Annotated in this window: 51 protein-coding genes and 2 pseudogenes (1 of these 53 running past the window's edge); 23 read left to right on the top strand and 30 right to left on the bottom strand. The window is 60.8% G+C overall.

Features of this window, described 5'->3' with window-relative positions:
- Nucleotides 1–756: the 3' portion of a sensor histidine kinase gene (locus QYQ99_RS11050; RefSeq protein WP_302092670.1), read on the top strand. It extends 642 nt beyond the left edge of the window; 756 of the gene's 1398 nt are visible here — the last part of the coding sequence; its start codon lies beyond the left edge, outside the window; the stop codon is at nt 754–756.
- An 18-nt stretch (nt 757–774) separates the two neighbouring features.
- On the opposite strand, the gene QYQ99_RS11045 is transcribed toward QYQ99_RS11050, so the two are convergent.
- Nucleotides 775–1182, bottom strand: a complete 408-nt coding sequence (locus tag QYQ99_RS11045; RefSeq protein ID WP_045839318.1) for a YkgJ family cysteine cluster protein — start codon at nt 1180–1182, stop codon at nt 775–777.
- 156 nt (nt 1183–1338) lie between these two features.
- On the opposite strand from QYQ99_RS11045, the gene QYQ99_RS11040 reads away from it, so the two are divergent.
- A complete protein-coding gene (locus QYQ99_RS11040; protein WP_302092669.1) occupies nt 1339–1956 on the top strand; it encodes a glutathione S-transferase family protein in 618 nt (205 codons plus the stop codon).
- Between the two features lie 142 nt (nt 1957–2098).
- Here the strand turns inward: QYQ99_RS11040 and QYQ99_RS11035 are convergent, their stop codons facing one another.
- From QYQ99_RS11035 to dnaA, 7 genes are all read right to left on the bottom strand, one after another.
- On the bottom strand, nt 2099–2767 hold the full coding sequence (locus QYQ99_RS11035) for a hypothetical protein (protein WP_302092668.1): 669 nt from the start codon (nt 2765–2767) through the stop codon (nt 2099–2101).
- A gap of 34 nt (nt 2768–2801) precedes the next feature.
- Entirely contained in the window at nt 2802–3314 is a 513-nt protein-coding gene (locus QYQ99_RS11030) for a RidA family protein (protein WP_302092667.1), read from the bottom strand.
- The gene (locus QYQ99_RS11025; protein WP_302092666.1) at nt 3311–4438 is read right to left on the bottom strand and encodes an MFS transporter; all 1128 of its coding nucleotides are present in this window, start codon (nt 4436–4438) and stop codon (nt 3311–3313) included. Before QYQ99_RS11025 ends, QYQ99_RS11030 begins: the two co-directional genes overlap by 4 nt.
- An 86-nt stretch (nt 4439–4524) precedes the next feature.
- A complete protein-coding gene (locus QYQ99_RS11020) occupies nt 4525–4920 on the bottom strand; it encodes a MerR family transcriptional regulator (RefSeq protein ID WP_302092665.1) in 396 nt (131 codons plus the stop codon).
- 375 nt (nt 4921–5295) lie between these two features.
- Nucleotides 5296–7863: a DNA topoisomerase (ATP-hydrolyzing) subunit B gene (gyrB, locus tag QYQ99_RS11015; RefSeq protein WP_302092664.1), complete on the bottom strand. Its 2568-nt coding sequence runs from the start codon at nt 7861–7863 to the stop codon at nt 5296–5298.
- 148 nt (nt 7864–8011) lie between these two features.
- Nucleotides 8012–9133, bottom strand: coding sequence for a DNA polymerase III subunit beta (dnaN, locus tag QYQ99_RS11010; RefSeq protein ID WP_003064798.1), 1122 nt, complete (start codon nt 9131–9133; stop codon nt 8012–8014).
- 131 nt (nt 9134–9264) lie between these two features.
- Nucleotides 9265–10671 (bottom strand): chromosomal replication initiator protein DnaA, encoded by a 1407-nt coding sequence (dnaA, locus tag QYQ99_RS11005; RefSeq protein WP_003064795.1) that lies wholly within the window; start codon nt 10669–10671, stop codon nt 9265–9267.
- Nucleotides 10672–11165: 494 nt separating this feature from the next.
- Here dnaA and rpmH point away from each other — a divergent pair, with 494 nt between their 5' ends.
- From rpmH to yidC, 4 genes are all read left to right on the top strand, one after another.
- Complete coding sequence (rpmH, locus tag QYQ99_RS11000) at nt 11166–11300, top strand: 50S ribosomal protein L34 (protein ID WP_003060014.1); 135 nt, start codon at nt 11166–11168, stop codon at nt 11298–11300.
- Nucleotides 11301–11364: 64 nt separating this feature from the next.
- The gene (locus QYQ99_RS10995) at nt 11365–11922 is read left to right on the top strand and encodes a ribonuclease P protein component (protein WP_302092663.1); all 558 of its coding nucleotides are present in this window, start codon (nt 11365–11367) and stop codon (nt 11920–11922) included.
- On the top strand, nt 11919–12218 hold the full coding sequence (gene yidD / locus QYQ99_RS10990; protein WP_302092662.1) for a membrane protein insertion efficiency factor YidD: 300 nt from the start codon (nt 11919–11921) through the stop codon (nt 12216–12218). Before QYQ99_RS10995 ends, yidD begins: the two co-directional genes overlap by 4 nt.
- Nucleotides 12215–13927 carry a membrane protein insertase YidC gene (gene yidC / locus QYQ99_RS10985; protein WP_302092661.1) on the top strand — a complete coding sequence of 571 codons (1713 nt, stop codon included), beginning with the start codon at nt 12215–12217 and terminating at the stop codon, nt 13925–13927. Before yidD ends, yidC begins: the two co-directional genes overlap by 4 nt.
- A gap of 361 nt (nt 13928–14288) precedes the next feature.
- On the opposite strand, the gene QYQ99_RS10980 is transcribed toward yidC, so the two are convergent.
- The 4 genes and pseudogenes from QYQ99_RS10980 to QYQ99_RS10965 form a co-directional block, all read right to left on the bottom strand.
- Nucleotides 14289–15542, bottom strand: coding sequence for a TolC family protein (locus QYQ99_RS10980; protein WP_302093154.1), 1254 nt, complete (start codon nt 15540–15542; stop codon nt 14289–14291).
- A gap of 75 nt (nt 15543–15617) precedes the next feature.
- Nucleotides 15618–17845 (bottom strand): annotated as a pseudogene (locus tag QYQ99_RS10975) (peptidase domain-containing ABC transporter); the annotation flags it as partial.
- A gap of 2 nt (nt 17846–17847) precedes the next feature.
- On the bottom strand, nt 17848–19119 hold the full coding sequence (locus tag QYQ99_RS10970) for an HlyD family secretion protein (protein ID WP_302092659.1): 1272 nt from the start codon (nt 19117–19119) through the stop codon (nt 17848–17850).
- An 838-nt stretch (nt 19120–19957) separates the two neighbouring features.
- A complete protein-coding gene (locus tag QYQ99_RS10965; RefSeq protein WP_302092658.1) occupies nt 19958–21109 on the bottom strand; it encodes a JmjC domain-containing protein in 1152 nt (383 codons plus the stop codon).
- A gap of 548 nt (nt 21110–21657) precedes the next feature.
- On the opposite strand from QYQ99_RS10965, the pseudogene QYQ99_RS10960 reads away from it, so the two are divergent.
- Both QYQ99_RS10960 and QYQ99_RS10955 read left to right on the top strand, forming a co-directional pair.
- A pseudogene (locus QYQ99_RS10960) lies at nt 21658–22125 on the top strand (transposase); the annotation flags it as partial.
- Nucleotides 22126–22217: 92 nt separating this feature from the next.
- Entirely contained in the window at nt 22218–22388 is a 171-nt protein-coding gene (locus tag QYQ99_RS10955; RefSeq protein WP_302092657.1) for a hypothetical protein, read from the top strand.
- Here QYQ99_RS10955 and QYQ99_RS10950 read toward each other — a convergent pair.
- The 5 genes from QYQ99_RS10950 to QYQ99_RS10930 all read right to left on the bottom strand — a co-directional run bounded on the left by QYQ99_RS10950 (nt 22385) and on the right by QYQ99_RS10930 (nt 25794).
- Complete coding sequence (locus QYQ99_RS10950) at nt 22385–22834, bottom strand: hypothetical protein (RefSeq protein ID WP_302092656.1); 450 nt, start codon at nt 22832–22834, stop codon at nt 22385–22387. The two genes, QYQ99_RS10955 and QYQ99_RS10950, sit on opposite strands and share 4 nt — an antisense overlap.
- 51 nt (nt 22835–22885) lie before the next feature.
- Entirely contained in the window at nt 22886–23164 is a 279-nt protein-coding gene (locus tag QYQ99_RS10945) for a hypothetical protein (protein ID WP_302092655.1), read from the bottom strand.
- Nucleotides 23165–23341: 177 nt separating this feature from the next.
- Nucleotides 23342–23539 carry an Arm DNA-binding domain-containing protein gene (locus QYQ99_RS10940; RefSeq protein WP_302092654.1) on the bottom strand — a complete coding sequence of 66 codons (198 nt, stop codon included), beginning with the start codon at nt 23537–23539 and terminating at the stop codon, nt 23342–23344.
- Between the two features lie 170 nt (nt 23540–23709).
- Nucleotides 23710–25137 carry a tRNA uridine-5-carboxymethylaminomethyl(34) synthesis GTPase MnmE gene (gene mnmE, locus QYQ99_RS10935; RefSeq protein WP_302092653.1) on the bottom strand — a complete coding sequence of 476 codons (1428 nt, stop codon included), beginning with the start codon at nt 25135–25137 and terminating at the stop codon, nt 23710–23712.
- Nucleotides 25138–25359: 222 nt separating this feature from the next.
- The gene (locus tag QYQ99_RS10930) at nt 25360–25794 is read right to left on the bottom strand and encodes a hypothetical protein (RefSeq protein WP_302092652.1); all 435 of its coding nucleotides are present in this window, start codon (nt 25792–25794) and stop codon (nt 25360–25362) included.
- Between the two features lie 11 nt (nt 25795–25805).
- Here QYQ99_RS10930 and QYQ99_RS10925 point away from each other — a divergent pair, with 11 nt between their 5' ends.
- Together QYQ99_RS10925 and QYQ99_RS10920 are read left to right on the top strand one after the other, a co-directional pair.
- Nucleotides 25806–26795 carry a sulfatase-like hydrolase/transferase gene (locus tag QYQ99_RS10925; protein ID WP_302092651.1) on the top strand — a complete coding sequence of 330 codons (990 nt, stop codon included), beginning with the start codon at nt 25806–25808 and terminating at the stop codon, nt 26793–26795.
- 240 nt (nt 26796–27035) lie between these two features.
- Nucleotides 27036–29345: an NADP-dependent malic enzyme gene (locus QYQ99_RS10920; protein WP_302092650.1), complete on the top strand. Its 2310-nt coding sequence runs from the start codon at nt 27036–27038 to the stop codon at nt 29343–29345.
- A 69-nt stretch (nt 29346–29414) separates the two neighbouring features.
- Here the strand turns inward: QYQ99_RS10920 and QYQ99_RS10915 are convergent, their stop codons facing one another.
- From QYQ99_RS10915 to QYQ99_RS10895, 5 genes are all read right to left on the bottom strand, one after another.
- Nucleotides 29415–29564: a hypothetical protein gene (locus QYQ99_RS10915; protein WP_302092649.1), complete on the bottom strand. Its 150-nt coding sequence runs from the start codon at nt 29562–29564 to the stop codon at nt 29415–29417.
- Nucleotides 29565–29701: 137 nt separating this feature from the next.
- Nucleotides 29702–30469 carry a tyrosine-protein phosphatase gene (locus tag QYQ99_RS10910; protein ID WP_302092648.1) on the bottom strand — a complete coding sequence of 256 codons (768 nt, stop codon included), beginning with the start codon at nt 30467–30469 and terminating at the stop codon, nt 29702–29704.
- 154 nt (nt 30470–30623) lie between these two features.
- Nucleotides 30624–32165: a class I adenylate-forming enzyme family protein gene (locus QYQ99_RS10905; protein ID WP_302092647.1), complete on the bottom strand. Its 1542-nt coding sequence runs from the start codon at nt 32163–32165 to the stop codon at nt 30624–30626.
- Nucleotides 32166–32179: 14 nt separating this feature from the next.
- Nucleotides 32180–33829 (bottom strand): acyl-CoA dehydrogenase family protein, encoded by a 1650-nt coding sequence (locus QYQ99_RS10900; protein ID WP_302092646.1) that lies wholly within the window; start codon nt 33827–33829, stop codon nt 32180–32182.
- Between the two features lie 81 nt (nt 33830–33910).
- Nucleotides 33911–35155: a branched-chain amino acid ABC transporter substrate-binding protein gene (locus QYQ99_RS10895; RefSeq protein ID WP_302092645.1), complete on the bottom strand. Its 1245-nt coding sequence runs from the start codon at nt 35153–35155 to the stop codon at nt 33911–33913.
- A 168-nt stretch (nt 35156–35323) separates the two neighbouring features.
- Between QYQ99_RS10895 and QYQ99_RS10890 the strand changes: the two genes are divergently transcribed.
- Complete coding sequence (locus QYQ99_RS10890; protein ID WP_367882854.1) at nt 35324–35917, top strand: TetR/AcrR family transcriptional regulator; 594 nt, start codon at nt 35324–35326, stop codon at nt 35915–35917.
- 65 nt (nt 35918–35982) lie between these two features.
- On the opposite strand, the gene QYQ99_RS10885 is transcribed toward QYQ99_RS10890, so the two are convergent.
- Nucleotides 35983–38919, bottom strand: coding sequence for a DNA topoisomerase III (locus QYQ99_RS10885; RefSeq protein WP_302092643.1), 2937 nt, complete (start codon nt 38917–38919; stop codon nt 35983–35985).
- 117 nt (nt 38920–39036) lie between these two features.
- Here QYQ99_RS10885 and QYQ99_RS10880 point away from each other — a divergent pair, with 117 nt between their 5' ends.
- The 3 genes from QYQ99_RS10880 (at nt 39037) to QYQ99_RS10870 (ending at nt 41511) form a co-directional block, all read left to right on the top strand.
- Nucleotides 39037–39543 (top strand): SET domain-containing protein, encoded by a 507-nt coding sequence (locus QYQ99_RS10880; RefSeq protein WP_302092642.1) that lies wholly within the window; start codon nt 39037–39039, stop codon nt 39541–39543.
- A 169-nt stretch (nt 39544–39712) separates the two neighbouring features.
- Nucleotides 39713–40543, top strand: a complete 831-nt coding sequence (locus QYQ99_RS10875) for a biotin--[acetyl-CoA-carboxylase] ligase (RefSeq protein ID WP_302092641.1) — start codon at nt 39713–39715, stop codon at nt 40541–40543.
- Between the two features lie 164 nt (nt 40544–40707).
- Nucleotides 40708–41511, top strand: coding sequence for an SPOR domain-containing protein (locus QYQ99_RS10870; RefSeq protein WP_302092640.1), 804 nt, complete (start codon nt 40708–40710; stop codon nt 41509–41511).
- Nucleotides 41512–41601: 90 nt separating this feature from the next.
- Here QYQ99_RS10870 and QYQ99_RS10865 read toward each other — a convergent pair whose 3' ends face one another.
- The 4 genes from QYQ99_RS10865 to QYQ99_RS10850 form a co-directional block, all read right to left on the bottom strand.
- Nucleotides 41602–42579 (bottom strand): tripartite tricarboxylate transporter substrate binding protein BugE, encoded by a 978-nt coding sequence (locus QYQ99_RS10865; RefSeq protein WP_302092639.1) that lies wholly within the window; start codon nt 42577–42579, stop codon nt 41602–41604.
- Nucleotides 42580–42799: 220 nt separating this feature from the next.
- Nucleotides 42800–44242, bottom strand: coding sequence for a sensor histidine kinase (locus QYQ99_RS10860; protein ID WP_302092638.1), 1443 nt, complete (start codon nt 44240–44242; stop codon nt 42800–42802).
- A 105-nt stretch (nt 44243–44347) separates the two neighbouring features.
- Nucleotides 44348–45025: a response regulator gene (locus QYQ99_RS10855; RefSeq protein ID WP_003060046.1), complete on the bottom strand. Its 678-nt coding sequence runs from the start codon at nt 45023–45025 to the stop codon at nt 44348–44350.
- A gap of 109 nt (nt 45026–45134) precedes the next feature.
- Complete coding sequence (locus tag QYQ99_RS10850; RefSeq protein ID WP_302092637.1) at nt 45135–45626, bottom strand: MarR family winged helix-turn-helix transcriptional regulator; 492 nt, start codon at nt 45624–45626, stop codon at nt 45135–45137.
- A 138-nt stretch (nt 45627–45764) separates the two neighbouring features.
- Here QYQ99_RS10850 and recA point away from each other — a divergent pair, with 138 nt between their 5' ends.
- The 3 genes from recA to QYQ99_RS10835 all read left to right on the top strand — a co-directional run bounded on the left by recA (nt 45765) and on the right by QYQ99_RS10835 (nt 48307).
- Nucleotides 45765–46874, top strand: a complete 1110-nt coding sequence (recA, locus tag QYQ99_RS10845; RefSeq protein ID WP_302092636.1) for a recombinase RecA — start codon at nt 45765–45767, stop codon at nt 46872–46874.
- A gap of 182 nt (nt 46875–47056) precedes the next feature.
- Nucleotides 47057–47533 (top strand): recombination regulator RecX, encoded by a 477-nt coding sequence (recX, locus tag QYQ99_RS10840; RefSeq protein ID WP_302092635.1) that lies wholly within the window; start codon nt 47057–47059, stop codon nt 47531–47533.
- A 51-nt stretch (nt 47534–47584) separates the two neighbouring features.
- Nucleotides 47585–48307, top strand: coding sequence for a hypothetical protein (locus QYQ99_RS10835; RefSeq protein WP_302092634.1), 723 nt, complete (start codon nt 47585–47587; stop codon nt 48305–48307).
- A 3-nt stretch (nt 48308–48310) separates the two neighbouring features.
- Here QYQ99_RS10835 and yddG read toward each other — a convergent pair whose 3' ends face one another.
- Together yddG and argC are read right to left on the bottom strand one after the other, a co-directional pair.
- The gene (gene yddG / locus QYQ99_RS10830) at nt 48311–49234 is read right to left on the bottom strand and encodes an aromatic amino acid DMT transporter YddG (protein WP_302092633.1); all 924 of its coding nucleotides are present in this window, start codon (nt 49232–49234) and stop codon (nt 48311–48313) included.
- 200 nt (nt 49235–49434) lie between these two features.
- Nucleotides 49435–50367 (bottom strand): N-acetyl-gamma-glutamyl-phosphate reductase, encoded by a 933-nt coding sequence (gene argC, locus QYQ99_RS10825; RefSeq protein WP_302092632.1) that lies wholly within the window; start codon nt 50365–50367, stop codon nt 49435–49437.
- A 471-nt stretch (nt 50368–50838) separates the two neighbouring features.
- Here argC and sucC point away from each other — a divergent pair, with 471 nt between their 5' ends.
- The 6 genes from sucC (at nt 50839) to QYQ99_RS10795 (ending at nt 55459) form a co-directional block, all read left to right on the top strand.
- Nucleotides 50839–51999 carry an ADP-forming succinate--CoA ligase subunit beta gene (gene sucC / locus QYQ99_RS10820; RefSeq protein ID WP_302092631.1) on the top strand — a complete coding sequence of 387 codons (1161 nt, stop codon included), beginning with the start codon at nt 50839–50841 and terminating at the stop codon, nt 51997–51999.
- Nucleotides 52000–52019: 20 nt separating this feature from the next.
- Nucleotides 52020–52919 carry a succinate--CoA ligase subunit alpha gene (sucD, locus tag QYQ99_RS10815; RefSeq protein WP_003064739.1) on the top strand — a complete coding sequence of 300 codons (900 nt, stop codon included), beginning with the start codon at nt 52020–52022 and terminating at the stop codon, nt 52917–52919.
- Between the two features lie 145 nt (nt 52920–53064).
- Nucleotides 53065–53757 (top strand): TerC family protein, encoded by a 693-nt coding sequence (locus tag QYQ99_RS10810; RefSeq protein ID WP_302092630.1) that lies wholly within the window; start codon nt 53065–53067, stop codon nt 53755–53757.
- 142 nt (nt 53758–53899) lie between these two features.
- On the top strand, nt 53900–54334 hold the full coding sequence (locus QYQ99_RS10805) for a MerR family transcriptional regulator (RefSeq protein WP_302092629.1): 435 nt from the start codon (nt 53900–53902) through the stop codon (nt 54332–54334).
- Nucleotides 54334–54768 (top strand): PaaI family thioesterase, encoded by a 435-nt coding sequence (locus tag QYQ99_RS10800; protein WP_302092628.1) that lies wholly within the window; start codon nt 54334–54336, stop codon nt 54766–54768. The genes QYQ99_RS10805 and QYQ99_RS10800 overlap by 1 nt, the downstream gene beginning before the upstream one ends.
- 121 nt (nt 54769–54889) lie before the next feature.
- Nucleotides 54890–55459 (top strand): dihydrofolate reductase family protein, encoded by a 570-nt coding sequence (locus QYQ99_RS10795; protein WP_302092627.1) that lies wholly within the window; start codon nt 54890–54892, stop codon nt 55457–55459.
- On the opposite strand, the gene QYQ99_RS10790 is transcribed toward QYQ99_RS10795, so the two are convergent.
- Nucleotides 55456–56340, bottom strand: coding sequence for a DMT family transporter (locus QYQ99_RS10790; RefSeq protein WP_302092626.1), 885 nt, complete (start codon nt 56338–56340; stop codon nt 55456–55458). The genes QYQ99_RS10795 and QYQ99_RS10790 overlap by 4 nt on opposite strands.
- Between the last annotated feature and the right edge of the window lie 84 nt (nt 56341–56424).

Genomic DNA, 56424 nt, shown 5'->3' with positions numbered 1-56424 from the left:
TTCACGCTGCTCAACCGTGATATCAACACCATGCTCGACCGGCTTGAGCAGTTGATGGAAGGCATACGCCATGTCTCCAACAGCATTGCGCACAACCTCAGAACGCCGCTGACGCGCATATTGCTGCGCCTGCGCAACGCACAGCAGGCCAGCCCCGAAATGCAGTCCGCCACGCTGGCGCTGGTGGCCGAAGAAGTCGCTGAACTCGGTGTGGTGTTCGAGAAGCTTTTGCAGATTGCCGAAGTGGAAAGCGGAGCCAGTCGCAAGAGCTTTGCGCCGGTTGACCTGCAGGCCTTGCTGGTTGATGTGGTGGACTTCTACGAGCCGCTGGTGGAAGACGCCGGCGGTATTCTCAGGCTGGATGTGCAGCAAGGTGTGCAGGCCCTGGGCGATGGCGACCTGCTGGCCAGCGCCGTCTCCAATCTTGTCGATAATGCTATCAAATACGGAGCATCATCTGACGATATTCATGGCGCTGACGTGCTGCTGCGTGCGGCCCCAGCGCAGGAGCAGGGCAGCGATGGAGCATGGGGGGTGGAGATCACCGTGCAGGACCAGGGACCGGGCGCAGATCCTCAGAGTCTGGAGAAGATGACCACCCGTTTCTATCGCGCAGAATCGGATCGCCCAGGCTACGGACTGGGCCTTGCCAGCGTGCTGGCCATTGTCCAGCTGCATGGCGGAAAGCTCAGTTTTCATAACGCCAATCCAGGCCTGGTGGCGCGTATCTGGCTGCCTGCCGTGGCCGATGTCTGAAGCGCTGCCCAGAAGCTTTCAGATCTGCGAAAGCGCCTTGTTGCCGTAGGCACAGAAGCCCGGTTTGGGCCCCTTCTTGGGATGCAATCTGCAGGTTTCCGGGCGCTTTTCATAGACCGTGCAACGGCGCGTGTTCTTGTCCAGAAAATTGCAGTCTCCACCCGCCCGGCGGGCCATGGTGAAGATCTCGTGCTTGGGGTTGAAGTGGTCGATCAGGCGCATCTTCAGCAGCCGCTTGGCGATCAGCTTGGGCTCGATGTTCTCGACCTCGAACGGGTCCACCAGCTCCAGGCGCACCAGATCCGGCAGGCGTACCTCCAGCGGCATGGTGCAGCAATTGGCCGCGCAGCTTTCACACATGCCGGCCTTGTATTTGCTCCAGGTTTCCAGGCGGTCGACGTCAACAATGCGGATGGAGGATTTCATTTCGGGTGGGGCACTTCTGGCAGAAGCGCGATGCTGCCATGAGATGTCGATGTCTGCCTTGCACCATTGCTATGAGCAGACCCGGTTCATGGGATTGAGCCGGCTGCGCAGCAGCCTAAACTGCACGGGCATACCACCATCCACGGGAGAACGATTTTGGCAAGCCAACCCACGCTTTACTACGCAGCTGGCACCTGCGCGCAGGCCGTACTGATTGCGCTTTATGAGGCCGATGCCCAGTTCACGCTCAAGACGCTGAGCTTTGCCGACAACGAGCAGCGCAGCCCCGAATACCTGAGCATCAATCCCAAGGGCAGGGTGCCCGCGCTGGCCACGGAACGCGGCGTGCTGACCGAGACTCCCGCGCTGCTGCTGTATGTGGCGCAGACCCATCCGCAGGCAAGACTGGCGCCGCTCCATGATCCCTTCGCGCTGGCGCAGATGCAGGAGTTCAATGCCTATCTGGCATCGACCGCGCACATCGCCCACGCCCACCGTCCGCGCGCCTCGCGCTGGGCCGACGACGAGGCCGCCCAGGCCGCCATGCGCGCCAAGGTGCCGCAGAACATGCGCGAATGCTTTGCCGTGATCGAGCAGCACTACCTGGGTGACAAGACCTGGGTCATGGGCGAGCAGTTCACCGTGGCCGACGGCTATCTCTACACCGTGGCGGGCTGGCTCAAGGGCGACGGCGTGGACATCGCCGAGTTCCCGCGCGTGGCAGCCCATTTCGAGCGCGTGAAGGCCAGGGCTGCGGTGCAGAGGCTGAAGTAAAAAAGGTCCTGTGAGCCGCGAACGCCACGCCTTCAGAAACCAGCCAGAAGCATTCATGCTTCTGGCCTTCATGGCACAAGGCAGCTCGTTCGCAAAGAATTGTGGCTGAGCCCCCCGCAGAATGCGGGTCGGCTCGCACTTTTTAGGTCGGATTGCTGGCTGTCTGTTCCTTTAACCAACCGTCGTGCAGCCATTTCTCAGTTTTGCGATGGCCGGGGAACGTGATCCACACAATGTCACGCTCGAATACCATGGGCTTTTCATCGGCTCCGACGATGACCCAGAACCAGCGGCCGTCAGCTTGGTTACGCGCCTTCATTTTCATGCCGGTGAGTGTCACTGTTTCGCCACGGCCATTGCGCACGATACGGATGGGCTCGTCGTGTGGCTTGATCCAACTAATCTTCATGCGCGGGATCAGATCGGGTGCAGTCTCGCGCAGAAAGTCACGGGCGACCTGCTCGCTGCGTTCGCTCGACGGCAGGGGCTTGCCCACTAAATCCAGGGTCATGTTGGCAAAACCCTTGAGCGTGCCGTCCGCGGCCACGACCGTGCTGAAGTGCTCGCCCTCTAGGCCGGAGTTGCGAGCATCGCGGCGTTCATAGCGCGTCAGAACGGCCTTTTCCTCATCGACTGTCACATTTCGCTGACGGACTTGAGCATGAGTGTCAGGCACGAACTGGGAGATGGTTCTTTGGGATGAGTTCATGGTGGTTTTCTCCGGACCAGATGGGCTCGACTGTGCAAAGGTCACAGCGCAAGCGCCAAGCAACAGCGTTGCAGGCACGACAGCAGTAAGGAAACGAGACATGGATGGACTCCTCAGTAGAAAGGGACATGAAAGCTCAGTTTTTAGGGGGTAGCACCGCGATGGCATCGACCTCCACCAGCACGTCGGGATGGAAAAGTTCGGCTACTCCGATCAAGGCGCTGGCTGGCGGCAGACTTGCATCAATGAACCGGTCGCGCACCTGGCGAATCACGGGTAGCTGATCCGCATGGAAATCCCGCACATAAATGGAGATGCGCGCCAGATTGCGAGCCGTGGCGCCTGCAGCCATCAAGGTGGCATTCAGGTTCTCGAAGGCCAGTACCAACTGCGCCTCCATTCCCGGGGGCACCTTGCCTTCAGTGGTCAGAGGAACATGCCCCGACAGATACATAGTTCTGCCGCCATCGACGATGACTGCCTGGGAAATACCAGGAATCAAGGCGCCAGGGGGATTGACGGAACGAAGCAAGGTGCTGCTAGTGGTCATGTAGTGCGTCTTTTCAATCGGAGTGAATGGGGAAGCCATCGCGCTGGCGGAGCACAGCAGCGCAGTCGACACGACTGCATGAGAGATAAACAACTTCATAGCAAGCTAGCCTCCGAGGAAGAACGGCGCGAAAGCTGTGGCAGTCCATCTACAACGGCTGTGGCAAACAACAACGCGGCGGCAGGGGGGAGCATCAGAGCGAGCCACCCCCAAGGAGCAAGCGCATTTGCCGCCAACGGAGCGAGGCTGGCACCGGCGAACAGTGCAAAGCTGTAGATCGACATGGCCCGCGCACGGCTGGCGGGTACTGCCCGCGATGCCAGCGTGCCGATCAGTCCAGGGATGGCCAGAGCAACTCCGGCCGACAACAAGACACTGGCAACCACCAGTCCACCGAAATGTCCCAGCGCGCCAGCCAGCAGGCCTAGCGCTGCTGTGACCAAACCGGTGCGCGCGGTGGCGACGGTGCCGATGCGGCGAATCAAACTGGCGGTCGCCAGGCTGAGCAGCAAAGGAGGCAATCCAGCCAGACGCAAGGTTTGAAGATCAGTCTCGGCGATCGCCATGGCCTGCACTCCGGCATGGAAGGTGACGAATGCAAACAGCACCGTTAGCGCGGTCAGCCAGACGCCCGCTAGTTTGGAATGCTGGGCGGCGAGTGGTGCGGGCATGGCGTTGCCCTCGGGGGCTTGTGCCCCGGGAGGCAGCACCATCGCCAACCCAATGGACAGCAGCACACTTGCGACTGCGACGACCAGCATGAGGGTCGGCAGGCCCAAGCCTGCGGACTGTGCTGCCAGAAATTGCGCCAATGGAGCCGCCGCCAGGAAAGCGAAGCTCAATAGCGAGATGCCCCATGGGCGCCTAGCAGGAGACAAGACTTCCGCTACGAGTGCCAGAGCGGCGGGTGGAAAAGCCGATGCCACCAGCCCTTGCAGCGCCCGAGCGACCAGCAACATGCCGAAATTGCTCGAGGCAGCCACCGCAACGCTCGCCAGGGCCATTGCACATAGGCTCGCGAGCATGATGCGGCGGCGGCCATGCTGATCCGACAGGCGGCCCAGCAGCAAGAAGCCAAAGGCATAGGCAAAGCCGAACGAGCTACCCGCCCAACTGGCCAGCCCCGGCGTCACTTGCCAGTGATCCGCGAGACCGGTCACCAAAGGCAGCGTCACGTAGAGCTGCCCCACCACAAGCAATGCCGCAGCCATCAAGATCGGCATCAGTAAAAAATCTCGCATATTCATAATATGAACCTTACGTCAGGTGTAGATTGAAGATAAAAAGGAGCGATGAACTCCCTCCTGCACTAGCGGTGCTTGCGAGCCTCATCAATCAGCGACTGCATTCGCTTGATATTGCTCTCCAGGTCACGCTCAAAGTCGTGCAGTTCCCCCAGTTTGCTGCGCGTTGCTATCAGTTGTGCCTCCAAGATTTTCAGCACCTGCTCCTTGCCTTTGATACCGCTGGCATCCTCGAAATACAGGTCGATGACTTGGCCGATCTCATCCAAGGTCAAGCCCAGCTTTTTCAAAGCAGCGATCTTCTCCAGGCGCTGCACGGCTTGTTCGTCGTAGTATCGATACCCCACACCTTCACGCTCTGCCGGGCGCAGCAAGCCAATCCGTTCGTAGTAGTGGATGGTGCGATGGCTGACGTCGGCACGTTGGGCAAGCTCACCGATTTGTAGCAAGTTAGAAGACATTTAATTGAAATCTGACGTTAGGTGTAGATTGGATCTTAGTAAAACAATGGCATGGCGTCAACCTTGCGTAAACGCAGGTAGGAATACCTAGCATCAGGAGTCTGCTATGGCACTAGATGTTGGTTCCCGGACTACTGGATCGTTAAGCCAAGCGTCTGTAGCTGCTCAGCAGTCATCAATTGCAACAGGACGAGCGGCATCAACGGGACATGAAGTACGTCCCAGCAATGAAGGGGCAATGAAAAAGGCTACCAATCGGTAGCCTTTTTTTGCACAAGAGGTCGATATAGCAAAACTCTCAGTAAGAGGATTTTGATAAGTGTCTCAATAGATGCTTCTCAGAATCTCAGCTTATGGGTCTCGCTACAAGCAACATCAAACGTCGATATTCCCCGCCCGCAGCGCGTTGTCTTCGATAAAGTTGCGGCGCGGTTCGACCTCGTCGCCCATGAGCATGGTGAAGACGCGGTCGGCCTCGATGGCGTCGCCGATCTTGACCTGCAGCAGGCTGCGGACGTTGGGGTCCATGGTGGTTTCCCAGAGCTGCTCGGGGTTCATTTCACCCAGACCCTTGTAGCGCTGGCGACCCGTGGTGCGCTCGGCTTCGGAGATCAGCCAGGCCATGGCCTGACGGAAGTCGCCGACCTTTTCGGTCTTGGCCTTCTCGCCTTCGCCGCGTGTGACCTTGGCGCCTTCGTCCAGCAGGCCGACGAAGTTCTGCGCTTCGTCGGACAGGGCGGCGTAGTCATGGCTGCGCACGAACTCCTGGGTCAGGATGGAGCTCTTGATATTGCCGTGGTGATGGCGGCTGATGCGCAGGATGGGGTGCTCGCTGTTAGGGTCGATCTCGGCCGTCACATCGGCTGGTACGCCGGTGGTGGTCAGCTCGCGCAGCTTGGCTTCCAGAATCGGGGCGCACTCCTGGGCTTCCTCGATGGTGTCGAGCTTGATCTGCACGCCATCGGCAATGGCGCGCAGGGCTTCGGCATCCATGAAGTTGGACAGGCGCTCGATGACGGTTTCGGCGGCCAGGTGCATGTTGGCCAGCTTGGCCAGCTCTTCGCCTTCGACGGTGCGCGGGTTGTCGCCGCCGGTGTTCACGCTGGCATGGTTCAGCGCGATTTTGAGCAGGTATTTGTTGAGGGCAGGGCCGTCCTTGAGGTAGAGCTCTTCCTTGCCGTTCTTGACCTTGTACAGCGGCGGCTGGGCGATGTAGATATGGCCGCGCTCGACGAGGTCGGGCATCTGGCGGTAGAAGAAGGTCAGCAGCAGGGTACGGATGTGGGCGCCGTCCACGTCCGCGTCGGTCATGATGATGATGCGGTGGTAGCGCAGCTTGTCGGGGTTGTAGTCGTCGCTGCTGCTCTTGCCCGAGTCTTCGCTGACCTTGCCGATGCCGGTGCCCAGGGCGGTGATCAGGGTGATGATTTCCTGGCTGGACAGCAGCTTTTCGTAGCGGGCTTTTTCCACGTTCAGGATCTTGCCGCGCAGCGGCAGGATGGCCTGGAACTTGCGATCGCGACCCTGCTTGGCGGAGCCGCCGGCGGAGTCACCCTCGACGATGTAGATTTCGCACAGCGCAGGATCTTTTTCCTGGCAATCGGCCAGCTTGCCGGGCAGGCCCATGCCATCCAGCACGCCCTTGCGGCGCGTCATTTCGCGGGCCTTGCGCGCGGCTTCGCGGGCGCGGGCGGCTTCCACAATCTTGTTGCAGAGAATCTTGGCGTCGTTGGGCTTTTCTTCGAGGAACTCGGCGAGCAGCTTGCCGACAATGTCTTCCACGGGCGCACGGACTTCGGAGCTGACCAGCTTGTCCTTGGTCTGGCTGGAGAACTTGGGCTCGGGCACCTTCACGCTGAGCACGCAGCACAGGCCTTCGCGCATGTCGTCGCCGGTGACTTCGACCTTGGCCTTCTTGGCCAGTTCGTGGTCGGCGATGTACTTGCCGATGACGCGGGTCATGGCGGCGCGCAGGCCGGTCAGGTGGGTGCCGCCGTCACGCTGGGGAATGTTGTTGGTGAAACAGAGGACTTGCTCGGCATAGCTGTCGTTCCACTGCATGGCGACTTCGACACCGATCTCGGTGCCTGGGATGCCGCCGTAGGTCTCTGCCGGGCGTGTGCCTTCGGCGTAGAAGGTGGTGGGGTGCAGGACCTTCTTGTTGCCGTTGATGAATTCCACAAAGCCCTTGACGCCGCCGGCGCCCGAGAAGTCGTCTTCCTTGCCGTCGCGTTCGTCCTTCAGGCGAATGCGCACGCCGTTGTTCAGGAAGGACAGTTCGCGCAGGCGCTTGGCCAGGATTTCATAGCGGAACTCGAAGTTCTCCTTGAAGATTTCCTGGTCGGGCAGAAAGTGCACCTTGGTGCCGCGCTTGTCGCTGGGGCCGACCACGCGCATGGGCGAGACTTCGGTGCCGTCCACGACTTCGATCAGGCGGTTTTGCACAAAGCCGCGCGAGAAGTCGATTTCATGGCGCACGCCGTCGCGGCTGACGGTGAGCTTGAGCCAGATGGACAGCGCGTTCACGCAGGACACGCCCACGCCGTGCAGGCCGCCCGAGACCTTGTAGCTGTTCTGGTTGAACTTGCCGCCAGCGTGCAGTTCGGTCAGGGCGATTTCGGCAGCCGAGCGCTTGGGCTCGTGCTTGTCGTCCATCTTCACGCGCGTGGGAATGCCGCGGCCGTTGTCGATCACGGACAGCGAGCCATCGGCGTGGATGGTGACCAGAATGTCGTCGCAGTAGCCGGCCAGCGCTTCGTCGATGGAGTTGTCCACGACCTCGAAGACCAGGTGGTGCAGACCGGTGCCATCAGACGTGTCACCGATGTACATGCCTGGGCGCTTGCGCACGGCTTCCAGGCCTTCCAGGATCTGGATTGCGCCTTCGCCATAGCCGCCTGCATCTGCGGCGCTCTGGGTGTCTGGCTTGTTCTCTTCGGTCATGAAATTACCTTGCTGCTACAAGGTCAGGAGCTGTTGGCGCCTGACCTGCATAACTTTCAAATGAATACTTGCCTGAAATCATTACAGGACGAGCGGTAGCTGCTCCTGTTATTTCAGGCAATGAAATGGCTGGCTGCGTTCGGTCCACTCAGATGCGCATGGGCATCACGACGTACTTGAAGCTTTCGTTCTCGGGGATGGTGACCAGAGCCGAGCTGTTGCCGTCCTGCAGATCGATCTTGACCATGTCCTGGCTCATGTTGGTGAGCACATCGATCAGGTAGGTCACGTTGAAGCCGATCTCGATGGTGTCGCCACCGTAGTCGATGTCGAGCTCGTCCATGGCTTCTTCCTGCTCGGCGTTGTTGGACGCCACGCGCAGCGTGCCGGGCTCGACCGACAGGCGCACGCCCTTGAACTTGTCGCTGGTCATGATGGCCGTGCGCTGCAGCGATGCCAGCAGCGGGGCGCGGCCCAGGGTCACGCTGTTGGTGTGGTTGCGCGGGATGACGCGGTTGTAGTCAGGGAACTTGCCTTCGACCAGCTTGGTCACGAACTCCATGCCGCCAAAGGTGAACTTGGCCTGGTTGTTGGCGAACTGCATCTCGATGACGGGCTGGTTCTCGCCGCTGGCGTCCGACAGCAGGCGCTGCAGCTCCAGCACGGTCTTGCGCGGCAGAATCACTTCCTGCTTGATGGGCACTTCCACATCCAGCGTGGCGCTGGCCCAGGCCAGGCGGTGGCCGTCGGTGGCCACCAGGCTCAGGGTGTTGCCTTCGGCGACGAACAGAATGCCGTTCAGGTAGTAGCGGATGTCCTGCACGGCCATGGCAAAGGAGACCTGGCCCAGCAGGTCCTTGAGCACCTTCTGCGGCACGCTGAAAGCGGGGCCGAAGGCTGCCGACTCCTGCACCAGCGGGAAGTCTTCGGCGGGCAGGGTCTGCAGCGTGAAGCGGCTCTTGCCGCCTTTCAGAATCATCTTGGACTGCTGCGTCTCCAGGCTCACGGTCTGGTCGCCGGGCATGGTCTTCAGGATGTCGATCAGCTTGCGGGCACCGATGGTGGTGGTGAAGTCGCCGGCGTCGCCGCCCAGCTCGGCCGTGGTGCGGATCTGGATTTCCAGATCGCTGGTTGTCAGCTGCAGTGCATTGCCGGTCTTCTTGATCAGCACATTGGCCAGAATGGGCAGCGTGTGGCGGCGCTCGACAATGCCGGCCACCGATTGCAGGACCGCGAGAACTTTGTCTTGTGTGGCTTTCAGGACGATCATGTCAACCTCAGTGATTTAAGTGCGCATATGTTTTGACGCGGCGGCGCCCGCAGGGCGATGCGAACGCTCCCTCATACCGCGTGAATTCCCCATTTTGCCCTGTGTGAGTGACATTCATGGGGGAGTTTTCATCAACCCTTGAGCGTTTGTTCCAGCACATGCAGCTGCTGGTTCAACTCGGTGTTGGTCTGGCGCTCGCCCGCAATCTTGCGTACGGCGTGCAGCACCGTGGTGTGGTCGCGGCCGCCGAACAGCTCGCCGATCTCGGGCAGGCTTTTTTGCGTCAGCTCCTTGGCCAGGTACATGGCAATCTGGCGCGGCCGGGCAATGCTGGCCGGGCGCTTCTTGCTATACATGTCGGCCACCTTGATCTTGTAGTAGTCAGCCACCGTTTTCTGGATGTTTTCCACAGAAATCTGGCGGTTCTGAATACTGAGCAGATCGCGCAGCGCCTCGCGGGCCAGCTGAATCGACACTTCCTTCTGGTTGAAGCGCGAATAGGCCAGGATCTTGCGCAGCGCGCCTTCGAGCTCACGCACGTTGGAGCGCACGTTCTTGGCCACGAAGAAGGCGACTTCCTCGGGCATGTCGGCGTTCTCGGCGCGGGCCTTGTTGATCAGGATCGCCACGCGCATTTCCAGCTCGGGCGGCTCGATGGCCACCGTCAGGCCCGAGTCGAAGCGCGAGACCAGGCGCTCGTGAATATTGGCCAGACCCTTGGGATAGGTGTCGGACGTCATCACGATATGGCTCTTCTTGGCCAGCAGGGCCTCGAAGGCATTGAAGAACTCTTCCTGCGTGCGGTCCTTGTTGGCGAAGAACTGCACATCGTCAATCAGCAGCAGATCGAGCGAGTGGTAGCGCTCCTTGAACTCGTCGAAGGTGCGGCGCTGGTAGGCCTTGACCACATCCGAGACGAACTGCTCGGCGTGGATGTAGAGAATCTTGGCGTCTGGCTTGTCCTTGAGCAGCTGGTTACCCACAGCATGCACCAGGTGAGTCTTACCGAGACCGACACCGCCGTAGATGAACAGCGGGTTGTAGAGGTGGCCGGGCGAGCCTGCCACATGCATGGCGGCCGAGCGCGCCATGCGGTTGGCCGTACCTTCGACCAGCGTCTCGAAGGTGAGAGCCGGGTTCAATCGGGTGCGGAAAACCGGAGCGCTGGCCTCTTCGCTGGTGACCGTAGGCACGGCGACATTGTGCGTCTGCGGTGCAGCCTGTTGTGTCGATGACGGAGGTCGTACATAAGTACGAACAACACTTTCGCGCTGAGCAAGTGCCAACTCAAGAGTGACGGGCTGGCCATAGAGCGACTCCAGCATGGCCGAGATGCGGCCCGCATACTGGGCACGGATCCAGTCCAGCTTGAAGCGGTTGGCCACATAGACGGTGACCTTGGAAAAATCTTCTGCAACGAGTGCCGTCAGCGGCTTGATCCAGGTGTTGAATTGCTGCTCTGGCAGCTCCTGACCCAGTTGCTCAACGCAGACCTGCCACAGGGCCTGGCCTGCATCATTGGTTGGTTCCTCTGTCATTGTCAAAAGTCTAATTGTGGATAGGAGGAACAGTTGCGGGGTTCGTATTGTAGCTTTTACGGAAGTTATCCACAAAATATCAGAAGGCTGTCCCCGACTCCGGTGCGTTATAGGCTGCACATCCTAATAGATTGGCAGCCTGCTGTTTGTAAAGAATCTCTGGGCTCCGAAGGTGCTTGACGGGATACCCCGTGAGTCCTTAGCAAATTCAAGGGTCATTGCATCAAAGGCGCAACGCTGTGATAATCCCCGGTTTCCCTGAATGTGTTCAGGGTGATATGAGCCGGGCGCCTTTTTTGTGCGCGCGCGCCCAGTTGCTTTAGCAGCTGTGGCGGGTGCTTTGTTCCGTTTGTTGCCTTCTGATCCGATGACATGCACGGCATGTGAAAAAATATCGGGTTTGGCGGTGACAGTGTGCGGCGCAAAACCGGAATGGTCGGGCGCGAACATGGCGCCTTGCCGACGCAAATACTGAACCTTCTCAAGGAACCAACATGAAACGTACTTACCAACCTTCCAAGATCCGCCGCGCCCGTACCCACGGTTTCCTGGTCCGCATGAAGACCAAGGGTGGCCGTGCCGTGATCAACGCACGTCGCGCCAAGGGCCGCAAGCGTCTGGCCGTCTAAGGCCGGCGTTGGCTAGCGGTCTGCTCATTCGCTACGCTGAAGGCCTCTGAACGGAGGCTCTCCTATGCAAAGGCTGAAAACGCGTCCGCAATTCCAGGCCACCATGTCCGCGGGCACGATTGCCCGTACCCCGCACTTCGCCCTGCATCGCATGGAGCTGGTGGCCGAGGTTCCCGACATGGTTGCCAACCCCAAGACAGGGCCCGGATCGAACGATCCGCAGGCCCTGTTTGGCGTCGGTGCCGTGCGCAAGCAGGCCTGGCTGGGTGCCATGGTGCCCAAGCGCTGGGCTCGCCGCTCGGTCACGCGCCACACCATCAAGCGCCAGATCTATGCGGTGTCCTCGGATTACGAGGACGCCCTGCTGCGCGCTTCCTATGTGGTGCGCCTGCGCTCGGGGTTTGACCGTAAGCAATTCGTCAGTGCAACTTCTGATCAGCTCAAGGCAGCAGTCCGCAAGGAACTGCAACAGCTTTTTGCGACCGGGGCGCGCCGCCTGACGCAGGCCCGTCAGGCCGCTGAGGCGGAGGTGGATTTGAAGAAAATTTCACCTCAAGCCATTGATGGCAAAGCGCAAGAAGCTACTGATTCAATAGCTAGTCAGCCGGAGAACCAGCCATGATGCAGCGACTGCTCATGGCTATAGTGCGTGGCTACAGGCTGCTGCTCAGTCCCTGGCTGGGCTCGGCCTGTCGCTTCGAGCCGACCTGCTCGGCCTATTCCCTTCAAGCGCTGGAGCAACACGGCGCTGCGGTAGGCTCTTATCTGACGGTGCGCCGGCTGGCGCGTTGTCATCCGTGGTGTGACGGAGGGCATGATCCCGTGCCACAGCAAAAGCCCAGGCTGTTTTCCTTTCTGGACAATGCCTCGGACTCTTCCGCGACCACCCAACCTTCCTCACCTAAGAAGTCTTCATGAACGATATTCGCCGCACCATACTGTGGGTGATATTTGGCTTTTCCATGGTTTTGCTCTGGGACAAGTGGCAAATCCATAACGGCAAAAAGCCCACCTTCTTCCCATCGCCGCAGACGGTCAGCGCGCCTGCTGCGGCTGATGTCAAGCCTGCTGACGTCAGTGTGCCCCAGCCCGCCGCTGCCGCTTCTGCCGGCCACGTGCCCGGTGCTGCCAATGCCGCAGCTCGACCCGCAGCAGCCGTGACGCCCCGTCAGGACGTGATCGTGGGCAGCGATGTCATGCGTCTGACCTTCGACAGCGAAGGCGGCACGCTAAAAGCTTCCGAGCTGCTCAAGTACTCCGACACCACGGATAACAAGAAGCTCATGCAGGTGTTCGAGGAAAACGCCAAGCGTGTGTATCTCGGTCAGACCGGCCTGATCGGCGGCAACTTCCCCACGCACAAGACTCCCATGACCGTGATGCCCGGCGAGCGCGAGCTCAAGGATGGTCAGGACAGCGTGCAAGTGCGATTCGAGTCCGCCGACCAGGGTGGTGTGAAGCTGGTCAAGACCTTCACGCTCAAGCGCGGCTCCTATGCCGTCGATGTGCAGCACGATGTGGTCAACACCGGCTCGACCGCCGTGAACCCCCAGCTGTACATGCAACTGGTGCGCGACGGCAACAAGCCCGAGCATGAGTCCAGCTTCTATTCCACCTTTACCGGTCCTGCTGTCTACACCGAAGCCAAGAAGTACCACAAGGTCGAGTTCAAGGACATCGAAAGCGGCAAGGCCGAGGTCGACAAGGCCTCTCCCAATGGCTTTGTGGCCATGGTGCAGCATTACTTCGCCAGCGCCTGGCTGCTGGCCGACGGCATCCAGCGCGACAACTTCGTGCGCAAGGTGGGCGACAACCTCTATGCCGTGGGCATGATCACGCCCGTGGGCACGGTGGAGCCCGGCCAGACCAAGACCGTGAGCTCGCGCCTGTTCTCCGGTCCTCAGATCGAGCCCATGCTGGAAAAGCTCTCGCCCGGCCTGGAACTGGTCAAGGACTATGGCTGGCTGACGATTCTGGCCAAGCCGCTGTACTGGCTGCTGTCCGAGCTGCACAAGTTCATCGGCAACTGGGGCTGGTCCATCGTGGCCCTGGTGGTGCTGCTGAAGATTGCCTTCTACTGGCTCAACGCCAAGGCTTACTCCTCGATGGCCAAGATGAAGGCCATCAACCCCAAGATTCAGGAAATGCGCGAGCGCCTGAAGGACAAGCCTCAGCAGATGCAGCAGGAGATGATGCGCATCTACCGCGAGGAGAAGGTCAACCCCATGGGCGGCTGTCTGCCCATCGTCATTCAGATCCCTGTCTTCATGGCTCTGTACTGGGTGCTGCAGTCCAGCGTGGAAATTCGCAACGCGCCCTGGATTGGCTGGATTCACGACCTCTCGGTGCCGGATCCCTTCTTCATCCTGCCGCTGCTGATGACTCTGTCCTCGCTGCTGCAGACCGCCCTGAATCCCGCTCCTCCTGACCCCATGCAGGCCAAGATGATGTGGATCATGCCGCTGATGTTCAGCGTGATGTTCTTCTTCTTCCCATCGGGTCTGGTGCTGTACTGGCTGACGAACAACATTCTGTCGATCGCTCAGCAGTGGATCATCAACAAGCGCATGGGCGTGCCGCCTCAGTTCAACCTGCCCAAGTTCGGCAAGGCTGCCGAAGGCAAGTAAGCACGGCGCCAGCGCCAACACGAACGCCACCTGAAAAGGTGGCGTTTTTTTATGCCCGCTTGAACAGGGCGGCGGGCCTGCCTGCTGCCTTGCTTGCCGATATAGGAGCAATATAGAGTCATCTACTCGTTTGAATCTAAAGCTTTTTTCTTTAATGGCACTACATAAACTTGGACATGCATTCATGCCCTAGCGTTATCACTGGGCAGAAGTGGAGATACCTGAACACTCTCGCCTGCGGCTAAAGCTCCGCTGCGGCCAACGTGCCCGCCCACTATCTGTTTGGGTCTCGCGTTTAAGCCAATCAATGTCATAGATTCTCAGAACGGAGACTGGAGTTCTCCGAACAGGCAAGATGCGTTTAGTCCAAGCCCCAGAAAACTAATAGCCCCAAGTGGGCGGCCAGCGCCACACGCGAGACCTGCCAATTGGCCATTGCACCGATATGCTGCTCCTGAACGCTGGCATAGGTCTCCATGGTGTTTAGAACTTCTGTCATGCTGCCCACGCCAGACCGATAGCGGCCTTGCACGATATCCATGGCTTGCTTGGACTGCTCAACGAGCGCTGAGGTGTGTACCAGGTTGGCTTTTTCCGTACACAGGCTGTTGTACTGCGTCAAGACATCCTCCGAAACGCGCAGGCGCACGGTGTCCAACTCGGCCACGTGGGCTGCAGCCTGGGCTTGGGCCTCGCGGATCTGATAGGTCTGCTCAAGCCCCGAGAACAAAGGGATGCTCAGTTGCAGTCCGATGTTCATGTCCTGGCGCTGGCTGTTTGGGCCATGCCCAAAGGTATTTGAGAGCCCGAGATTGCTTGTTAGTGCAATCGATGGCCGAGCCATCGCGCGAGCCTCTTGCGTTGCAGCCAAGGCAGCCTTCGCGCGCGCCTGTGCTGCAATCAGGCTTGGATGTTGGCCGCGCGCAATGCGGATGAGCTCGTCAACTTCAGACATGAAGTCCAATGCGGGAAAAGCAACGATGCGTTCATCGATGTTTATGGCCGTCAGTGCAGGCAACCCCATACGCAGTGCCATTGAGCCCAAAGCACTGGACAGAGCACCCCTCTCACGTGAGACGCGCAAACTGGCCTGGGTATAGGCTGTCTGTGCCCGCAGGCGATCGGACAAGGCTGCCGCGCCGGCTTTGTACTTCTCATCTGCGGCGGCGTAGTTGTCTTTGGCTAGGTCCATGACCTGCTGGGCAGCGGCAAGCCTTTGGTTGCTCGCTCGCGCGGCAAAGTAGAGATGCGCGGCATCGAGAAATGCACGTTGGATGGTCGCGTTTTGATCGGAATTTGCCGCTGCGAGCATTTGGTGTGAAGCCTCCAACGCCGCTTCTCGACGGCCAAAGTCGAAGAGCACCCAACTGAAGCTGAGGTTGCCCGCACGCATCCGGCTATTGTTGCTGGTCGAACCCAAGTCGTCTCCAAAACGGGTTGCCGTGTGGTTTGCCGACTGGCCCACCCGTCCATCCAGACGGGGCAGATATGTGGACTGGCGCTGACCCACCTGGGCTGCCCGCATTTGTGCGGTGGACCTGGCATGGCGGATGGTGGGGTCATGACACAGGATACGGGTGATGGCTTCGTGCAAAGTCAGCGGTTGCGGCGGCATGCCGGCAGGGCAGAAGCCCACTTCCACAGACGAGGAAACCATAGCCGGGGTGGCGACAAGGCTTTCTGTGGCGAAGGCGTCGAAAGCTGGCATGGCGAATGCGGGTTTGAGCAGGGCGGCACCAGCAAAGCAAGCGGCGAGACGTAGCCTGTGCACAGTCAGACTCCCGGTGGGCGCTGCTGCCGCAATGGCCGCACCCGAACATCATTGACCACCCGGCCATGGCCGAGTTCGATGACCCGGTCTGCACAGGCAATCGTTTCCGGACGATGGGCGATCATGATCCGGGTGATATCGAGGGCTTGGATTGCAGTGCTGATCTGCCGCTCGGCCTCCACGTCGAGGTGGCTTGTTGCCTCGTCCAGGAATAGAATTCTGGGCTTCTTGTACAGCGCGCGCGCCAGCAGGATCCGCTGCTTTTGCCCACCGGAAAGCACCGTGCCCATGTCGCCAACCAAGGTGCTGTAACCCATGGGCATGCGCTCGATATCGGCATGTATCCCGGCGATGCGCGCGCACTGCTGCATCCATGGCTTATCAGATTGACAATCGAAGAAGCAAATGTTCTCGGCAAGGCTTCCGGCAAACAGCGCATCGTCCTGCATCACGCAACCGGAGAGCTCACGAAGCGTAGACAGGCTGGCCCCGCTGAGCTCATGGCCTGCGACGCGAATGCTCCCCCGCGCCACTGGTAGCATGCCCAGCAGCACCTTGAGCAAGGTGCTTTTGCCACAGCCCGAAGGCCCGATGATTGCCACCGAATCGCCTTCAGAGATGCTGAAGCTCAGGTCGTCCAGAATCCAGGGCTCCTGGTCCCCATAGCGATAGGCTACCGCCCGCACTTCGATATCCACCCGGCCACTGCATTCGTGGGCAACGAGCGCGTGAGACTCTTCCTCGGGTGGATGCAGCACGATGTCGGCCAATCTCTCGCTGTGCAGTTGCAGCATGCGCAGGTCGAAGAGACGATCGATAAGGCTTCCCACGCGGCTGCCGAACTGGGATTTGTAGGAGTAGAAGGCCATGAACATGCCGACGCTGAAGTGCCCATCCATCACCATGGTGGCCCCCAACCAGACCACCAGCAGGTTCTCGGCGCCGAACAGCACCGCATTGGCTTGCGCGTAGAACAGTTGCAGCTTCTGGGACTTCAGGCCCGCATTGATCTGATCTACGAACAGGCCTAGCCAGACGGATCTGCGCATATCCAGCTTTTGAAACAACTTCAATGCCTGAACACCGCGGACCGATTCAAGGAAGTGGCTTTGCTGGCGAGCGGCATGAACGATCTGCTCTTGCGTGGCGTTGCGCAGCGGGTGGTACCACGACCAGCGGATCAGCCCGTAGAGCACCATGGCACAGAGAACGACCGCCGCCAGCTGGGGGCTGTAGGCCAGCATCAGCACCAGGGTGGATAACGCCATAAGGCCATCCAGAATGACCGAGAGAAAGCTGGCCGTCAGCGTTTGCTGGATCTGATCGACGGACCCAAAGCGGGAGATCACATCGCCCAGGTGGCGCTTCTCGAAGAACTGGCTGGGCAAGCGCAGCATATGGCTGAACACGTTGGTCCGCCATTGCAGGCTGAACAGTGTGCCCATGTGCATCAGCGCCCAGGCCCGGCCGGTGCTGATGAGAACCTGCATTAGCAGCACGACGGAGAACCCCAGAATCAGAGTGGCCAGCAGATGGCGATCGTTGCTGATGATCGCATTGTCTATGGTCCATTGAAGCAGAAACGGGCCGACGAGCGCGACGATCTGCAATGCCACGCCCATCACCAGCACCTGGAGCAGGGATCGGCCCAATCCGCTGATCTTCCCCGTCAAGCCAAGCAACCTGACCCTGGGCTTTTCTTCTTTCTTCTCGAAGTCTGGGTTTGGCCACAACTCCAGAGCCACGCCGGTGAACCTACGCGATAGCTCTTCGAAGCTTACGGGGCGGGCTCCAGTCGACGGATCGTGTATCACCACGCCTCGAGCACTGACGGATTTCAGCGTCACAAAATGGTCAAGGTTCCAATGCAGCACGCAGGGGACTGCCAGGTTCTGAAGCTCATCGAGCTCCAGGCGTACCGCGCGTGTGCCCAGGCGAAGGCCGTGTGCGACCTGAACCACCTGGGCAAGATTCATCCCCTTGAGTGAAATGCTGAAGCGCTGGCGCATCTCCGTCACGTCTACCTTGTAGCCGTGATAGCTCGCGACCATCGCAAGGCAGGCCAGGCCGCATTCAGCGGCCTCTGTCTGCAACATGACCGGCAAATGCTTGCCCCAGCGCAGTGCCAGCGAATCCAAAGAAACCATGGCTACCGCGTCACCCTGCCAGCCATGCTGTACAGCGGCTCAAGCACCCACTCGTAGAGGCGGCGAGACTCCTGAAGAATGTCTGCCTCCAGCAGCATGCCACTCTGAAGCGCTTGCGGCTTGCCGTACGCGGTGACAGCCTGGCTATTTAGCCTGACGCGCAACCGATACAACGGCTCTCGCGCTTCGCCAGCACCCTGGAATACATTGGCCGGGCTGGACAATTCGAAGGGTGAAATGCTGGTGCGAGACACGGAAACTAACTCGCCCCGATAGATCCCAAATTTTTGATAAGGGTAGGCTTGGTAGCGAACATTCACGGGGTCGCCAGGCTGGACAAAGCCCATGGCCCTGCTTGGCACGTAGAGCTCGGCTTCAAGGTCAGAGTCCGTGGGAACGATGAGCAGCAGGGGCAAGCGGGCATCGACGCTATGGCCGACTTCCGCAAGCACCGCGGTTGCCACGCCTGCCTCGGGTGCGGCGATGATGAACACCCGCCGCGCCTCGCTCTCGGTGAGCTCTTGGGCAAGCGCTGAAAGCTGCCGGTCGATTTGTGCCAGTTGATTCTTCTGGCGGCTGTCCAGCCCTGACAGTTCGTTGGTTTGCTCTACCAGCTGTTGCTCCAAGGAGGTGCGCTCGCGCCGCAAGCGCTGAAGCACCTGCATTTGGCCCAATTGTTCCGATTGCCGCTGCTGGAACTGGTCTTGCGAGATATAGCCCTTATCCAGCAACCCCTGGTATCGCTGGATGGCATTGTCAGCCAGCGCCAGTAGGCGCTGTTGGCTCTTGAGCTGCTCTGCCTGCACAGCCAGTTCTTCGCGCAGGCTTGCGATCTTTCTGCTCAAGGTGTGGCGCTCAGCAGCATGCAACTGCCGGGATTTCTCCTGTTCACCAAGCAGTGACTCCCGTTTTTGCGTCAGGTTCTGGCTGATGCTGGCCAGGACCGCGCCAGCATCCTCTCCATACTGCTCGCTGGAAATTTTGTAGAGAACAGCGCCTTTTTCAACCAACTGCCCTTCCTGCACAAGCTTCTCCAGCACGACCCCAGGTTGTTGCGAAACGACCCTGATCTGGCCTGTCGCCGGCAGCAATTGGCCGTGGACCGCCGTCCGCTTGGTGTAAGTGCCAAAAAACAGCACTCCTGCGATCAAGGCTGCGATGGCGATGGAAAGCAACGTCAAGACTGAGAAGGACAAGGGGCGCACCATGACGATGTGGCCAAGCCATCGCACTTCCTTCGCAATGAGAGCCTCACGCCTGAACAGCAGCACCATACAGTCCACCTATTGATTGGGATTATTGATAGCTGCTTCCATCTTGGTAGTTGGTGCCAGATTTATCAGATCCGCCCCACATGCTCCCCACCCAAGTCCCAACGGCCCCGCCTGTTATTGCACCCACGCGTCCGCCCAACCACCGGCCCCCGATCACACCGCCCACTGCGCCGATAGGCCCACCAATGCCGGCGCCAACAGCGCCACCGACCCATCCGCCGATGTGCTGGCCGGCGACTTGCCCGCCCAATGCCCCTGTAACGCCGCCAGCACCGGACCCCAACAGGGCGCGATCATCAGAATCAAGGCCGGCCCCGACCAATTTCAGCTCTACGATAGTAAGATCGCGCATTTTATTTCCTTATAGACTTTATTATTCCGGCTAAAAGAATCTCGGTCACTGCCGAAATAAGAACGAAAGAAACCACTACCGCCGAGATGAGAGGGGGGGACGTGATAGTCAACAGCCAGACTGCGAAGCAAAGCACCATAATTAAAAAAATCAACGAAGCTGATTTCTTGAACATGGTGAGTGGATATATTCCCGGCTGTTCTTGTAAAACGTAGTCCTGCAACTGATCTTCCGAAAACTTCTTTAGTGTCTGCATGAATTTGTTTAATTCGATTATGGACCTCACGAAAAACAGTAAAACGCAAAATGCCAGCGACAGATCTATTCTGGATAGCCATTCCTTGGAAAATGACAGCTTCTCGTTAAATAAAACAAAAATCGATGCCAACCCAAGACTGATGCCCATGCCCGATCCGGATAATTTGAACAGAAAGTTCTCTTTGATTTCGGGTATTTCTCCCATATGATGCCTTTCGTTGATGAAATTTAGAACCATGGCTCCAAGATATCTTGGCGGCACAGTTCCGTGATGAGTGATCGAATCCTGCCTGGCTCAATTTCAGGATGTGCTTCCAAAAGTTCCGACACACTGGTACCCGGTGAATGTGCGATGCGCCGCATCAGCGGCAGCCCGACATCATCAAGCGCAACTCTTGCTCCATTGGCAATGAGATATTCCTCATTCAAGCCATGAAGATTGTTCGTCGCAACACGGAGCTTTTGCTCATCGGACAGAGTTTGGATTGCAGGGTTGCCCAGAATATCTATGGCCAGTGATGAATCCTGACGAAGACCCGAATAAAAATCATCCTGAAATCGACGGTGGTTTTCTGGATTGGAGATGAACTCCGAGAAATACCTGGCCAGTGAATTAATTGTTTCCTCATTCTGGTCCCAGGGGCCAAGAGCCTTGCGAGCGGCAATGAAATGTTGAGACTCCTCAACTGCCCATGACAAATAGTCGATGGCATATGGAGGAAATGTGCCAAAGGCAAGGTGGTAGGTCGCTTCACCCAGAGGCAAGGGGTTATGCCACCACCCTCGGGGTAGATAGAAGACATCGCCTGGCTCCAGCACGAAGTCCATGTAGACCTCCTCCGGTTTTGGATAAGCGTGCTCGTACTCCTTGCTCTGCTGTGTATAGAGAGGGCACTCGAAGGTGGGTCGATACACGAGCCAGCGCTTGCGTCCGAGCAGCTGAATGGCATAGACATCTCGGGTGTCCCAATGAGCGCGAAACGAATCGCGGCTGCCGAATGCTGCATATGCGCTGGACACTACCTGCTGCCCGGAGAAGGCTCCGATTTGCCTAGCCAGTGCATCTACTACCGAATCGCCTTTGATCTGGTTGGCGATCAGCGTTGCACCATTACGCATTAGTTCGTACACAACAGGCTTAATCAGGCGGTGGCGCAGCCTACCTACGTCCAGATAACTCTCGACGTATTTTTCCTTTGGAACGATTCCATCGAATGCAAGCTTGAACGAGTCCGCGAGCACATCACATCGCTCAAAGAGCTGGTTCGCTTGACGCCAAGTAACGCCATGCGTAATACAGCCACCTCTAATCAAGAGAGGCTCTCTTTCGTAGTGCTGCTCAGTGAAATTTTTGTGAGATATTTGGAAATCTATGATCATGCGTTAGCCACGGAAGTTTTCATATTGCACATCTAAGGAAGCTCTGCATAAATCAGAAATCCCCTGCCACATAGCATCAACACAGTCATTCAAGCATCTCGAATCACCGGGAAGTCATTGATTTTCGCTGCCAGACATGAACAACGGGCTTTTAAAAGTTGCTCTATCACGCGTGAATTCTCTTTATGCAGAGGTTTCCTATGGAGTTCGCGATTCAGCTTGCTCTTCCTTTTAACCCTCAAATATTAGGTATACGGTTCTTCGTGTAATAAAAGCCTTTTTCTCCATCGAGAATAAGCACCCAATCCGCATATGGACGGATATCCGTTGTAGAAATCGTCCAAGTACTCACTGACCGTTAGCCGCATCGGAATTGAATGGAATCGCCATAGAGATCCTGCCTACCTATTTTTTGAGGGCATATAAGAAAATTCTTATTTTTAACCTTGAAGCAATAATATTTTCTAAAGGTAAAAGCAAATCAATAGGGAAGCTCTAAATACTCCAGCATTCACCCCCCAATCCCATCCTGACCCGGCAGCCCATCAATGCCCATCAAGCCCTCGCGCAGCGCAATCAAGCCCGATCTGTTTGCCTACGCTGCCCACAAGCACAAAATAGAATCCCTGGGCAACCCGCTGCAGTTCATCGCCCGGCACATCGACTTTGCCCACCTCACGCAGACTATCGACGCCTTGCTGCCCCAGTGGTGACGCCTGCCGGGGCGGACGCCCACCGTATCCCACCGAGGTCATGGTGCGCACCCTGGTCTTGAAGCACTTGTACAAGCTCAGCGATGAGCAGACTGAGTACCAGCTCCTGGATCGCATGAGCTACCAGTGCTTTTGCCTGCTCGAAGGCAGTGCCACCATTCCCGCCGCAACACCATCTGGCACTACCAGCAGCGCCTGGGCGTCGATGGCGTCACGGCCCTGTTCCAGACCGTGGACAGCCAACTGCTGCAGCATGGCTGCATGGCCCGGCGCGGGCAAATCATTGTCGCCTCAACTGAACCGACCGTCGCTATCGACATACCGATGAACAACGTGAGCGTGCCCTCGCCTTGCTGCTCGATGAGCGGCTGACGCCATTGGAGCGCAATGCGTGGATGCTCCTCCGCGCCCGTGTGGGTGAAGACGGCACCAGCGCCCTGCCCAACTACGAACCAATGCGCCCGTTCCTGGCCTGCAAGGCAGGCAATCAGAGAGCAGCGTACGAGTCGGCTTCGCGCACTGTCTGCGTGCTGCGCATGACGCGCTCGGTGGGCGTTGGAAGCTAGCCAGCGTGACTCTGAAACTTGAATACACGCCATTGGCCATCCTCTGCCGGCCGTACCTCCACGCTCATCAGACAGGCTGGGCCATCAATTTCGACCCAGACCCGTGACATGTTCGGGTCGGTTCCTCGCAGCCAGCGACGGAGGCGATTGCCATTGGATTGACGGGGCCATGTGTACATGAACTTGTTCGCACCGCCGCAGAGCTGATGTGCGGCAACGCGCTCCAATTCCATGACGGTCCTGCCAACATATCCATTCTTCAACGTCAGTTCATGAGCCTGCAAATATTCACGCTGATAGAGCAAGTGTAGAAACTCGGAAGCCACGGAAACCGGTGCTTTGGCGTTCCAAGGGGACTTTAGCCAAAGCCAGGAAATAGAAAGACTGAAGGCAATGAGCACAACGGTGGTGATTAAGGTTTTTGTATGCTTCCAGCTAAACATCATCGGATTCCTCGGGCACGGTATGCAGCACTGCGGGTCGCACCAGTAGTTCACCTAAAACGTGGCGGTCCCTAACTCGCTGCACGCAGCAAGGTTGAGGCTGTTCATAGGTGGTGGAGTGAATTCGGCGCAACGGCGGACAGAGACAGAGCGCAGGCTTGTCGGAAGGCGCTTGACCGTTTCGATTTCCCGATCGGGGTTGTCCATCATGGCACGATGCGCGCCGCCATCAAAATAGAAGACGGAAGTCATAGCGGGCAAAACCGGAACATAGAGCGTTGTTTCAAAAATATCCTCGAACGTCACCTGCTCAATCCCTATAACCAAGAGCATGAATGTACAAATTGCGAGTGAAGCAATGGATAACCGGACGGCACTAGCGGCACCACCCTGGGTGAGGTTTTGGTGCTCCAACGGGTTCAAGTTTGGTGGAGTTAATCGGGTCCCTGAACCATCCACCCGGAACCATTCGCTCGATGTAAATACCAAGGGCGTCGGTGCGTCCGGTTGCTAATGCCAGGCCGGGTTGTTATTCAGGGTCAGCTTTTCGTATTTGCCGTGTAGACGGTAGCGGCAACGCCAGACCATCCCACCCGTTGGAAATACCTCCAGATACAGGCCGCGGTCGTCGCTGACGGTGTAGGTCTTGTCCCTGGGCTTGATTGCCTTCAGGGTGGTGTCGGTCAGTGCCGTCTTCTTCCTCTGCATGTCCAAGCAGCGGATGGCTTCCGCCAAAACCGCTACGCGGATATAAACCTGGACATAAATTCAGACGGCTTTCAGTGCTGCTTGAGCAGACTTTGATAAGCAAGAAATCCATTGTTCATGCGGGTTTCAAGGCGATTTGCAGACCTTGATGGAACCAGCTGGAAGTCAGGTTATTTCCCGATGCAGAAGCTGGAGAAGATCACACCCAGCAGGTCGTCGGAGCTGAATTCGCCGGTAATCGAGTTCAGCGACAGCTGGGCCAGGCGCAGCTCTTCGGCCAGCAGGTCCAGATGGGCGGATTGCGCCGCCAACTGCTCGTCGGCCATCTCCAGATGGGCATCCACGGCCTGCAGTGCCTCCACATGGCGGGCGCGGGCCAGGTACAGGCCTTCGGGGGCGGATTGCCAGCCCGCCACTTCCAGCAGCCGCTTGCGCAGCGCATCCAGGCCGTCACCGGTACGGGCAGACAGGGCGATCTGCTCGGCATTCAACTGGGCGGTGTGACGGGCCTGCACATCGGCAGCCGCCATATCGGTCTTGTTCCAGACATGGATGACCGGCACCTGCGCAGGCAGCCTGTCCTGCAGGGTGTGGGCGATATCGGCATCGGCTGCCGCATAGTCGGCCTGTTCCGCGCGGGTCAGGTCGTGCAGGAAGAGCACGGCATCGGCGGCTGCAATCTCGTCCCAGGCGCGTGCAATGCCGATGCGCTCCACCTCGTCATCGCTTTCACGCAGGCCTGCGGTGTCGATCACATGCAGGGGCACGCCCTCGATCTGAATCGTCTGCTGCACCTTGTCGCGCGTGGTTCCGGCAATCGGGGTGACGATGGCCAGCTCGGCCCCTGCCAGCGCGTTGAGCAGCGAGCTTTTGCCCGCATTTGGCTGGCCGGCAATCACCACCTTGATGCCTTCGCGCAGCAGCGCACCCTGGTGGGCGCGTGCCAGCACGGCAGCGACCTGGGCGCGCAGGCGCTCGAGTTGGCCAAAGGCATCGGCCTTCTGCAGAAAGTCGATTTCCTCTTCTGGGAAGTCCAGCGTGGCTTCCACCAGCATGCGCAGATGCACCAGGGCATCGCGCAGCACATGGATTTCCTGCGAAAACGCGCCGGACAGCGAGCGGCTGGCACTGCGCGCGGCCGCTTCGGTGCTGGCATCGATGAGGTCGGCAATCGCCTCGGCCTGGGCCAGGTCGATCTTGTCGTTGAGAAAGGCGCGCTCGGTGAACTCGCCGGGCTGGGCCAGGCGCAGCCCAGTCAGCACCGGCTTGCCATCTTCATTGGCGCTCTGTGCTGCTTCCAGGCAGCGCGCCAGCAGCAGCTGCAGCACCACAGGGCCGCCGTGGGCCTGCAGCTCCAGCACATCCTCGCCCGTGTAGCTGTGCGGGCCGGGAAAGTAGATGGCAAGACCATGGTCAATGGGCGAGCCGTGCGCGTCCCTGAAGGGCAGATAAGTCGCTTCGCGCGGTTTCAGCGCCTTGCCGCAAAGCGTCCGGACCAGCGCAGCAATGCCTTTGCCGGAGACCCGAACAATGCCCACGGCACCACGCCCCGGGGCGGTGGCGATGGCGGCAATCGGGTCGTTGTGGCGGGCAAGCATGGGCGGACTTTCGGTCGAGAAGAGAAGCCGCGAATCATAGCCTTGCGGGTTAAGTCCTTGGAAATCAACGGTGAGCGCTGCTTGGGCAGATATTTAACAGCAGAAGTGCTTCATACAATCGTCACAAATATGTCACGAAAAATGAATATCTCTTCCCTTGCAATGAGACTGGGCTCTCTACTAGCCTGGATATTGCTTTTTTCACCTCCGTTTCTCATTCGCTCATATGGAAAAGAGGTGGGCTACACGTTGTTGGCTGCGCTGTTTTTCTATCCTTTGGCGCTGTCCCGAAAGTCTTTGGCGATCTGTATTCCACTTCTGATTTTTATCGGTGCTGCGAATATTTTTCATGCCCAGTTTCTGGGAAACATGATCGATGAGTTTTCCCTTGCCACGCTGTGGCGCACTGAGGCTCATGAGGCCGCCGAGTTCCTGAGCTTGATCAATCGTCAGATGATTCTTGTCGTGCTGTGCTGGCTGGTGGCAAGTTTCGGATGTGGCTACTTCCTCTTTAAGAACTGCACGGATGGAGCAGTTCCCTTTCAGAAATGGGAGAAAAGAATACTGCTGGGCATAGGATTGCTCTGGACCAGCTTTTTTGCCTTTGGCGTGACTCAGCAGTTCACCGTCAATGACTATGTGCATAAACTGCGTCATATATCTATCCCATGCAAATGGCCAAGGCCGCAGTGCGTTATGGAGATCTGGAAAAAGAGGTTTTCTATCAGCCGACACTGCCTGCCAGGCCAAGTGCATCTCAAGCGAATACCTTGGTGGTGATTATTGGTGAGAGCGCCACCAGCCATCGGTGGTCACTATTGGGCTACCAGGAAGACGATACCAATCAGTCACTGAGGCAGGTTCCCGGTTTGCGTGCCTACAAGGTCATGGCTCATGGCTTCAATACCGCAAAAGCGCTGCCCTATATTTTGACCGGGCAGTCTGCTTTCGACAGCCAGAGAAATGCCTCGCCTTCGTTCCTGGATTTGGCGCGGCATGCTGGCTACAAGACCTTTGTCTTTTCCAACTCCAGATTCAATGACAAGAGCGAGGATATGTACTCGCAGATATTGCGTCGCTCTGCGGATGTCTATGCCAAGGTGGGCAATGGAGCACATGACGAAGTGATGACGACTTGGCTGGAGAAGTCGCTGGCGGATGACGCGTCACATAAGCTGGTGGTTCTTCATACCTATGGCAGTCATCCCGCGATCTCCCAGCGCTACCCTCGTTCCCGCTACGAGGGCGCAGATGCATATGACAACTCGATTCGCTATACCTCGGACCTGCTGGCCGACTGGATTCGCATGGTGGATGAGGCGTCCGACGCGCCCAGCGCGCTGCTTTACGTGTCTGATCATGGCCTTGGCGTTCCTCCCTGTGTGGACAGCCCTCGCCAGGGCAATGATCAGTCAGTGCTGGAAGTGCCACTGGCATATTGGGCGAACGAGGCAATGAGGAGTCTGCAAGGGAGTGAGGAGGTGGCGATCTCTGAAAGTCCTCTGGAACACAGCACGACTTTGGCGCCCGAGATATTGATTGCAGCCCAGGGATACGACGTGCGCGCGGCGATGCCGCATTTGCAGGACAGCCGGAAGCTGCATCTCGATGGCGTGCCTTATGCCGGGCTCTATCGCGACGACGCCTGCACGCCCTGAAGTGCAAGATCTCCATGTGTTATGCATTGTTGGCATAATGTTATGATTTTGTTTGCATTGTTATTGAACAGTCATGGCTGTTTGACCTTAAACGCCGAGCTGCCCCCCCTCTTTTTTTGATAGCACTCGGCCTACAATCCAAAATCCGATTTCATCGTCCGCAGGAGCGCAGGGGCCGGGTTGTGTGCCCATAGAGAGTCCTTACTGCGGATGACTTACTTTGCGAGCTGGAGACCGCTGATGTCCGACACCAAGCCCATTACCTCGATTGATAAACGTGCGTTGCTGCGTCAGGCGGCACTGGAGTATCACGAGTTCCCCAAGCCCGGCAAGGTGGCCATCACGGCAACCAAGCCCATGGCCAATCAGCATGATCTGGCCTTGGCCTACTCGCCCGGCGTGGCTGCGCCCTGCGAGGAAATCGTCAAGGACCCCGCTGCGGCCTTCAAATACACCAGCCGCGGCAATCTGGTGGGCGTGATCTCCAACGGCACGGCAGTGCTGGGCCTGGGCGACATCGGTGCGCTGGCTTCCAAGCCCGTGATGGAGGGCAAGGGCGTGCTGTTCAAGAAGTTCGCCGGCGTCGATGTCTTCGATATCGAGATCGACGAGAAGGACCCGCAAAAGCTGGTCGACGTGATTGCCGCGCTGGAGCCCACCTTCGGTGCCATCAACCTCGAAGACATCAAGGCGCCCGAGTGCTTCTTCGTGGAGCGCGAGCTGCGCAAGCGCATGAACATTCCCGTCTTCCACGACGACCAGCACGGCACGGCCATCACCGTGGCTGCGGCCATGGTCAATGCGCTTAAGGTCGCCGGCAAGAAGATCGAAGAGGTCAAGCTGGTGGCCTCGGGCGCCGGTGCTGCGGCCCTGGCCTGCCTGAACCTGCTGCTGGAAGTGGGCCTGAAGCGCGAGAACGTGTTCGTGACCGACATCGCCGGCGTGGTCTATGAGGGCCGTACCGAGCTGATGGACCCGGACAAGGCGCTGTTTGCCCAGAAGACCGAGCTGCGCACGCTGGGTGAGGTGATCGAGGGCGCCGACGCCTTCCTGGGCCTGTCCGCCGGCAACGTGCTCAAGCAGGACATGGTCAAGAAGATGGCGGCCAGGCCCATCATCTTCGCGCTGGCCAACCCCAACCCGGAAATCATTCCTGAAGATGTGAAGGCGGTGCGCGACGACGCCATCATCGCCACGGGCCGCACGGACTACCCCAACCAGGTCAACAACGTCCTGTGCTTCCCCTACATCTTCCGTGGTGCGCTGGACTGCGGTGCGACCACCATCACCACTTCCATGGAGATCGCCTGCGTGCACGCGATTGCCGCGCTGGCCCAGGCCGAGCAGTCCGAAGAAGTGGCAGCCGCCTATGTGGGCGAGGTGCTGAGCTTCGGCCCCGAGTACCTGATTCCCAAGCCCTTCGATCCGCGCCTGATGCTGGTCGTGGCACCGGCCGTGGCCCAGGCTGCGGCCGAAGCCGGTGTGGCCAAGCGCCCCATCCAGGACATGGATGCCTACCGCGAGCACCTGAAGACCTTTGTCTACGCCTCCGGCACCATGATGAAGCCCATCGTGCATGCCGCCAAGAAGGCCACCAAGAAGCGCGTGGCCTATGCCGAGGGCGAGGAAGAGCGTATCCTGCGCGCGGCTCAGATCGTGGTCGACGAACGCATTGCCCGCCCGACACTGATCGGCCGTCCCACCATCATTGCCCAGCGCATCGAGAAGTTCGGTCTGCGCATGAAGGAGGGTGCCGACTACGACGTGGTCAACGTCGAGCATGACGAGCGCTACCGCGACTTCTGGCAGAGCTATCACCGCATGACGGAGCGCAAGGGCATCACCGCTCCCATCGCCAAGATCGAAATGCGCCGCCGCCTGACGCTGATCGGCTCCATGCTGCTGCACAAGGGCGAGGTCGATGGCCTGATCTGCGGCACCTGGAACAACACCAATGTGCACCTGAACTACATCGATCAGGTCATCGGCAAGCGCAGCGGCGTGACCACCTATGCCTGCATGAACGGCCTGCTGCTGCCCGAGCGCCAGGTGTTCCTGGTCGACACCCACGTCAACTACGACCCCACGGCCGAGCAACTGGCCGAGATCACCATCATGGCTGCCGAGGAAATGATGCGCTTCGGCATCAAGCCCAAGGCTGCGCTGCTGAGCCACTCCAACTTTGGCTCCAGCAACCAGCCCAGCGCCATCAAGATGCGCCAGACCCTGGAGCTGCTGCGCGAGCAGGCTCCATGGCTGGAAGTGGATGGCGAAATGCATGGCGATGTGGCCCTGGACGGCAAGGCCCGCGCCAAGCTCATGCCCAACAGCACGCTGCTGGGTGATGCCAACCTGCTGGTGTCGCCCAATATCGACGCCGCCAACATCAGCTACAACCTGCTCAAGCAGGCTGCCGGCGGCGGCATTGCGGTGGGCCCGGTGCTGCTGGGTGCGGCCAAGCCCGTGCATGTGCTGACTCCCAGCACCACGGTGCGCCGTATCGTGAACATGACGGCGCTGACCGTGGCCGACGCCAACGTCAGCCGTTAATTACGCGGCAAAAACAAAAGCCCGCCGTGCAGGGAGCACGGCGGGCTTTTTTGTGCCTGAGGCGGGGGCCTACCAGGTGCGGCTGACGCCTGCGTCCACCGTGCCAAAGATTTCCACGCTGCCGGAGCCGCTGGAGCTGGAGGAGGCCGGCATGGTGCCGGAGCAGGCCGTCAGCGCCAGCGTGGCGGCTGCTGCGGCCAGGGTGAGCCATTTGCGCATCTGCATTTCCTTGTCCGCATCCATTGCGGCTTGTGGCCCATGGTAGCGGGCCGAAGATCCCCTGTCGTAACAGCTTGTTATGCCTGAGATTGTTATGAAACCAATTCAGGACAAGCATTGACAGCTATCAAATTTGATCAGGTCTCCAGATACAGCCCGGCCAGTCGCTCGCGCGCAGCACCATCCACACCCAGCACCTGGGTCAGATAGCGGTCCACGCTGCCATGCTGGGCGCGCACCACATCGACCGAGGCCATCAGGTAGGACGGCTGCACGCGCCACAGCGCATCCAGAGCCTCTTCGGACAACTGGCCGTACATCTGGGCGGGGCGTCTGAAGTATTGATTGGTCAGCAGATAGTCCTCCATGATCTGCTCCTCGTCCACACCCAGGGCCGTCAGCAGCAGGGCAGCGGCCCAACCCGTGCGGTCCTTGCCGGCCGTGCAGTGAAAGACCAGCGGCGCATCGCTGAGTTGCAGCAGCGCAAGGAACTGTGCAAAACGATCGCCGTACACGTTCACAAAGCTGCGGTAGGTGTCATGCATCAGCTCTTCGGTATCGCGGCTGCTGAGGTGGCGGCCCTGCTCCATCATGGACTGGGCGCGCTGCACTACCGTGGGCTCGACGACCAGTGCATGGCGCTCGATCCTGGGCCAGTCATACGACAGATGCGCGCTTTCGCCTTCGCCGCGAAAGTCCGCGCTGCGGTGTATGCCCAGCGTTTGCAACTGCTCCAGGTCTTGCTGTGTCAGATGCGCCAGATGGGCGGAGCGGTACAGCTTGCCCCATTGCAGGCGGCGGCCGTCCAGGCCCTGATATCCGCCCAGATCACGGAAATTGGAGGCTCCCGAGAGGGAGACTTGGCGCGCCGGGCGCTCCGTCAGCAGGTCGTGGTTCAGTTGCATATCACTGCTTATAGCGGATTGCAAAGACCCGCCCATGTCATCCGTGTTACCCAGGCGCGGCACCGGGAGTGTCGGCCCGAACGCAAAGCGCCGCATGCCCAGGACATGCGGCGCCGAACCTGTACGAAGCGGTTTTGCGACAGTGCCTTCGCACTCAATGGCTGCTCGCGCTGGCGCGCAGCATGTGCTTGAGCAGCTTGCCGGTCGCGGTGCGTGGCAGTGTGTCACGGACTTCGAAGATGCGCGGAATCTTGTAGCGAGCCAGCCTGGTCTCCATGAACTGGCGCAGATCGTCATGGTCCGGCGTCTTGCCGGGCTTCAGGGTCAGCACTGCCACCACGGTTTCGCCCCATTCGGGATGAGGGCGGCCGATGACGGCCACGTCCTGCACATCGTGGTGGGTGCAGAGCACGTCTTCCACTTCCTTGGAGTAGACGTTCTCGCCGCCGGTGACGATCATGTCCTTGAGTCTGTCCACGATGTAGAGATAGCCGTCCTCGTCCACGCGTGCCAGGTCGCCGCTGCGATACCAGCCCTGCTCGTCCAGCACGGCGGCCGTGGCCTCGGGGCTGTCCAGATAGCCTTGCATCATGGCCGCAGAGCGCAGGCAGATCTCGCCCACTTCGCCGGGGCCGCAGAGGCTGCCGTCCTGGCGGCGCACTTCCAGTTCAACGCCGGGTATGGCGCAGCGGCCGATGGAGCCTGCCTTGGCCACGGCCTCTTCGGGGTAGAGCACGGTGCCCAGAGGGCCTGATTCGGTCATGCCATAGACCTGCATGAAGCGGTCGCTGCGATAGGCCTGAGCCAGCTTGCGTGCCATGTCCGCGCCCAGCGGGCCACCGCCGTAGGCCCACAATCGCATGGCGCTGAAGTCGTAGCTGGCCACATCGGGCACCACGGACAGCGGAGCCAGAAAGGCAATCGGTGCGCCAAAGGTGAAGCTGATGCGTTCCTGCGCCAGCGTCTCCAGAAACTCCCTGGGCGCATATTCACGCATCAGCACGGCGGTACCGCCCATGAGCAAGGTGCCCAAGAACCAGTTGTTCAGCGGAGACGAGTGCCAGATGGGCATGGCGATCAGCGTGCGCTCCGTGGGCGACAGCGAGGTGGCTGCCGCTGCGCAGAGCGCTGCATGGAAGACATTGGCATGGCTGTGCAGGCAGCCCTTGGGCTGGCCCGTGGTGCCGGAGGTGTAGAGAATCTCGGCCAGCGCATGTGGCGCAGGTCGGCCATGCTCGTCGCCGCAGGGCGCAGCCTGCGCCAGCAGCTCATCGAAGCAGTCCAGGCCTTCGGCGGCAGAAGCGGTACTCAGCCACTGCATGTCGGCCAGTGGCTGTGGTTCGGCCTCCATAGCGGTGATCAGCGAAGCGCGCGCACCATCCACAAGGCACAGTCGAGCACCCGAGTGGCGCAGTATGTAGCTGACTTCCGGGGCCTGCAGCTTGTGGTTGATGGGCACGACGACCGCGCCCAGCCGCCAGGCACCAAGCAGCGCAAACACGAAGCCCGGGGTGTTGAAGCACAGCAGGCCTACCTTGTCGCCCTGGCGCACGCCTTTCTCACAAAGCACGGAGGCGGCGCGGCGGCCGGCCTGAGCCAGCGCGGCATAGCTCCAGTCCTGACCATCGGCGCGCAGCGCCAGTTTTTCGGGGCGCGTACGTGCCTGCTGGTCGAGCAGGGAAATGAAATTCATCATTGCTGGTGTCCTCCTCAGCCAGTCCAGGCATTGCGCAGCAGGGCGGCTGGGTCGCTGCTGGCGCAGGCAACACCTGCCACCGCGCCCCAGTCCGGGTCGAAGCGGCTGCCGATGAAGGCCGAGGCACTGTCGCTGCCCGCATGCTGCAGCATCAGTGTGGCCTGCACCGTGACGGCCAGGCGCTGGGTGAAGCGGCGAGCCTCGCGCTCCAGCTCCTGCGGGGGCAGGGTGACGGCCTGGCGCAGCTTGTCCACCTGCGCACGCAGCACGGCTTCCTCCGAGCCGACTTCACGCAGATGGTCCAGCAGCAGATGGGCGTCGTCCGGGTTGCGGGCAATGGCGCGCAGCACATCCAGGCACATGACGTTGCCTGACCCCTCCCAGATGGAGTTGACGGGTGCTTCGCGGAACAAGCGCCCCATGGGGCCGGTCTCCACATAGCCGTTGCCGCCGAAGACTTCCATGGCTTCGCCGGTGTAGCCCACGGCACGCTTGCAGTTCCAGAACTTGGCGGCAGGCGTGACGATGCGGCGCCAGGCCTGATCCAGAGGGTCTTCGGAGCCAAAGCGTGCGGCCAGATCCATGGCCAGCCAGGTGGCGGCTTCGGACTCCAATGCCATATCGGCCAGCAGGCCGGTCATCACCGGCTGCTCCACAAGGGGCAGGCCGAAGGCATGGCGGTTGCGCGTGTAGTGCAGGGCCTGCACCAGGGCCTGGCGCATAAAGCCTGCACTGGACAGCGCACAGTCCAGGCGGGTGTAGGTGGCCATTTCGATGATGGTGGAAATGCCCCGGCCTTCCTGGCCTATGAGCACGCCCCAGGCGTTGTCGAACTCCACTTCGCTGCTGCTGTTGGAGCGGTTGCCCACCTTGTCCTTGAGGCGCTGGATATGAATGGCGTTCTTGCTGCCGTCGGGCCGCCAGCGCGGCACGAAAAAGCAGGTGGGGCCGCGCTCCTCGGTCTTGGCCAGTACCAGATGCCCGTCGCACATGGGAGCCGAGAAGAACCACTTGTGGCCGGTGATCAGGTATTCCTCGCCCCAGGAGCCGGTGCTGCCCGATGGGTCCAGGGCCACGGCGCGCGTGGTGTTGCTGCGCACATCGCTGCCGCCCTGGCGCTCCGTCATGCCCATGCCCACGGTGATGGAGCGCTTGCCCTCGACGGGAATGTCGCGCGCGTCGTAGTCGGTGGATTCCAGCAGCGGCCCCAGCGCCGCATTGAGCTGGGGGTTGATGCGCACCAGCGCAATGCTGGCCTTGGTCATGGTGGTCGGGCAGGTCGAGCCGGACTCGATCTGGCTGTGCATGAACAGCGATGCGCCATAGGCCGGCCAGGCCGTCTGCCGCTGGTCGGTGAAGGGCAGGTTGGAGATGCCGTTGCGCCGTGCAATCGTCATCATCTGGTGCCATGCGGGGTGAAAGCGCACCTGGTCGATACGGTCGCCTGTGGGAGAGTGCGTGTGCAGCTCGGGCTCGAAGTGGTTGGCGTCTTGCGCAGCGCGCAGCGTGGCTTCGGCGCCATATTCCGCACCCTGGCGTTGCAGCTCGGGGTCGCGCCACTGTGCGCCGCCGCGTGTCACGGCACGCTGCAGCACCGGGTCGCTGGTGTAGACGTTGTAGTCCTTGAGCTCCGGGACCTGGTTGTGGGGGTGGATGCCAGTCATGATGTCTCTTCCTTGCTATGTGGCCCTGCCCGCAGCAGGGCGCAGGGCTTTGTGATTTCTGGGGCACGCCAGACAGGCGGTTCAGGAGGGCCGCTTCATATTGCAGCTGGTGTCCAGGCTGGATGTCTGTGCGGAAACCGTGCTGACAGGCTTCCATCCCAGGCCTGTTCCTTCCTGGTCATGCACCACCGTCTTGCCGTCCACTTTTTCCCAGCTCAGCACATGGATGGGTTGCTGGGCCTGGTGGTCGCTCTTGCGCATTTCCACGGGGCCGTTGAGGCCTTCGAAGCGCATGCCCGACATCCTGGCCGCCACGGCGGCAGGTTCCACGGACTTGGCCTCGCGCATGGCCTGGGCCAGCATCAGCATGGCGTTGTGGCCCAGGCCGTTGATGAAGTCCTCGTTGAACTGGCGCTTGAAGCCCGGCAGCAGCGGGCTGCTTATCAGCGGCTCAGAGTTGGGGCTGAAGGCGGAGATCAGCTTGACCCGGCCCTGTCCTGCTGCACCCATGGCGCTGGGCACGCCGAAGTTGTTGCCGTTGAGGGTGTAGAAGTCCGTGTTCAGACCCGCTTCGCGCGCAGCCCGCACGATCAGCGCCAGATCGGCACCGAAGTCCGCAGTGATGACGGCATCGGCTCCGGATTGCTTGATCTTGGCGATATAGGGTGAGTAATCCTTGACTTGGCCCAGCGGGTGAAAGTCATCGCCCACGATCTTCAGGTCGGGGCGCTTGGTCGCCAGCATGCTGCGCGCGGCACGCGAGACTTCCTGGCCGTAGGCATAGTTGGGGTTGAGCAGAAAGACCTGCTTCACCTGCTTTTGCCCGGCCAGGTAAGAGGTCAGCGCGGCCACCTTCATGTCCGAATTTGCATCGGTGCGGAAATGCCAGTAGCTGCACTTGGCATTGGTCATCTGCGGTGCCTGGGCCGCATAGTTCAGGTAGATGATTTCCTTGCCGGGGTTGCGGCTGTTGTGCTTTTCGATGGCCTCCTGCAGCGCCAGGCCCACGGCCGAGGAGCTGGCACCCTGCACCACATAGCGGATGTTCTGTCCGATGATGGAGTTGAGCTGGCTCAGCGCCTCCTGTGCGGAGAGGCGGTTGTCGAAGGGCACGACCTCGAACTTCACGGCACCGGCCCAGCTTTGTTCGTTGGCAAGCCTGGCGCTGTACTGGAAGCTCTTGAGCACATTCAGGCCCAATCCCGCCATGGGGCCGCTCATGGCATCCAGCGAGGCAATCTTCACCACCGTGGCCGGCTGCGCGTGAACGAGTGATGCGCAGGCCAGAGCCACTGCTGCCAAGGGCGTGGAAATACGAGGGTGCATGCTTGTCTCCGTCTTCTCATAAGAATTTTTTATTCACCAGGCCGCAATGCACAATGGCATCGAAGTACCTGTCAAAAATTCTAGGAAACCGTGCAAAAAAGGTGTTCGGATTTGGCCAGCATGAAACCACGCACTCGTTCGACCGCGACAGCAGGGCGTCGCCGCCCTTTGCAGTCCCGTGCGCGGCAGACGTTTCAGGCCTTGCAGGACGCCTTTGTTCGGCTTTTGCTTGAGCGCAGTTACGCGCAAATCACCGTGCGCGAGATCGTCCTGGTGGCGGGCACCGGGCTGGGCAGCTTCTACGAGTACTTCTCGGGCAAGGAAGACCTGGCCAAGGTTTGCCTGCATCTGCGCTCCAAGTCACTGCTGCTGGGCATTCGCGGCGTGACCAGCAGCCATGCAGGCCAGCCGCTGATGCAGATTGCCGAGGCGGTGATCGAGTCACAGCTGCAGGCGCACCGTGAGCGGGCAGATGAATGGGGTGCCCACTATCTGCTGGAGCGCCACTACTCCACTTCGGAGGCCTACCGCAAGATGTTCGAGCGCTTTGTCGATGCCTGGGCCGCAGCCATAGAGCAGGCCGTCGATCTGCCCCTGGACTACCCGGTGCGCGATGCTGCACGGGTGAGCCAGTGCATTTTGTACGGCCTGTTCAATCACAGCTATCTGGCCGCCGATGCGCCGCCGGATCTGGACTTGCTGCGCCAGCGCGCCAACACGGCCATATCTGGCTATCTGAGCGCCTTGCGCTGCGCTGCCTGAAATGAAAAAGACCGCCAGCGGCAAGCCGTGGCGGTCTTGGTTGATCATCGCGGCAGGGCTGGCGATCAGCTCACATGCTTGCCCACAATGCCGGCCAGCTCGAACATGCTGATCTGCTCCTTGCCGAACACCGGCTTGAGCTTGGCGTCGGCGTTGATGGCGCGCTTGTCCTTGGCGTCCTGCAGCCCGTTGGCCTTGATGTAGTCCCAGAGCTTCTTGATCACGTCGGGGCGCGAGGTGGGCTCGCTGCCGATCACGGCGGCCAGGTCGGCGCTGGGCTTGAGCGTGGCGCTCACGGTGCGTGGCTTCTTCACCGCAGCGGTCTTGGTCGCTGTCTTGGCCGCCGTCTTGGTCGCCGTCTTCTTGGCTGCCGTGCCTGTCTTCTTGGCGGCAGCCGTTGTGGTCTTGGCCGCCGCTGCGCCAGCCGTCTTGCGTGCCGGGTATTTGCCTTCGCGCTGCTCGAACTCGAAGTTCACTTTGCCCGCAGCACCATCCCAGACCAGGAAGGCCTTGAAGTTGCGGCGCGTGCGGTTGGAGACGAACTTCTCCAGCAGATCGGTCTTGCCGGTCTGCAGCAGCTTGCTCATCTGCTCGCGCTCGATGGGCTGCTGCAGAATGATCTGGCCGCTCTTGAAGTCGCAGCTGGGCGTGGTCTGGGCCAGCGTGGGCACGGCCTTGGAGCAGACATAGTTGGCGCCATGCTCGAAGACGGGCGAGCCGCACTTGGGGCAGGGGCCCAGGCTTTGCTGATGGGCAAAGTCCACGATCTCGCCCGTGTCCTCGGAGTCCTTGTCGTCGCCGAAGTCGAATTCCAGCTTGTAGTTCTTGGCTTCTTCGTCGTGCACGATGGCGACTTCGGCCACAAACGGCCAGCCGGCCTTGGAGCGGAAGCCTTCCAGCGGGCCGATACGGAGATCGCGCAGCAGCTGCTCGGCCTCGGACGTCTCAAAAGTGCGGCCCGCAGGGGACTTGGTGAACGAGAAGCCGCAGCCTTCGCTGGCACCAGTGGCGCCCGTGCAGGCGTAGCGGCGGTAGTTTTCCTTGACCACACCGCCGCAGTTGGGGCAGGGCGTGGAGAGCGTGGCGTAGTCACCGGGGATGGTGTCGCGGTCGTATTCCTTGGCCTTCTTGACCAGCTTCTCGGTCATGGCCTGAATCTGCTGCATGAAGGCTTCGCGCGACAGCTCGCCCTTTTCCATCTGCGACAGCTTGTATTCCCACTCGCCGGTCAGATCGGCGCGGCACAGCTCTTCCACCTGCAGGCCGCGCAGCAGCGTCATCAGCTGGAAGGCCTTGGCCGTGGGAATCATCTCGCGGCCTTCGCGCAGCATGTACTTTTCCGTAATCAGGCCTTCGATGATGGCCGCGCGCGTGGCTGGCGTGCCCAGGCCCTTTTCCTGCATGGCGCTGCGCAGCTCTTCATCGTCGATCTGCTTGCCGGCGCTTTCCATGGCACCCAGCAGCGTGGCTTCGGAGTAGCGCGCGGGTGGCTTGGTCTTCAAGGCCTTCACGTCGGCGTGGTCGGTCTGGGGGCGCTCGCCCGGCTGCACGGCCACCAGCGGTTGACCCTTGTCGCCTTCCTTGGCATCTTCCACCTCGTTGGCGGCTTCCTTGCCGTAGATGGCCAGCCAGCCCGGCTTGACCAGCACCTTGCCCTCGGTCTTGAAGGAATGCTGCTCCACCTTGCTGATGCGCGTGGTGACCTGGTATTCGGCGCTGGGGAAGAACACGGCCATGAAGCGGCGCACCACCAGGTCGTAGAGTTTCTGCTCGGCCTCGGACAGGCCGGAGGGGGCCTGCGTGGTGGGGATGATGGCAAAGTGATCCGACACCTTGCTGTTGTCAAACACCCGCTTGGTGGGGCGGATGTAGTTGTCGTTGATGGCCTGCTGGGCAAAGGGCGCCAGATGGCGCATGCCGCTGGTGGCCAGCATGTCGAAGGTCTGCTTGGCGACCGGCAGATAGTCTTCGGGCAGGGCGCGCGAATCGGTACGCGGATAGGTCAGGGCCTTGTGGCGCTCGTACAGGCTCTGCGCCAGTGCGAGAGTCGTCTTGGCCGAGAAGCCGAACTTGCCGTTGGCTTCGCGCTGCAGGCTGGTCAGGTCGAACAGCAGGGGCGAAGCCTGCGTGGTGGGCTTGCTCTCTTCGGTCACCTGGGCGGGCTTGCCCTGCACGGCGGCGGCAATCGCATCGGCTTCGGCCTTGTTCCACAGGCGGTCGGCGCGGCTCTCGGCGTCTTCGCTCTTCTTCCACTGCGGGTTGAACCACTTGCCCAGATAGCTGCCGGCCTGCGCGTTGAAGCTGCCGTGCACTTCCCAGTAATCGCGGCTGACGAATTTACGGATTTTTTCTTCGCGCTCCACCACCAGGGACAGCGTCGGTGTCTGCACGCGACCCACGGTGGTCAAAAAGAAGCCGCCGTCGCGCGAGTTGAAGGCCGTCATGGCGCGCGTGCCGTTGATGCCCACCAGCCAGTCGGCTTCGGAGCGGCTGCGCGCGGCGCTGGCCAGGCCTTGCATCTGCTGGTCGCTGCGCAGGTTGTTGAAGCCGTCACGAATCGCCTGAGGCGTCATGGACTGCAGCCACAGGCGCTTGACGGGTTTGCCCAGGCCCCCTTTGGCGCCGCCTGCGTATTGCTCGATCAGGCGGAAGATCAGTTCACCCTCGCGGCCCGCGTCACAGGCATTGATGAGTTCGGTCACATCCTTGCGCTTGGCCTGCTTGACCACGGCGTTCAGGCGGGTCTTGGTCTTGTCCACGGGCTTGAGATCAAAGCGCGGGGGAATGACCGGCAGATTGGCAAAACTCCATTTGCCGCGTTTGACGTCGAATTCTTCGGGCGCCTGAATCTCCACCAGGTGGCCGACCGCACTGGTCACCACATAGCTGTCGGATTCGAAATAGTCATCGTGTTTTTCGAACTTGCCTGCCACCGGGGTCAGCGCACGGACGATGTCCTGTGCGACAGAAGGCTTCTCTGCAATCACCAGGGTTTTAGTCATTGTGTGTTCTCGTCGTCATTAACCACCTGAACCCGAATCAAAACTCAGGCTCATACAATTCGCTTCTCATGCGCGCGCATGCGCACATGTGTGCATATTCAAAGTATCAGAGAAAACATGCCCCGCACATCACTGGCCTCTTCAACGGGCCGCCGCATCCAGACCCGGCGCTCCGGCGTTCATGGCAAAGGCGTTTTCGCCGCGCAGGATATTGCGCAAGGCGAAACCATTATTGAGTACGTGGGCGAAGTGATTGACTGGCAGCAGGCGCAGGACCGTCATCCGCATGATCCCAGCCAGCCCAATCACACTTTTTACTTTCAGGTCGACGATGAGCGGGTGATAGATGCCACGCACAAGGGCAACTCCTCGCGCTGGATCAACCACAGCTGCGCGCCCAACTGCTACACCGACGAGATCGACGGTCGCGTCTATATCGTGGCGCTGCGCAATATTGCAGCGGGCGAGGAGCTGAACTATGACTATGGCCTGATGGTGGAGGAGCGCTATACGGCCAAGCTCAAGGCTGAATATGCCTGCTACTGCGGCGCTGCGAACTGCCGCGGCACCATGCTGGCGCCGAAAAGGGGCTGGAAACCGCCGATGCCTGCAAGCATCCCCTGAGGCGCTGCACGCCTTCCCCTTCTCTCTACGCGCTTCGCGCTATGGGAAGGGGACGACGCCCTCGCTGCGGGGCGGTGGGGCCGCCTAGGCCCTTGCTTGGCGTCTCTGGTGTGGGCAGCGTCAGTTTTTGACTTGCGTTGCGCCAGTTTTTAGATTTGGATAGATAAAAATGACTCAGCCGATTCACTGGAATGCCGAAGCCTTGTGGGAAGCCATTGCGCCGCAGCTGCCGGGCTTTACGGTCGAGGTGCTGCTTAGCATCGACTCCAGCAACACCGAACTCATGCGCCGCGCGCGAGACGGGCTGACGGAGCCGGTGCTGTTGATTGCCGAGCAGCAAACCCAGGGCCGAGGCCGCCTGGGCCGCAACTGGGTCAGCGGCGTCGGTGATTCGCTGATGTTCTCGCTGGGCCTGCCGCTGGCACCGCGCGACTGGTCGGGACTGTCATTGGCGGTGGGCGTGAGTGTGGCCGAGAGCCTGCAGCCCCAGCTTCCCGCAGCGGGGGCTGCGCCCAAGATCGGCATCAAGTGGCCCAACGATCTGTGGCTGGAGGGCGACCGCAAGCTGGCCGGCATTCTGATCGAGACCGCCAGCTTTGTCGGCGGCCAGCAACACGATATGACGGCGCCGCGCTATGTGGTGATCGGTATCGGCATCAATGTGCGTCCGCGTCCCGGTGACGGCATGCGCACGGCCCCGGCCTGCCTGCAGGAGCTTGATGCGGCACTGGATGCGCCCACGGCCCTGGCCTGCATATTGCCAAACCTGGTGGCCGAGGTGCAGAGCTTTGCCCGGCATGGCTTTGCTCCGCTGATGCAGCGTTTCGCCCAGCGCGATCTGCTGGCTGGACGCGAAGTGAATCTGAGCGACGGCACGAGCGGCATGGCTCAGGGTGTGGCTGCCGATGGCGGCTTTCTGGTGCGTACCGCGACCGGGCTGCAAGCCGTGACCAGTTCCGAAATCAGCGTGCGTCCGGCAGGCAGCCCGCTGCAGGCTTGAAATGAAGCACCTCCTGAGGCGCTTTGCGCCTTCCTCCTCTCTCTACGCGCTGCGCGCTAGGGCAGAAGGACGCAGCCCTCGCTGCGGGGCGGCGGGGCCGCCCAGGCCCTTGCTCGGCTGCCCGCGAGCGGCTGCAGCCCATGGATAACTGATGTGAGAAACCTATGCTGAGAATCGTTTTCCTGCTCTTGCTGCTGGGCAACGCCGGCTACTACATGTGGAGCCACGGCTATCTGGCCGGCATGGGGCTGGCGCCGGAGTTGCAGTCCGAGCCGCAGCGCCTTCAGGAGCAGATCAGGCCGGATGGCCTGGTGCTGCAGCAGCCCGAAGCGGTGCAAGCTCCGGACGATGAACCTGCAAAGACTGCGGAGCCCGAAGCGCCTGCGGTGGACGACAGTGCGCCGCCCGCCGCTCCCGAAAGCAAGTCGGATGGCAAGTCCGACGCCGCAACCGTCGCGGCCAGGGAAATCAAGGATGCCAAGGACACAAAGGATGCCAAGACCGCCATTAAGGAGCCCGAGGCCTGCTATCAGGCCAACGGCATCGAAGAGGCGCAGGCCGACAGCATTCGCCGTGCGCTGGCGGGCAAGTCCAAGAGCGATTGGGAGCTGGTGGCCAGCCATCAGGGCGGACGCTGGATGGTCTATATGGGCAAGTTCCCAGACGCCGAATTCATGGACCGCAAGCGCGGCGAGCTGCGCCTGATGAATATCGACTTCGACCGCGCCGGCGGCAGCTTCGAGCCCGGTCTGTCGCTGGGGCGTTTTTCGACGGAAGAAGCCGCCCAGCGCCAGCTGGCCACTTTCGCGCGCCAGGGCGTGCGCACCGCGCGCGTGGTGCAGGAGCGTCCCGATGTGACGACCTATGCGCTGCGCCTGCCCAAGGCCACGCCGAGCTTGCGCAACGAAGTGGCGGCACTTGCTGGCAAGAATCTGTTGCCCAAGGCTTTGCAGGCCTGCTCTAAGTAATTTTCGTAGCTGCTATCGCAAGAAAGGCCTGCATTTGCAGGCCTTTTGTATTGGAAAACCAGTTACGACAAGCGTAACCAGCTCCTATTTTTAGTCAAGATGAATATCGGCGACAGCGGCCAGCTTCTTCATCTTGGCCACTTCGCTGGCGATCTGCTTGGTGAAATCGGCGCTCGATGTGCCCGAGGGGTACAGGCCTTGAGCGGCCATGCGCTGCTTGACGGCGGGATCCTTGAGTGCGGCAATGATGGCTTTTTGCACACGTTCCACTTGTGCGGCGGGCGTGTTCTTGGGGGCCACCAGGCCGAACCAGGAAGGCTCGTTCAGATCGGGGTGACCGGCCTGCGCATAGGTCTGCACATCGGGCAGCACGTCCAGGCGTTCATGCCAGGACACGGCCAGGGCGCGCACCTTGCCCGACTTGATATGGGGCAGGGACGAGTTCACCTGATCGAAGTACACGGGAACCTGGTTGCCCAGCACGTCGTTGATGGCCGGAGCCGAGCCACGGTAGGGAATGTGGTGCATTTCGGTGCCCGTGCTCTTGAGGAACTGGGCGCCCCACATATGGCCGATGGTGCCGTTGCCGGGGGTGGCATAGGACACCTTGCCGGGGTTGGCCTTGAGGTAGGCCACAAACTCGGCAAAAGTCTTCACGGGAATCAGCTTGGGGTTGATCACCAGCACGCCGGGGGCCTTGACGATCTCGGTCACACCCACGAAGTCGTTGATTGCGTCGTAAGGCAGCTTCTTGAACACGGCGGGGTTCACGCCATGGGTGGACAGGGTGGCAATGCCGAAAGTCACGCCATCAGTGGCGCGAGCCACTTCGGCCATGCCGATGGAGCCGCCGGCGCCGGCCTTGTTTTCAATCACCACGGCCTGGCCGCCCAGCAGCTTGATCAGCACGTCCTGCATATTGCGGGGCACCATGTCGGTAGGGCCGCCAGCGGGGAAGGGCACGACGATGCGCAGAGGACGCGATGTGTCCTGCGCCATGGTCATGCCGGAGAAAGAAGAAGCGGCTGCGGCAGCAGCGGCGGTGTAGATGAATTGACGTCTTTGCATCAAAAAGCTCCCAGGATCCAGTGATTCCAAATTGTTGTCTTGCAGAGCACAAATAGCGACTCTTCAGACAACCCATGACCGAATTGATTCTAGGGTAAGCGAGAGCTTGCTAAATACGCAGTTTCCGATGCCTGCATCGGGGCAAATGGGCGCAAAGCCAAGCCTGGCGCGGCTTCTCAGCCTTGTCAGGCACCGAATTGGTGCATTTCGAGCTTGCGCTTCACTGCTGTCCGGGCATGGCCTTGAAGCGCACGGTAAACAGTGCCCCCGGCGGGGTATGACCGGGCCTGGCTTCTTGCAGCAGCACCTGCGCTCCATGCTGACGGGCGATTTCCATGACGATGGGCAGGCCCAGACCGGAGCCGTCGGCTTCGGAGCCCAGCGCCCGGTAAAAGGGCTGGAAGATCAGTTCGCGCTCGGCCAGCGGCACGCCGGGGCCGGAGTCCTCGACCTGCAGCAGCAGAATCTGGCCGAAATGATCGGCCTGCACGCGCACGGTGACCACGCCCGGCTGTTCGCTGGTCGATGGCGTGTAGTTGATGGCGTTGTCCACCAGATTGCGCACCAACTCGGCGAGCAAGGTGGCATTGCCGTTGAGCCAGACACCGGGCGTGCTGGCGCTGGCGCCCTCGTAGCCCAGGTCGATGTGCTTGTCCATGGCGCGCGGCAGGCAGTCCTGCACCACGTCGGTGACGATGCGCACGAGGTTGCAGCCTTGCATGGCGGGCACGGCGCTCTCGGCCCGTGCCAGTGCCAGCAGCTGGTTGACCGTATGGGTGGCACGCATGCTGGAGCGGCCGATCTGCGCCAGCGAGCGCTTCAGGTCTTCGGTGTTCGTGCCCTCGCGCTGGGCCAGGTCGGCCTGCATGCGCAGCCCCGCCAGCGGGGTCTTGAGCTGGTGGGCGGCGTCGGCCAGAAAGCGCTTTTGCGTGGCGATGGAGTCATGCAGCCGCTGCAGCAGATCGTTGACCGAATCGACCAGCGGCACCACCTCCAGCGGCACATCTTTGTGGTTGATGGGCGAGAGATCCTCGGGCTTGCGCGCGCGGATGCGCTCTTCCAGCCGGTGCAGCGGCTTGATGCCGCGCGCCAGCGCCAGCCAGACCAGCAAGGCGGCCAGCGGCAGGATGACGAACTGCGGCAGCATCACGCCCTTGATGATTTCCGTGGCCAGCACGCTACGCTTTTCGCGTGTTTCCGCGACCTGCACCAGAGCGTTGGGCTCGCCGGGCAGCGGCATGCGCACCCAGATATAGGCCACGCGCAGGTCAATGCCCTTGTATTCCTCATCGCGCAGCAGCACCGTGCCGGTGGGCGGGTCCTCGTCGACAGCGGGCGGGCGCGGCAGGTCGCGCTCGCCCGCCAGATATTCGCCCCTGGTGCCGCTGACCTGAAAGAACACCGTGTCCGACTCATCGGCGCGCAAGATCTCGCTGGCCGACTGCGGCAGATTGAACTGCACCTTGCCGCGTTGCACGATGACCAGCTGGGCCAGGGCCTGGGCGTTGTACTCCAGCGCGCGGTCGAAGGGCTTGTTGGCCAGACCCTGGGCCACCAGCCAGGTCAGCGCCAGGCTCACGGGCCAGAGCAGCAGCAGCGGCGTGAGCATCCAGTCGAGGATCTCGCCAAAGAGGGATCGCTGCTCACGCTGAAAGATCTTCATGGGTGGGGCGCTATCTCATGCAAGAGGCAGCCAGCGAGGGCCGCCCCGAAGCCAAGGCTGCCGTCCCCCTGGGGGGAAGCGGCGGGGCCGCCTAGGCAAAGCCGCTCAGGGGGGGGTGATTTTTTCCAGGCAGTAACCGAGGCCGCGGACGGTGGCGATGCGGATCGGGCCTTTCTCGATTTTCTTGCGCAGACGGTGGATATAGACCTCGATGGCGTTGTTGCTCACCTCTTCGCCCCATTCGCACAGGCGCTCCACCAGCTGGTCCTTGCTGACCAGACGGCCCGCGCGCTGCAGCAGCACTTCCAGCAGGCCCAGCTCGCGCGCCGACAGCTCCACCATCTTGCCGTCGATGGTGGCGACCCGGCCGGTCTGGTCATAGACCAGCGGGCCGTGCTTGATGGTGGAGCTGGCGCCGCCCATGCCGCGACGCGTGAGGGCGCGCACGCGCGCTTCCAGCTCGGACAGCGCAAACGGCTTGGCCATGTAGTCGTCGGCACCATAGTCCAGGCCCTGTACGCGCTCTTCGATCGAATCGGCGGCCGTGAGAATCAGCACCGGAAGCGCATCGCCGCGCCCACGCAGGCGCTTGAGCACTTCCAGACCGTGTACCTTTGGCAGACCCAGATCGAGAATCAGCAAATCGAATTCGCTGCTGGTCAGCAAGGCGGTATCGGCCTCACTGCCATTGGCCACATGGCTGACAACGGCGCCCGAGCTGCGCAGCGTGCGCAGCAGGCCGTCTGCCAGCACCTGGTCGTCTTCGGCAATCAGTATGCGCATGTGTGTCTCCTGGTTGTTATGTGTGCCTGTTTGCACTTTTGCTGCCATTGTAGGGATGGCTCGTGGCCATTCAGGGCAATTCTCGACAGCCGCTTACAGGCGTCGAATCTCAATAGCCTTCGGCATAGGCTTCCAGGCCCAGCGCGACCACGGTGGCCACATCCGTGCCCACGGCTTCGCGAAATTCGGCCTCTGCCTGGCTTACGGCGTCGTGAAAAGCCTGCAGCCAGGCCAGACCCGCATCGGTGAAGCGCACGCGCCTGGCGCGCGCATCATGCGGGTCGCTCTCGCGCGTGACCAGGCCCCAGGCTTCGCACTGCGTCACCAGATCGGCCATGGCCTGTTTGGTCATGCCGGCCTTGCCGGCCAGATCGGTGAGCCGGTCGCCAGCCAGCGACAGATGGCGCGTGATGTGGATATGGGCCGCCCCCACCTTGTCGCGGGCCGCCAGGTTGGACAGCGCCAGCGGCACCTCCACTGCACGCGCCATGAGCTGCAGCACGCGCGCATCGAAGCGGCGCATGGCATGACCCAGCAAACGGCCCAGATGGGTCTGGCGCCAGGCATCGGCGGGCGGGGTGACGTGGGCGATTTCCGACATGGATAAATAGTAAGGCAAACTGACTAAATATTTAAATAAATTTGCGGTAGCAGCCTCTAAACTACTGTTCAAGCATCCAGCCTGAATACATAAACAGGGCTGGCTACAGACAGTCATTCACCTACTTCGGAGCCTGATATGAACGCCATCGCCAAGACCAACGACGCCAACAGCGAAAAAGCCAAAGCCCTGGCTGCAGCCCTGGCCCAGATCGAAAAGCAGTTCGGCAAGGGCACCATCATGAAGCTCGGTGAAGGTGAAGCCATCGAAGACATTCAGGTCGTCTCCACCGGCTCTCTGGGTCTGGACATCGCGCTGGGCGTAGGCGGTCTGCCGCGCGGCCGCGTGATTGAAATCTACGGCCCCGAATCCTCGGGCAAGACCACGCTGACGCTGCAGGTCATTGCCGAGATGCAAAAGCTGGGCGGCACCTGCGCCTTCATCGACGCCGAGCATGCGCTGGACACCGGCTATGCCCAGAAGCTGGGCGTGAGCCTCAGCGACGTGCTGATCAGCCAGCCCGACACCGGTGAGCAGGCACTGGAGATCTGCGACAGTCTGGTGCGCTCGGGTGCCGTGGACCTGATCGTCATCGACTCGGTGGCCGCCTTGACGCCCAAGGCCGAAATCGAAGGTGAGATGGGCGACGCCCTGCCCGGCCTGCAGGCCCGCCTGATGAGCCAGGCCCTGCGCAAGCTGACGGCCACCATCAAGAAGACCAACTGCATGGTCATCTTCATCAATCAGATCCGCATGAAGATCGGCGTGATGTTCGGCTCGCCCGAGACCACCACCGGCGGCAATGCGCTGAAGTTCTATGCCTCCGTGCGTCTGGATATCCGCCGCACCGGCACCATCAAGAAGGGCGATGAGGCCATCGGCAACGAAACCAAGGTCAAGGTCGTGAAGAACAAGGTCTCGCCCCCCTTCAAGACGGCCGAGTTCGACATCCTGTTTGGCGAAGGCATCAGCCGCGAAGGCGAGATTCTGGACATGGGCGTGAACGCCAAGATTCTGGAAAAGAGCGGTGCCTGGTATGCCTACAACGGCGAAAAAATCGGCCAGGGCCGCGACAACTCGCGTGAGTTCCTGCGCGAGAACCCCGCGCTGGCCATCGAAATCGAGAACAAGGTGCGCGATAGCCTGGGCATCAAGCTGCTGCCCGTGGACGGTGCAGCGGCTGCCGAAGCCAAGCCTGCCAAGGGCGGCAAGGGCAAGGTAGACAAGGACGGAGTGATTGAAGGTTGATTCTTCCCCTGAGGCGCTATGCGCCTTTCGCGAAAGGGGACGACATCCTCGCAGCAGTGCGGCCCTTGCTTGATGTCCCTGGCTTGGTGAACGCCAGTGTTTGAGTTCGGGCCTTATTGCTCAAAAGGTTTGCCATCTTTGCGCAGGTTCGTCCTGCGCCTTTTTGTTTCTGGAGATGCGTCGTGAGCTTTGCCAAGCTTTCACTCAAAGGCCGAGCCCTGAAGCTGCTGGGGCAGCGCGAGCATTCGCGGCTGGAGTTGCAGCGCAAGCTGGCGCCGTATGTGGAAGAGGGCGATGACCTGCGGGCCATTCTCGATGAGCTGGAAAAGCGCGGCTTCATCAGCGCGCAGCGGGTAGTGGATTCCGTCATTCACAGCAAGTCCAGCCGCTTTGGCACGGCGCGGCTGGTGCAGGAGTTGCGCAGCAAAGGGCTGGACGATGAAGTGGTGCGCAACGCGAGCGAGCAACTGCGCGATACCGAGCTGGAACGTGCCCGTGAGCTGTGGCGCAAGCGCTTTGGCACGCCGCCTGCCGATATCAAGGAAAAGGCCAAACAGCTGCGCTTCATGGCGTCGCGGGGCTTTTCCTCTGCCGTGGCATCGCGGGTTTTGCGCGAGGCTCCATACTCGGCGTTCGACGAAAGTGATGACGCGGGCTGAGAACTGCACGCAGCCGGCGACCGTTAGACTCCGTGACGGAAAGGACAATGCATGCCCTCAACAGCCTCGAATCCGGATACTGTGTCCGCCTTGCGTGTCGGCCTGAGCGCAGGCAAATCCCTGCTGGGTGGCCTGATGCTCGGCATTGCGCTGGCTCTGGTGCTGGGCTGCACCTCGGCCGCTTTCTACTTCCTGCGCCTGGACGGGCCGGGCATGCCTGCGGCGGCCCATGCCGGTGGCGCGGGGGCTTTCATCACCTTGCTGTTTTCGCCGTCGCTGGTGGTGGCCCTGCTGCTGGTGTTCATCATCCCGGCCTATGTGATGGTGGGCCTGCAGATCGGGCGCGCCCGCGCCACTGGCAAGCTGGTGGCGCGTTATGGACAGGGCTTGTCGCAGCGGTTGGCCGAGATGCTGGCGCAGCGCATCGAGTCTATGCCCCGTGCGCACAATGCACTGCACAAAACCGCCGACCTGCTGAACATGAGCACGGCCATGGAGCATCTGAAACCCTGGATTGGCGATGGCCGGGCGGTGCAATGGGTGGTGCGCACGGTGCTCAATCGCCTGCCGCTGTCCGAGGTGATGGACGAATGGGGCCGGACGCGTGCCGAGTGGGGTGAGCAAGCCAGCCGGGGAGACCCGGCGCTGCGTGCCTTTGTGGGCGAAAAAATTCAGAGCCTGCTGCAGGAGATGGCCGAGCCGTCGTGGACGCTGCTGTGGATTGTGATGGCCGTGCATGCGGTGGTATTGGGCCTTGGCATCTGGCTGACCTGAGGCTTATACCGGCGCAGGCGTGCGCGTTGCCCACCAGCAGACCAGCGAACCCAGCGTTACCAGTGCCACGCCTTGCCAAAAGCTCCAGCCCGGCAGCACCTGCAGCAGTGCACTGGCCATCAGCGCCGAGAGCACCGGTGTGAAATAGGACGCCGCAGCCAGCAGGGCCAGCTTGCCATGCTGGATGCCGTGCTCCCAGCAGCTGTAGCCCAGTGCCGTGAGCGCCCCGACCAGCAAGACCTGGCCGGCGGTCAGCCAGGTCCAGAGCATGGGCTGTGGCTCGCCCAGCATCAGCCACTTGAGCCACAGCGCGATGGAAGTCCAGGTCACGAACAGACCCACGGCGTTGAAGCCTGCGCCATAGCGGCGCGCCAGCAGCGAGTAGGTCGGCCAGAGCAGGGCGGCAGCAAAACCCATGCCATAGGCCAGCGGGTTGCCCAGCACATGGCTCCACATGAGCGGCAGGCTGAAGCTGTCGCCGCCCAGCACGCGCGCCAGGCCCCACAGGCAGATCAGCACGCCTGGCCACAGCCACCAGCGAGCCCCCTGCTGGCCGCACAGCACGGCCAGCACGATGGTGAGGCTGGGCCAGAGATAGTTGATGAGCCCGATCTCCATGGCCTGGCTGCGGTCGTGGGCCAGGCCCACGGCTACGGACAGGCAAATCTCATAGACCACAAACAGCAGGCCGCAGCCCCAGAGATAGGCAGGGTGCATGCTGCGCCAGCGTGCCAGCTCGCGCCAGCCTTTGCGCCCGCGTGCTGCGGCAACGCAGATGGCGGCCATGGTGTAGAGGCAGGCCGCGCCGCCGACGGCACCCAGCGGCTCTGCCACGGCACGCATCAGGCCCACGGTGCAGCTCCAGCAGAGCACGGCCAGCAGGCCGATAAGCGTGGCACGCCGGGCGGCGGCTTCAGTGGGGTTCATGGAGAGGCGCTTTTAAAACAGGAGCTTTATGCGCAATGTAGGCAACGATTTGATGCATCTTTTGCATTGAATTCCTTGTCTGGATGGCGCTGTAAGCTATTGATTTTATTGTTTGTCCCCAGCGGGGCCAGGTGCTGATCATCGCCGCGAAATCAATAAAAAACGGCCCATAGGGCCGTTTCAGCAGAGACTGGGCGCGCTCAGAGGCCCAGCATGATCTGCAGGTTCTGCACGGCGGCGCCGCTGGCACCCTTGCCCAGATTGTCCAGACGCGCGATCAGCACGGCCTGGCGGTATTGCTCGTTGGCAAACACGCGCAGCTCCAGCTTGTTGGTATTGGCCAGGGTGTCGGCGGCCAGCTTGTTGTCGTCCGTGGGCGGCAGCACGCTGACCCAGTTGGCGCTGGTATTGGTCCGGGCGTAGTGGCTGGCCAGCGCGTCGTGCAGGTCGGCGGCCTTGGGTGCACCGGGCAGCAGATCCAGGTGCAGCGGCAGCTGCACCAGCATGCCCTGGGCAAAGTTGCTCACTGCGGGGATGAACACGGGGCGGCGGGTCATGCCGGTGTAGTGCAGGATTTCGGGAATGTGCTTGTGCGACAGGCCCAGGGCATAGGCCTCGTAAGGCGCGGCATCGCCGCCTTCATAGGCTTCGATCATGCTGCGGCCGCCGCCGCTGTAGCCGGACACGGAAGGCAGGCTCACGGGGTAGTCGGCGGGAATCAGGCCAGCAGCCACCAGCGGTGCCAGCAGGGCGATGGCACCCGTGGCGTAGCAGCCGGGGTTGGAGACGCGGGTGGCGCTCTTGATGGCCTCGAGCTGGCCGGCGCGCAGTTCGGGGAAACCGTAGGCCCAGCCTGCGGCCGTGCGATGGGCGGTGGAGGCGTCGATGATCTTGATGGCGCGGCCGGTCTCTGCGGTGATGGAGTCCACCATGGCGGCAGTTTCGCGGGCGGCATCGTCGTGCAGGCAGAGGATGACCAGATCCACACCGGCAATCAGAGAGCGTTTGGCGGCCGGGTCCTTGCGCAGTGCGGGGTCGATGCTGACCAGCTCCACCCCTGCAAAATCGACCAGACGCTCACGGATCTGCAGACCCGTGGTTCCTGCTTCTCCGTCAATAAAGACTTTTGCCATTGCATTTTCTCCTGCACCGGCGCGCGCATTTCTTGGTTTCTATGCCGCTGCCTGCGGCACCATTGCCGCTTTACGAGCGGTGATTGTCCTTGAATCTCGTCAGGGATGTGCACGGCCTGTCTTTGCACAAGTCTTGCGCGAATGGCCCAGTAGACGCAGCAGCTATTAGCGGTTGTCAGCACATTGCCAGCCGCAGCCTCAAGGCCTTTAACTCGTATATAAGACATAAGAAAGTTGCGGGAAGAAAAGATATCGTGTAGGAATAATTTCCCTAAAGAATTCAAGGCATTGCAGCTGTTTCCGGAACACGACAAAGTTGCGCGAAATTGTGGATTTTGCGCATGTTCAGCTGTCGTTTTGCGCGGTGCAGCATGGTACATTCCTGCTCGCCATGTCATATGAACCCGATGGCCAGGCTCCCCCGAGTCGGTGGCAAGCGGGTATTTCCCCTCAGTTCAGAGAGACAAAGTCATGAAGATTCATGAATACCAAGGCAAGGAAATCTTGCGCCAATTTGGTGTGCCCGTTCCCCGTGGCATTCCTGCGTTTACCGTGCAAGAGGCTGTGGAAGCAGCCCAGAAGCTGGGTGGACCCGTGTGGGTGGTGAAGGCCCAGATCCACGCTGGTGGCCGCGGCAAGGGCGGCGGCGTGAAGGTTGCCAAGTCCATCGAGGACGTGCAAAAGCTGTCCGAGCAGATCCTGGGCATGCAGCTGGTGACTCACCAGACCGGCCCCGAAGGCCAGAAGGTCCGTCGTCTGTACATCGAAGACGGCGCCGACATCAAGAACGAGCTGTATGTGTCGCTGGTGACTGACCGCGCCACACAGAAGGTTGCCCTGATCGCTTCCAGCGAAGGCGGCATGGACATCGAGGAAGTGGCTCACTCCACTCCCGAAAAAATCATCACCGAGATGATCGACCCGCTGACCGGCATCACCGAAGCGCAATCGCGCAAGGTGGCTGCAGCCATCGGACTGGAAGGTGCTTCCATCGACCAAGCCGTAGACATCTTCTCCAAGATCTACAAGTGCTACATGGACACCGACGCGTCGCTGGTGGAAATCAACCCCCTGAACTGCGACTCCAAGGGCAACCTGATGGCTCTGGACGCGAAGTTCAACTTCGACCCCAACGCGCTGTTCCGTCATCCCGAAATCGTGGCCTTCCGCGATCTGGACGAAGAAGACGCTGCCGAAATCGAAGCCTCCAAGTTCGATCTGGCCTACATCTCCCTGGACGGCAACATCGGCTGCCTGGTCAACGGCGCTGGTCTGGCCATGGCCACCATGGACACCATCAAGCTGTTCGGCGGCGAACCTGCCAACTTCCTGGACGTGGGCGGCGGCGCTACGGCCGAGAAGGTGACAGAAGCCTTCAAGATCATGCTCAAGAACCCTGAAGTCAAGGGTATTTTGGTCAATATCTTCGGCGGCATCATGAAGTGCGACACCATCGCCAACGGCGTGGTCACTGCCTGCAAGGCCGTGAACCTGAGCGTGCCTCTGGTCGTGCGCATGAAGGGCACCAACGAAGAACTGGGCAAGCAAATCCTCAAGGATTCCGGTCTGCCCATCATCGCTGCTGACACCATGGCTGAAGCAGCGACCAAGATCGTTGCTGCCGTTAAGTAATACGCCCCGGAGATAGAAACATGTCGATCTTTATCAACAAAGACACCAAGGTCATCACCCAGGGCATTACTGGCAAGACCGGTCAGTTCCACACTGAAAAGTGCCAGGAATACGCGAACGGCAAGAACTGCTTCGTGGCAGGCGTGAACCCCAAGAAGGCTGGCGAAAAGATTTTCGACATCCCAATCTTTGGTTCCGTCAAGGACGCCGCCAAGGAAACCGGCGCTACCGTGTCCGTGATCTATGTGCCTCCCGCAGGTGCTGCCGCTGCCATCTGGGAAGCTGTTGAAGCCGACCTGGACCTGGCCATCTGCATCACCGAAGGCATCCCCGTTCGCGACATGCTGGAAGTGCGCAACAAGATGAAGGCCAAGGAAGCTGCCGGCGGCAAGAAGACTCTGCTGCTGGGCCCCAACTGCCCCGGTCTGATCACGCCTGACGAAATCAAGATCGGCATCATGCCCGGTCACATCCACAAGAAGGGCCGCGTGGGCGTGGTGTCCCGTTCCGGTACGCTGACTTACGAAGCCGTGGCTCAGCTGACCGAACTGGGCATTGGCCAGTCCTCCGCTGTCGGTATCGGTGGCGACCCCATCAACGGTCTGAAGCACATCGACGTGATGCGCGCTTTCAACGACGATCCCGACACCGATGCCGTGATCATGATCGGTGAAATCGGCGGTCCCGACGAAGCCGAAGCTGCCCAGTGGTGCAAGGCCAACATGAAGAAGCCTATCGTGGGCTTCATCGCCGGCGTGACTGCGCCTCCCGGCAAGCGCATGGGCCACGCAGGTGCCCTGATCTCCGGCGGTGCCGACACCGCTGACGCCAAGCTGGCCATCATGGAAGAGTGCGGCTTCACCATCACCCGCAACCCTTCCGAAATGGGGCGCCTGCTGCAAGGCCTGCTGAAGAAGTAAGCCCGTGCAAAAGTTCGTGATACCGCGTTGAATTTACGCAGTATTACGAACTGGCAAGATGGGCTTCGAGCCCTACACTGCCTCCACTCTTAAAAGAAAGCGCCGCGCAATGCGGCGCTTTCATATTCAAAACAGTGGAGTCATCATGGAAATGCTCAATAGCGCCGATTTCTGGATCGGCCTGGTGAAGATCATCTGGATCAACATCATCCTCTCCGGCGACAACGCCGTGGTCATCGCACTGGCCGCGCGCTCTCTTCCCCCTGAACAGCAAAAGAAAGCCATCATGTTTGGCTCCGGCGCCGCCGTGGTGCTGCGTATCGTGCTGACCGTGGTGGCTGCCAAGCTGCTGGAGCTCTCCTTCCTGCAGGTCGTGGGCGGCTGCCTGCTGCTGTGGATCGGCTATCAGCTGCTGACGGGCGACGAAGACGGCGATGGCGAGTCCAAGGGCCATGGCTCCATGATGACCGCCATCCGCACCATCCTGATCGCCGACCTGGTGATGAGCCTGGACAACGTGATTGCCGTGGCCGCCACCGCCCAGGGCAATATGGTGTTGCTGATCCTGGGTCTGGCCATTTCCATTCCCCTGGTGATCTTCGGCTCCACGCTGATGATCAAGCTCATGGAACGCTTCCCCGTCATCGTCACGCTGGGCGCGGCGCTGATCGGCTGGGTGGGCGGCGAGACCATCGTCAACGACAACCTGCTGCATGGGTTCGCATTGGCGCACCCCTGGCTGCACTATGCCGCTGCTGCAGCGGGCGCCGTGCTGGTGGTCGGACTGGGCAAGTTCATGCAAGCCCGTGGCGAGAAGAAGGAAGTGGCGACGGCCTGAGCGCCCTTCGACGGCTTTGCCAAAAAACGCACTGTGCAAGCACAGTGCGTTTTTTTATGGCCGCAGCACGGAAGACAAACTGTGTGAACATGGCTGTGGACCACAACCTTCGTGTAACCCCAGGCTTGTTAGCCTTGTCGCCATGCAGATATCGGAACTTGCCAGCCTGTCGGGTGTGTCCGTGCACGCCATTCGCCACTATGAGAGTCTGGGCCTGATTGCCGCCGCCCGGCGCCCCTCCGGCTACCGCGAGTTCGATGACAGCGTGATCCGCGAGCTGCGATTCATCGCCATGTCGCGGCAATGTGGCTTCTCCCTGGCGCAGATCGCCGAAGTGCTGCCGGCCTATCGTCGCCAGACCCTGACGGCGGCCCAGATGATTGCCAGGCTTGAGGAGCGCATTGCCGAACTGGATGCGGAGATTGCCCAGCGGCGCGCACTGCGCAAGCACCTGGTTTCACACATCGCGTGGTTTGGCGAGCGCGAGCCGCAGCCAGCCTCGAAGCCAGGATTTCCGCGGGTTCGCGCCCGCGGCAGTGACGAGGCCGGTTCATCCGGTCGGAGTAGGAGGAAGTGATGACAGCTCAGAACGAGAATTTCGCCCGTGACGTACAGGCCCTGGTACTTTCCATGCCGGTGGCCCGGATGCTGCAACTGCGCTTTGAGCGCATAGAGCCAGGCGAGGTCGATCTCAGCCTGCCCTATCAGGAAAGCCTGAGTTTCAGGCCCGGCCAGTTGCAGGCAACGCCCGTCTTTGCCATCGCGGACTTCGCCGCCGTGTCGGCCGCAGGGACGCTGCTGCCGGCTGGCTGGTTCAATGCCACCGTGGACTGCAGCATCAAATACCTGGCGGCAGCCAATGGCACGAGCTTGCTGGCCCGTGGCCGTGTCATCCAGGCCAGCAAGCTGCTGACCGTGGCCCGGGCGGATGTGTTTTCCTGCCGCGAAGGCCGGGAGCTGCTGTGCGCCACCATGCTGGCCACGGCGCGGAACCTGGCGCCTGCACAGTAGGGGGCCTTTCGGTGCTGTAGCGCCTGAATGGTGGATGCTGGATGCTATCGAGATTGATTTTTCTCCATAGCGGGTCTGTAACCGACCGAGTCAGCGCCTTCAAGGCACACTACAGCCCATCATGAAGACCCAGTACTACACCGCTTGCAGCCTGGATGGCTTTCTCGCCACCGAAGAGGACTCTCTGGACTGGCTGTTTCCCCTGGGCAGCCTGACGGAGTCCAGCTATCCGGGATTTATTGCGCAGGTCGGTGCGCTGGCCATGGGCTCGGCCACCTATGAGTGGATGGTCCGCAACGCCGATGCCGTAAAGCAGGAGACCGGCGCGGCCTGGCCTTATGCGCAGCCTGCCTGGGTTTTCTCCAGCCGTCAGCTGCCGTTGATAGAGGGCGCCGATGTGCGCTTTGTCAGCGGCGATGTGCGGCCCGTGCTGGCAAACATGAGAGCTGCAGCCGGCGACAAGAACATCTGGATCGTGGGCGGCGGTGATCTGGCGGCTCAGTTCCATGACGCGGGCCTGCTGGACGAGGTGATTGTGCAGATTGGCTCGGCCACTCTGGGCCGTGGCAAGCCTTTGTTTCCGCGTCGCGTGCTGAGCCCCGTGCTGCAGCTGCAGTCCGTGCAGCAGATGGGCACGGGCATGGCGGAGCTGCGCTACACCGTGTGCAAGACGCAGCTGCCTGGGGATTAACGGCTGTTTTTGGCAGGCCAGAGCACCGAGGCAATCGCCACCACCATCAGACAGACGGCGCTCCAGTCCTGCCAATGCAAGACCTCGCCCAGCCACCCGGCACCCACAAAAACGCCGAGCACCGGAATCATCATCACGCTCAGCGTGGAGGCCACGGGCGGCAGGCTGCGAGCCAGATAGAACCACACGGCCTGGGCAAAGCCCAGCACCAGGATGCCATTGAAAGCAATGGCCGCCAGCGCGCTTTGGTCGGGCATATGCCATTGTTTTCGCTCGAAAACAAAGGCCAGTACGGTCAGTACCACGGTGGTGATGGCCACCATCCACAGCGACAGCGTCATCAGCGGCACGGGCGCCTCGGTGCGGCGCAGCAACTGCGTGCCCCAGGCCCAGCCGGCAGCGGCGATCAGCATCAGCATCACGCCCAGGGGCTTGCTGCCCAGAGCGCCAACCTCATGCCACAGCAGCAGCAGCACGCCGGCGAAGGCCGCTCCCACGCCCGCCCAGGCGCGCGCGCCCAGCCGGTCCTTGAAGAACAGGCTGCCGAACACGGCCGAGAAGATGGGCATGGTGTAGCCCAGAATCGCCGCGCGCCCGCTGGACAGCGTGGGGATGGCGATGATGATCAGGCAGTGCCAGAGCACCATATTGAACAGCGTGAGCTTGGCCAGCTGGCCCCAGTAGCTGCGCGGTATGGTCAGCGGCAAGCCCCTGCCGACGACAAAGAGGGCCAGAATGGGCAGGCCTATCCACATGCTGACCATGCGAAAGCTCAGGGGCGGGAAATGCTGCACGCCGAGCTTCATCACCGGCCAGTTCAGGCCCCAGACGATGGTGAGCAAGACGAGAAGAACGAGCTGTTTGGGCGTGAACGAAGGCATGGGGGTGGATTATCTCCCCCGGAATGATTTTCTCCCCCTGTGGCGCTTCGCGCCTTCCCCCTCTCTCTACGCGCTGCGCGCTAG

It is taken from the genome of Comamonas testosteroni (assembly GCF_030505195.1).
In the GTDB taxonomy this organism is placed as follows: domain Bacteria; phylum Pseudomonadota; class Gammaproteobacteria; order Burkholderiales; family Burkholderiaceae_C; genus Comamonas; species Comamonas testosteroni_G.
This window is presented reverse-complemented; position numbering and strand designations above follow the sequence as displayed.

Coding starts and splice junctions, on each gene's coding strand:
- QYQ99_RS11045 (WP_045839318.1), bottom strand. CDS start 1,182: ATGAAATCCTCCATCCGCATTGTTGACGTCGACCGCCTGGAAACCTGG.
- QYQ99_RS11035 (WP_302092668.1), bottom strand. CDS start 2,767: ATGTCTCGTTTCCTTACTGCTGTCGTGCCTGCAACGCTGTTGCTTGGC.
- QYQ99_RS11030 (WP_302092667.1), bottom strand. CDS start 3,314: ATGAAGTTGTTTATCTCTCATGCAGTCGTGTCGACTGCGCTGCTGTGC.
- QYQ99_RS11025 (WP_302092666.1), bottom strand. CDS start 4,438: ATGCCGATCTTGATGGCTGCGGCATTGCTTGTGGTGGGGCAGCTCTAC.
- QYQ99_RS11020 (WP_302092665.1), bottom strand. CDS start 4,920: ATGTCTTCTAACTTGCTACAAATCGGTGAGCTTGCCCAACGTGCCGAC.
- gyrB (WP_302092664.1), bottom strand. CDS start 7,863: ATGACCGAAGAGAACAAGCCAGACACCCAGAGCGCCGCAGATGCAGGC.
- dnaN (WP_003064798.1), bottom strand. CDS start 9,133: ATGATCGTCCTGAAAGCCACACAAGACAAAGTTCTCGCGGTCCTGCAA.
- dnaA (WP_003064795.1), bottom strand. CDS start 10,671: ATGACAGAGGAACCAACCAATGATGCAGGCCAGGCCCTGTGGCAGGTC.
- rpmH (WP_003060014.1), top strand. CDS start 11,166: ATGAAACGTACTTACCAACCTTCCAAGATCCGCCGCGCCCGTACCCAC.
- QYQ99_RS10995 (WP_302092663.1), top strand. CDS start 11,365: ATGCAAAGGCTGAAAACGCGTCCGCAATTCCAGGCCACCATGTCCGCG.
- yidD (WP_302092662.1), top strand. CDS start 11,919: ATGATGCAGCGACTGCTCATGGCTATAGTGCGTGGCTACAGGCTGCTG.
- yidC (WP_302092661.1), top strand. CDS start 12,215: ATGAACGATATTCGCCGCACCATACTGTGGGTGATATTTGGCTTTTCC.
- QYQ99_RS10980 (WP_302093154.1), bottom strand. CDS start 15,542: ATGCCGCCGCAACCGCTGACTTTGCACGAAGCCATCACCCGTATCCTG.
- QYQ99_RS10970 (WP_302092659.1), bottom strand. CDS start 19,119: ATGGTGCTGCTGTTCAGGCGTGAGGCTCTCATTGCGAAGGAAGTGCGA.
- QYQ99_RS10965 (WP_302092658.1), bottom strand. CDS start 21,109: ATGATCATAGATTTCCAAATATCTCACAAAAATTTCACTGAGCAGCAC.
- QYQ99_RS10955 (WP_302092657.1), top strand. CDS start 22,218: ATGCTCCTCCGCGCCCGTGTGGGTGAAGACGGCACCAGCGCCCTGCCC.
- QYQ99_RS10950 (WP_302092656.1), bottom strand. CDS start 22,834: ATGATGTTTAGCTGGAAGCATACAAAAACCTTAATCACCACCGTTGTG.
- QYQ99_RS10945 (WP_302092655.1), bottom strand. CDS start 23,164: ATGCTCTTGGTTATAGGGATTGAGCAGGTGACGTTCGAGGATATTTTT.
- QYQ99_RS10940 (WP_302092654.1), bottom strand. CDS start 23,539: ATGCAGAGGAAGAAGACGGCACTGACCGACACCACCCTGAAGGCAATC.
- mnmE (WP_302092653.1), bottom strand. CDS start 25,137: ATGCTTGCCCGCCACAACGACCCGATTGCCGCCATCGCCACCGCCCCG.
- QYQ99_RS10930 (WP_302092652.1), bottom strand. CDS start 25,794: ATGACGCAGTTTATGCACATAGTCATTGACGGTGAACTGCTGAGTCAC.
- QYQ99_RS10925 (WP_302092651.1), top strand. CDS start 25,806: ATGCAAATGGCCAAGGCCGCAGTGCGTTATGGAGATCTGGAAAAAGAG.
- QYQ99_RS10920 (WP_302092650.1), top strand. CDS start 27,036: ATGTCCGACACCAAGCCCATTACCTCGATTGATAAACGTGCGTTGCTG.
- QYQ99_RS10915 (WP_302092649.1), bottom strand. CDS start 29,564: ATGCGCAAATGGCTCACCCTGGCCGCAGCAGCCGCCACGCTGGCGCTG.
- QYQ99_RS10910 (WP_302092648.1), bottom strand. CDS start 30,469: ATGCAACTGAACCACGACCTGCTGACGGAGCGCCCGGCGCGCCAAGTC.
- QYQ99_RS10905 (WP_302092647.1), bottom strand. CDS start 32,165: ATGATGAATTTCATTTCCCTGCTCGACCAGCAGGCACGTACGCGCCCC.
- QYQ99_RS10900 (WP_302092646.1), bottom strand. CDS start 33,829: ATGACTGGCATCCACCCCCACAACCAGGTCCCGGAGCTCAAGGACTAC.
- QYQ99_RS10895 (WP_302092645.1), bottom strand. CDS start 35,155: ATGCACCCTCGTATTTCCACGCCCTTGGCAGCAGTGGCTCTGGCCTGC.
- QYQ99_RS10885 (WP_302092643.1), bottom strand. CDS start 38,919: ATGACTAAAACCCTGGTGATTGCAGAGAAGCCTTCTGTCGCACAGGAC.
- QYQ99_RS10880 (WP_302092642.1), top strand. CDS start 39,037: ATGCCCCGCACATCACTGGCCTCTTCAACGGGCCGCCGCATCCAGACC.
- QYQ99_RS10875 (WP_302092641.1), top strand. CDS start 39,713: ATGACTCAGCCGATTCACTGGAATGCCGAAGCCTTGTGGGAAGCCATT.
- QYQ99_RS10870 (WP_302092640.1), top strand. CDS start 40,708: ATGCTGAGAATCGTTTTCCTGCTCTTGCTGCTGGGCAACGCCGGCTAC.
- QYQ99_RS10865 (WP_302092639.1), bottom strand. CDS start 42,579: ATGCAAAGACGTCAATTCATCTACACCGCCGCTGCTGCCGCAGCCGCT.
- QYQ99_RS10860 (WP_302092638.1), bottom strand. CDS start 44,242: ATGAAGATCTTTCAGCGTGAGCAGCGATCCCTCTTTGGCGAGATCCTC.
- QYQ99_RS10855 (WP_003060046.1), bottom strand. CDS start 45,025: ATGCGCATACTGATTGCCGAAGACGACCAGGTGCTGGCAGACGGCCTG.
- QYQ99_RS10850 (WP_302092637.1), bottom strand. CDS start 45,626: ATGTCGGAAATCGCCCACGTCACCCCGCCCGCCGATGCCTGGCGCCAG.
- recA (WP_302092636.1), top strand. CDS start 45,765: ATGAACGCCATCGCCAAGACCAACGACGCCAACAGCGAAAAAGCCAAA.
- QYQ99_RS10835 (WP_302092634.1), top strand. CDS start 47,585: ATGCCCTCAACAGCCTCGAATCCGGATACTGTGTCCGCCTTGCGTGTC.
- yddG (WP_302092633.1), bottom strand. CDS start 49,234: ATGAACCCCACTGAAGCCGCCGCCCGGCGTGCCACGCTTATCGGCCTG.
- argC (WP_302092632.1), bottom strand. CDS start 50,367: ATGGCAAAAGTCTTTATTGACGGAGAAGCAGGAACCACGGGTCTGCAG.
- sucC (WP_302092631.1), top strand. CDS start 50,839: ATGAAGATTCATGAATACCAAGGCAAGGAAATCTTGCGCCAATTTGGT.
- sucD (WP_003064739.1), top strand. CDS start 52,020: ATGTCGATCTTTATCAACAAAGACACCAAGGTCATCACCCAGGGCATT.
- QYQ99_RS10810 (WP_302092630.1), top strand. CDS start 53,065: ATGGAAATGCTCAATAGCGCCGATTTCTGGATCGGCCTGGTGAAGATC.
- QYQ99_RS10805 (WP_302092629.1), top strand. CDS start 53,900: ATGCAGATATCGGAACTTGCCAGCCTGTCGGGTGTGTCCGTGCACGCC.
- QYQ99_RS10800 (WP_302092628.1), top strand. CDS start 54,334: ATGACAGCTCAGAACGAGAATTTCGCCCGTGACGTACAGGCCCTGGTA.
- QYQ99_RS10795 (WP_302092627.1), top strand. CDS start 54,890: ATGAAGACCCAGTACTACACCGCTTGCAGCCTGGATGGCTTTCTCGCC.
- QYQ99_RS10790 (WP_302092626.1), bottom strand. CDS start 56,340: ATGCCTTCGTTCACGCCCAAACAGCTCGTTCTTCTCGTCTTGCTCACC.